Below are 56,886 nucleotides of genomic sequence, written 5' to 3' on the forward strand. Positions count from 1 at the left end.
AGATGCGGACGTAACCGATCTGCTGCCGTTCAACTACGCGCGCCAGCAACAGGTTGCAACTGGTAGTGGCTGACCGGAGCGAAGCGCCTCCTCCGGCATACGATTGCGGGCACCCCTGCCTCTCACCGACTCCAACGTCTCCGGCGTGACCTGAGAACTCGCCTGTCCATCGCCGACCATCAACAACTTGGTGCGTTGAATCGATCGCTTACGTTTGACTGGATGTTGGCATTGCGTCCGATTACGATCGCACCTGCGCCAGCATTATTGATCGCGGCGTTCTCACCAACAGCAATGTTCCCCTCTCCCATCGTGCCCGTGCCGCTGAGCGCGTTGCTGCCCATTGCAATGCTGCTCACACCTTTCGCCGTTGCATTCCCGCCAATCGCAATCGCGTCCGTCCCCGTCGCCGACGAATCCGCCAGTGTCGAGTTCGCGTGGAAATACTTCACACCACCACCGTTGGTGATGTTGTTCACCGTGTTGCTGATGTTGGTGACGTTGCCCGCGATGTTCGTGACGCTGGTGCTCAGGTTGTTCACGTTGTTATTGATCGTGTTGACCTTCGCGTCTTCCGACTGCAACTGGCTCACGTTCACCGCGTCCGTGGCCGCCGAACCCGCCGCGACATTCGTGATACGACGTTCCGTGCCCGATGCCCCCACCGACACTTCGCCATTAGCGGTCGATGCGGAGCCCGACAGCGTTCCGCTGCCCGGGTTGTAACCCGCTGACGACAGGTTGGCCGTCGTCGTCGAGTTCGCGCCGAGCGCTACCGAGTTCGCCGCACTCGCATTCGCTGCGTAGCCGATCGCCAGCGCATTGCTGGCTGTCGCCTTGGCGCCGAAGCCCGTCGCCGTGGCGCCCGCGGCCGTCGCGCTCGAGGTTGCGCCAACCGCCGCCGCATAGTCCGCCGTTGCCGCCGTTCCCGTGCCCAGCGCCGTTGCTGAATAGCCCGTCGTGTTCTTCGCCAACGCGTTTTGACCGAGCGCCACATCATACTGACTTGCGGCAGTCGCCAACGCGCCAATCGCAGTGCCATTCGCCGCCGCGGCCTGTGCCTTCTGACCTATCGCAATTGCCGATGTACCAGTCGAGGTGGCGTTTTCGCCAATGCCGATCGCTCCGGCGCCGGCCCCTACACCGCCAGCCATCGAGTTACCGCCAATGGCAATATTTTGATCGAAATTGGCAGTTGCGTTGGCGCCGATCGCGACCAGGTCGGTAGCGTAACCGACAAATTGGTTATAAGCCGTAGTCGCCCCAGCGCCCAAGGCGACCGAATTAGTGCCTTTACCGGTCGCATTGGTGCCAATTGCGATGGAATCATGTGCAGCACTGACTAAAGGCGTAGTTGCCCCACCGCCGATCGCGATCCCACCGGACACCTGTGCAAACGAATCCGCCAACGTTGAATTGACATGGAAATACTTGATCCCCGCACCGTTGTTGATGTTGTTGATCGACGTATTGAGTTTGCCCAGCGCCGTATCCACCGTGCTGAAAGCGGAGCCGACATTGGTCGCCGCGCCCGTCGTACCCGCGATCGAGTTCGCGTTCGTCAGTGCGTAGCTTGGCGCGCTGATCGCACCCGTCGTGCTGTTGTAGGCTGCGCCGCCGCCCAATGCTGCCGCCGTCGTCGTGCCTTGCTGGTCGACCTTGCCGTCTTCCGATTGCAACTGGCTCACGTTCACTGCATCCGTCGCCGCCGAACCGGTCGCCACATTCGTGACACGACGCTCCTTGCCTGCCGAGCCCACCGACACTTCGCCGTTGGTCGCGGAAGCCGTGCCCGACAGCGTGCCGCTGCCCGGGTTGTAACCCGCTGACGAGAGATTCGCAGACGTCGTTGACTTATATCCCAGCGCAACTGAACCCGTAGTCGACGCGTTCGCGCCCTCGCCAATGGCAGTCGAGTTGGTTGCGGAGGCGTTCGTGAACGCACCGACTACAGTGGATTGAGCTCCGGTCGCATTTGATTGCGATCCCACCACCGTCGAGTAAGTACCCGACGCAATCGCAAGCTCGCCGATGGCGGTCGTTGCCCAGTCCGTCGCTTGTGCCTTGGTACCCAGCGCAGTTGCCTGCGAGATGCTGTTGTCGGACCGACCAGCAACTGATTGATAGCCGATTGCGACGTTTGCGCCGGAACTGATGTTATTGGCGCCCCACGCATTTGCTCCTCCGCCGATTGCGATAGCACCGGGCGAATTGCTTGCTGGGGAAGCAATCGTCGTCGCATTACTCCCAAGTGCGACGTCCCAGCCTCCGCCGGTCGTTGCGCCGGCGCCTATCGCTTCCGAAGTTGAACCTCCATTAGCGATGCCACCGTCAAGCGCTCCGGCGTTCGCCTGCAGTGACGCAAGGCCCCCTACCCCAGCTGCCAGCAGCACCGCCAAACTTGCTCTCGTGCTTTTGCTCTTCTTCCCCCGCGCCTTCGCCACTTCCGAGACCGCGACATACGTCCCGGTCGTTTCATTCCAAACGGTCTTGTACGACTTGTTCACAATCCTGCCTATTTAAGATGAGGTAACCCATTCGGCGCCGCGCTGTCGGCCATGAGGTGGCATCCCAGACATCCAATCGCAATCAACCGATTTTCAAAACAACTGGGAAAATGAGAATTTTCTCTTTAATCTCATTAATGCATGCGGCGATGTCGCAAAGATAGACTCAGTGAAATGCGCATTGAATAGGACTTATCTCAAACAGTTCATCCGAATGCGTGGATGTGCGAATTAACCGACACATCGTGCAGACGTCGCCTCGCATTGCGTCGAATCGCCGCAGCGCAAATGCGACCGAGCCGCGCGCTATTGCGCATCGGTCATGCATCCTTAGGAAGAATGCGAAACTCGAAGGGAGAAGCTGCCACCGCTATTGAATTGAAGTAGCTGCGGAGCTGAGAAATACAGACAGATTGAGAATTTTCTTATTTTTATTCATTCAAAAATAACTAGAATTTTTTCAATTGCACCGAGACAACTGAAATTATTCAAAAAATTTCTCAACAGCAACACTGAAACATCCGAAAGCACCGCACGGCAATACAGGCGTGCCGCACCTGCCAACCAACCAGAAAATCAAATTCAATAAGTACAATGAAAATTATTGATGCCAACGACATGAAGTCCGTTTTCCGTCCCGCGTTCGGCGCTCTTTTACTTTGCTTGACGGCTACGCCCGCATTTGCGGCGGACCCGGATGATGCGACGCTAAAGACATTGGAGCACGCGTGGATCACCGCGACCACCCACACCGACCGCGTTGCGCTCGATAAACTGCTCGACGACTCTTTCGTGGAGACCGCGCCCAATGGCATGCGTCGGAGCAAGTCCGACCTACTGCTGGCGTCGCCGCCGCCGCCAGGTTCGACCCAGACTCTGATCGATATGGATGTGCGCGTGAACGGTGACACGGCCATAGTCACCGGTACCAATCAGTTCAAACGGGACGCGACTGCCCAACCGGTGAACTATTCGTTCACGGATGTGTTCGTCCGCAAACCGGAAGGCTGGCGGGTCATGTCGGCACAAATGGTTCGCCGATGAGAAAGACAGATGGCGGCCTGCTTGCAGACCGCCGTTTTTGACTTGAACGCTATTGAAGTCGCGATTTGCTCGCGCCTCCTTTTACATCTGCTGGACCGGACTGCAAGGGCTATCAGTGAGCCGTCGCAGCAATCACCGCATCTGCCTTCTCGTGTGTCGCCTTACGCGTCGCAACTTCGCACGATTCAGCGTCCGCGCGAGCCTGCGTGGTTTTCTGCCCCGCCTCCGCCAGCAGTTTCGCCGCTGCGCCCGCCGTAATCCGCCGATGCGCAATCCCTCGCGCATCGAGCGCAATCACCTGATACAACTCGCGGTCGTCTTCCACTTCCCGCTCGTACTCCTCGCACGTTTCAACCAGCAGTTCGAGCAGCACTTGCCGGCTGCGTCGTTCGTGGTTCGTCAATGCAGGATTCCTATATATCGAAGTCGCGAGCGTCGCCAAGCGGTTGAGTTGAGTCAACTGCCGTTCACACGAACCGAATGCCGACAGTGCAAGCTTTTCGTACTGCAAGGCATCGACTGGCGGACGTGAGGCGGGTTGGGTGTTCTTTCCGATTTTGCTCATGGTGCGATCTCCCGAAACTTAACTGGATCGCCCGACACTCGCTTGCAAGGAGGGTGAGCGGGCACGTAGCGAAGTTAATGGAATGGACGCCCCCTCTCCTGCGGTACGGATATGCCAAAGTAAGGGTCTCAAACGTTAGCGCGAAGGAGAGCATCATGAAGATCGCGACCATTGGCCTTGACCTTGCCAAGAACGTTTTTCAGGTCCACGGCGTCGACCCGCGCGGCGTCCCCGTCTTAAGGAAGCAGCTAAAACGCATTCAGGTGCTGCCATTCTTCGCCACGCTGGAACCCTGCCTTGTCGGCATGGAAGCCTGTTGCGGTGCACACTTCTGGGCGAGAAAGCTGCAGGCGTATGGGCATACGGTGAAGCTCATTGCGCCACAGTTCGTCAAACCTTACGTGAAGAGCAACAAGAATGATGCCGCGGATGCAGAGGCAATCTGTGAAGCCGTCTCGCGACCGAACATGCGGTTCGTACCCGTCAAAAGCGTCGAGCAGCAGGCGATACTGGCACTGCACCGGGTCCGGCAAGGATTTGTTACCGCGCGTACCGCCCACGCCAACCAGATCCGCAGTCTGCTCGCAGAATACGGTCTGGTTGTGCCGCAAGGTATTCATCATCTACATCAGGATGTCCCTGATCTTCTGGAAGACGCCAGTAACGAACTGCCGGGCGTATTCCGGCAACTGGTCATGCGTCAGCTCGACTATCTGCGGGAGTTGGACCACCAGGTGCAACTGCTCGAAGCGCAAATAAAGACCTGGCATCGGGAGAACGAAGCAAGCCGCAGACTTGCGCAGATTCCCGGCGTCGGACCCATCACCGCTACTGCGCTGGTCGCATCAGTGGGCGACGCGCGATGCTTTGCAAGCGGCCGGCAACTAGCGGCATGGATCGGTCTGGTGCCGCGCCAGCACTCAAGTGGCGGCAAACAGGTGCTGCTCGGCATCGGCAAACGTGGGGACGCTTATCTGCGCTGCCTGCTTGTCCACGGTGCACGGGCTGTGATCAGCGCCGTACGCCAAAAAGACGGCACCTCCACAAGCTGGCTAGGTCGTCTGCTTGCACGGCGACATACGAACATCGCAACCGTGGCACTTGCCAACCGCAATGCGCGCATCGCCTGGGCCTTACTCGCACATCACCGGGAGTTCTGCTCCGACTATGGGCGCGCAGCACCGGTCGTCTGACACATGGACACGGATATTAGATGATACAGGATAACTAACTAATGAATAGGTGGTAGCTTCCAGCGATTGCGCGGGCAATCATGACGTGATGGCAAAACAGGTGAGACCGGGATCGGGAAAATTCTGTGGTCTGCCACGCGCTTCGAGCGCGATGGGTTAACGAGAAACCGATCTGCACATTCCATCAGGGACAGAGGCAAGTCCTCACAAGTCCGGATGTATGGCTGCAATCCTTCATCTGCTAACGATCACCGAATGACGGCTGTGCAAACTGGGGGCGTCCATGTATGACAGACCGGGCTTGAAACAATCCGGCGAGCCTTGCGGCTCCTCCACCACAGCCCGCCCATAGAAAATACAGACGTGCAGAGATAGACGCACGACCCGCCTGGACGGGTGTGCGGTTTCAAGCGCGAGCTGTCAAACTCGACCACCGGTTGGTGCCGGTGGTTCGGAAATTATAAATCAGCGTCCACACGCTTTGGCCGTCCCAATATAGCCTCACCACCGCTCTGGCCGTTCAGCCTAAGACAACACTTCGCACATCAGCACCAACAATAAAAAAGGCAGTCTGCCGAATCCGGCAAACCGCCCTTCTACGAATCCAAACCTGCAACCCAACCAGCGCAGCGAACGCTCGCCCACGCGTTAAAACGGCTTGATCACCACCAACGCCACCGCCGCCAACATCCCCAGCACCGGCAACTCATTAAACATCCGATACCACTTGTCCGACCGGCGATTCTCACCGCGCTCAAAAGTCCGCAACAACACACCGCAATACGCGTGATAACCGATCAGCAGCACCACCACACCAACCTTCGCGTGAATCCACCCCTGCCCGCTGCCGATGCCAATCACCAACCACAGCCACAGCCCACACGCGAGCGCCGGCACCGCGATAAACGTCATGAAGCGAAACAGCTTGCGCGCCATCGTCAACAGACGCGCCGTGGCCGCGGGTTCCGTTTCCATCGCCAGATTGACGAAGATGCGCGGCAGATAGAACAGGCCGGCGAACCACGAAGCAACCAGAACGATATGAAACGTTTTGACCCAAAGCATCGACGATCCTTGTACAGCGTATTGGCGTAAAGAGAAGCGCGCGTATCAGCGCGCCTCAGGCGAAGAACGAGCCCGCGAAGGCGCCCTTATTGACGGCCTTCGCCGTGCCCGAGCACGACGTACTTCATCGACGTCAACCCGTCGAGTCCCACCGGACCGCGCGCATGCAGCTTGTCGTTCGAAATGCCGATCTCCGCGCCCAGACCGAATTCGAAACCATCGGCAAACCGTGTCGACGCATTGACCATCACGCTCGCCGAGTCCACTTCGCGCAGGAAGCGCATCGCGCGATCGTGGTCTTCGGTGACGATCGCGTCGGTGTGCTGCGAGCTGTACTTGTTGATGTGCTCGATCGCCGCATCGAGATCGTCCACCACCTTGATCGCCAGCACCGGCGCGAGATATTCGGTGCGCCAGTCTTCTTCGGTCGCATCGACGAGCGGACCCACGCCCGCATCCGCCAGCACCGCGCGCGACGCGGCGTCCACCCGCAGTTCGACTTCCTTGGCGCGATACAGCTTGCCCAACGGCGGCAGCACCTGGGCCGCCACACCGCGCGCGACCAGCAGCGTTTCCATCGTATTGCAGGTGCCGTAGCGGTGCGTCTTGGCGTTGTCGCAGACGGTCAGCGCTTTGGTCAGGTCCGCGCGATCGTCGACGTACACGTGGCAGATGCCGTCGAGGTGCTTGATCATCGGCACGCGCGCTTCGTTCATCAGGCGCTCGATCAGGCTCTTGCCGCCGCGCGGCACGATCACGTCGACGTATTCGGTCATGGTGATCAGCTTGCCGACCGCCGCGCGATCCGAGGTGGCCACCACTTGCACGGCGTCCTGCGGCAATCCGGCGGCTTCCAGACCTTCGCCGATCAGCTTCGCCAGCGCCGTATTGCATTCGAGCGCTTCGGAACCGCCGCGCAGAATGGTCGCGTTGCCCGACTTGAGGCAAAGCGCCGCGGCGTCGATCGTCACGTTCGGACGCGATTCGTAGATGATGCCGATCACGCCGAGCGGCACGCGCATCTGACCGACCTGAATGCCGCTCGGCCGGTACTTCAGATTGCTGATCTCGCCGATCGGATCGGCCAGCGCGGCGACTTGCCGCAAGCCTTCCACCATCGTCTTCAGCGCTTTGTCCGACAGCGTCAAACGGTCGATGAACGCGGCATCGTGGCCTTTCTCGCGAGCCTTGGCGACGTCGCGCGCATTCGCTTCTTTCAGCGCGGCCGCGTCACGCTCGATCGCCTCGGCGACGGCTGCGAGCGCGGCGTTCTTCGCCGCCGTCGACGCCCGCGCCATGGCCCGCGATGCTTGGCGGGCGCGACGGCCGAGGTCGGTCATGTACTGGTCGATATCCATGGAAATTCTCGTGGTGCCGCGCCCATTGAGGTGCGGCGGACGGACAGAATGAGCGAATGATTCAACGATTGTAAGTCGGGCGAAGGCGCTTTGCTTGCCGCCGGGCGGGTTGCGCTTCACGCCGGCGCACGGTGAAGGTAGCGGGCTTGCCGGTTCACTCGCGACTCAGGAGCGCATTGCGAAGCGACTCAAGAGCGCCTTAAGACCAACCCACAAGCGCCCTCAAGAGCTGCCGGCTGGCCTGGCGTTGCCGTTCAGGCCGGCCTTCGTGCCGGTGCAGCAGTCCCGGGCCGAGGTCGTGGCGGTGGCACGGGCGACGTTTTCGGCGCCGCCACCGTCATGGCCAATTCGAACAGGCCATCCCACGGATCAGGCGGCGGATCGTTGCGATGATTACCCGGCGTGCCGCCCGACAAACCCTTCACCTGCCGATCGAGCCGCGCCGCCAGCGCAAGCGCCTTTTCCAGCGTGCCTTCGCTGACACGCGACAACGCCGGGCCGATCAACCGTTCGCGCGGCCCCCAAACACGATTCTCGCGCACCAGCATCGCGAGCGGCTTGCCGGCCGCGACGCCGCGTTTGATCCGCAGCAGCGTGCGGACTTCTTCCACCACCGCCCACAGCACCAGCACCGCGGCCTCGCCTTCTCCGCGCAAGCCGTCGAGCATGCGCGACAGACGGCCGACGTCGCCGGCCAGCATCGCTTCGTTCAACTTGAAAACGTCATAACGGGCGACGTTGAGCACGGCGTCCTGAACGTGCTCGAAGCTCAGCGACCCGGCCGGATACAGCAGCCCCAGCTTCTGGATTTCCTGATGCGCGGCGAGCAGATTGCCCTCCACACGCTCGGCGATGAAAGCCAGCGCGCGCCGCCCTTCTTCACCGGCGGCCACGCGTTGACCCTGCGCCGCGAGCCGCTGGCCAACCCAATTGGGCAACTGCGCACGCTCGACCGGATCGATCTTCAACGCGACGCCCGCGTCGGACAACGACGTGAACCACGCCGACTTCTGCGTGGCCGCGTCGAGCCGCGGCAGCGTGATCATGGTGAGCACATCTTCATTCACGGCAGCGGCCAGCGCTTTCAGCGCGTCCGCGCCTTCCTTGCCGGGCTTGCCCGACGGAATGCGCAATTCGACCAGTTGACGGTCGCCGAACAGTGACATCGACTGGCTCGCGCCCAGCAGCGAACTCCAGTCGAAGCCGCGCTCCACCGTGAACACCGAGCGATCGGTGAAGCCGGCCGCGCGCGCGGTGGCGCGGATGCGGTCGCACGCTTCCTGCGCGAGCAGGTGCTCGTCGCCGTACACGACGTACAGTCCGGCGAGTCCCTTGGCGAGATGCGCTTCGAGCGCGTCAAGTCGCAGTTGCATGGCTACCGATCGGCAAGGTTGAACAGGTGCGGCACATTGAACGAAGCACGACGCTCACAGCGGCGGCGGCGGCAACGGCGCGCGCGGCACGACTCCCGGCACTTCCTGGCCCGGCGCCGGATGCATAGAACGCACGACCGACAGGCGGCGTGAGAGCTGGTCGATCGCGTCGTTTTCCATATCGGCGAAGAGAATGTCGCTCTCGGCGGCTTTCGCTTGCGAAAACTGATCGCTATAGGTCATCGCGCGGTTCAGCGCGATCACGCTCGACGGAATCAGCAGCGTGCCGTCTTTGGCGGTCAGCGAATAGGTCATCGAGAGATTCAATCCATACTCTTCGACCGCACCCAGCGAATTCAGCGTCAGCGTGTTGATGCCACGGCCTTCGGTGATCTGCAACGTGGCGTCGGCATTCGCGACCGAAGTGACCACGACCGTGTCGCTGCCGCCTTGCACGATACGCGTCAAGCGCGCGGCCGCCGCCGGCGAACCGCCGGCGATGAAGAGGCGTTTGAATGCGTAGTCCTGCTGACCGCGCAACTGGAAGCCGCAGGCGGACAACATCAGCACGCTGCAAGCCAGCGTCAAAAACGATCTGCGAGTCACATTGGCTCCTGGTTCGCAGTAGATTCCGCAGCGGGCAAGAGCGCCGCCGCACGCGACGGCGTCCTGCCTGCTGTCATTTCTTCGTCGGTCCTCACACCACCACGTTCACGAGGCGCCCCGGCACCACGATGATCTTCTTGGGCGCCTTGCCTTCGCTGAACTTCGCGACCATCTCGTGAGCGGCCGCGAGCTGTTCGATCGCTTCACGCGAGGCGTCTTTCGCCACCGTGATCGCGCCGCGCACCTTGCCGTTCACCTGCAGCACGAGTTCGATCTCGGACTGCTCCAGCGCCTTCTCGTCGACCTTCGGCCACGGCGCGTCGAGCAGCGAGCCGAGTTCGTCGGCGTAACCGAGTTCCCGCCACAACTGGAACGTGAGGTGCGGCACGACCGGATACAATACGCGCAGCATCACGCTGCAGGTTTCGCGCAGCACGGCCGGGCGGGCGCCCTTCGCGCTGTCGAGCGCGTTGAGCATCTTCATCGCCGCCGACACCACCGTGTTGTATTGCAGACGCTGATAGTCGAAGTCGGCCTGCTTCAGCACGGTGTAGATTTCGCGGCGCAAGACTTTCTCGACGTCGCTCAGTTGCGCGGCGTCGAACCTGCCGCCCTGGCGCAATGCGGCTTCGTTGGTCTGGCTGAAGCTCCACACGCGGCGCAGGAAGCGGCTCGCGCCTTCCACGCCCGAGCCGGACCATTCGAGCGACTGCTCCGGCGGTGCGGCGAACATCACGAACAGACGCGCGGTGTCCGCGCCGTGCTGATCGATCAGCAGTTGCGGATCGACGCCGTTGTTCTTCGACTTCGACATCTTCTCGACACCGCCGAGCACCACCGGCTGGCCGTCCTCGTTGAGGATCGCGCCGACCGGGCGGCCCTTGTCGTCGAACGAAACGGTTACGTCGGCCGGGTTGTACCAGGTCTTCTTGCCCGCTTCGTTTTCACGATAGTAGGTTTCGTTGAGCACCATGCCCTGCGTCAGCAGATTTTTGGCCGGCTCGCCGAACTTGATCAGCCCGAGGTCGCGCATCACCTTCGCCCAGAAGCGCGAGTACAACAGGTGAAGAATCGCGTGCTCGATGCCGCCGATGTACTGATCCATCGGCGCCCAGTAGTCGGTGCGCTCGTCGACCATGGTCTTCGCACCCGGCGACGCATAGCGGTAGAAGTACCACGACGAATCGACGAAGGTGTCCATCGTGTCGGTTTCGCGTTTGGCCGCGCCGCCGCAGGTCGGGCAGGTGCAGTTCACGAACGCTTCAGACTTGGCGAGCGGATTGCCCGTGCCGTCCGGCACGAGGTCTTCCGGCAGCACCACCGGCAGATCTTTTTCCGGCACCGGCACGTCGCCGCACTTCGGGCAATGGATGATCGGAATCGGCGTGCCCCAGTAGCGCTGGCGCGACACGCCCCAGTCACGCAGACGCCACGTGATCTGCTTGTCGCCGAGGCCCAGTTCCTTCAGGTCGGCGGCGATCTGGTCCACTGCCTGTTCGTAGTTGAGGCCGTCGTACTTGCCGCTGTTGATCAGCGTGCCGGTCTTCTCGCCGTACCATTCCTGCCAGGCTTCGGTCGAAAATTCCTTGCCTTCGACCGCGACCACCTGCTTGACCGGCAGACCATATTTCTTCACGAACGCGAAGTCGCGCTCGTCGTGAGCCGGCACGCCCATCACCGCGCCTTCGCCGTAGCTCATCAGCACGTAGTTGCCGATCCACACTTCGACCTGTTCCTGCGTCAGCGGATGCGTGACGTAGAAGCCGGTGGCCATGCCCTTCTTTTCCATGGTCGCGACGTCGGCCTCAGCCACGCCGCCGCGCTTGCATTCCTCAATGAAGGCCTGCAGTTCCGGCTTGTCTTTCGCGAGACGCGTGGCGAGCGGATGCTCGGCGGCGATCGCGCAGAAGGTGACGCCCATGATCGTGTCGGCGCGCGTAGTGAACACGCGCAGCAGCTTCTGTTCACCGTCGATTTCGTACGGGAAGCCGAAGTTCACGCCGAAGCTCTTGCCGATCCAGTTCTGCTGCATGATCTTGACGCGCTCGGGCCAGCCGAGGCCTTCGAGGTCGTTCAGCAGTTCGTCCGCGTACTGCGTGATGCGCATGTAGTACATCGGGATTTCGCGCTTTTCGACGAGCGCACCCGAACGCCAGCCGCGGCCGTCGATCACCTGCTCGTTGGCGAGCACGGTCTGATCGACCGGATCCCAGTTGACGGTGCCGGTTTTCTTGTACGCGATGCCCTTTTCCAGCATCTTCAGGAACAGCCACTGGTTCCACTTGTAGTAGTCCGGGCTGCAGGTCGCGACTTCGCGCGACCAGTCGATCGCGAGGCCCATCGACTGCATCTGCTTCTTCATGTAAGCGATGTTGTCGTAGGTCCACTTGGCCGGCGGCACGTTGTTGGCCATCGCCGCATTTTCCGCCGGCATGCCGAACGCGTCCCAACCCATCGGCATCAGCACGTTGTAGCCGTTCATCCGCAGATAGCGGTACATCACGTCGTTGATCGTGTAATTGCGCACGTGACCCATGTGCAACTTGCCCGACGGGTACGGCAGCATCGAGACGCAATAGAACTTGGGCTTGTCGGTGACTTCCGTCGTCTTGTACGCGTCGATGGCGCGCCATTGCCCTTGCGCGGCGGATTCGACGTCGGAGGGAACGTATTTTTCGTGCATGGTGTGATGGGATCGCTGGGTTCGGTGCTTTCGCACCGGGCCTGGTGCTCTGCTGGATGAAATGGCGTCGATTCCCCTTCTGCGGGGGAAAGGGCTGATTATACCGTCCGCGGACGGGTACGCCGCGCGCGTAGTACGCGTAACGACCGGTCGGCCTGGGGCGCAGCATGGCGGGCTCGGCAGGTCTCAGCGCCCCGCACTGCGATGGGGGCTCGCGCGCAATCCAGGAACTGCGGCGGCATGATGAGCGGCCGTCCCGCCAGACACAGCACGCCTAGGGCCTGGCAGCGGGCGGCGGCGGGTCGGTCACGAAGCCGATCCGCTCCAGGCCCGCCTGCTGCGCCGCGCCCATGACCTGCGCGATCACTTCGTAGCGCGTGGAGCGCTCGGCGCTCAGATGGATCTCCGGCTGGTCGCTCTGCTTTCCCGCTTGTGCGAAGCGCGTGCGCATCTGCTCAAGCGTGATGACAGTGCCGTTCCAGTAGAGTTTGCCGGCGGCGTCGATGGAAAGGGAAATGGTTTGCGGCGTCTGGCGCGCGGGCGCGGCGGCGACTTTCGGCAAATCGAGCCGGATCGCATGCGTGAATAAAGGCGCGGTAATGATAAAAATCACCAGCAGCACCAGCATCACGTCGATCAACGGCGTCATGTTGATCTCGGCCATCGGCGCGGCCGCCTGCTTTTTGTCGAGTCCGCCGAATGCCATGTCGCCTCCTTCTGCCTGAGCGGCGCGCCTAGTGCGTCGAGATCTGCGGGGCGCGCGCGGGTGCCTGCGCCTGTTCCGCCGGCGCGCAGACGTAGGCGTGCAGATCGTGCGCGAAGCCGTCGAGCTCCTCCGACAACTGCCGCACCAGCCGGCCGAGCACGTTGTACGCCAGCACCGCCGGAATCGCCACCACGAGGCCGAAAGCGGTCATGATGAGCGCCTCGCCAACCGGCCCGGCGACGTTTTCGATCTGCGCCTGACCGCTCGCCGCAATGCTGCCGAGCGCGTGATAGATGCCCCACACGGTGCCGAGCAAGCCGACGAACGGTGCCGTGCTGCCCACCGAGGCCAGCAAAACCTGGCCGAATTCGAGCCGCCGCTGCGACGCACTGAGCGCCTGGCGCAACGCCCGCAGCACCCGCTCGCCACGTTCGACGCGGGCCAACAGCGCACCCGGAATGTCCACTTCAGCCGCATGAAGCGCCGCTTCCGCAAGTGGCGTGAAGACCCGCTCGCGGTCCGCGCGCCTTAACGCCGCGACGCCTTCGGACAGCGTGGGCGCCTGCCAGAACTGGGCAATCGCGCGCGTGGCCTGACGTTTGGCGCGAGTGAGTATCCAGCTTTTGACGATCAGAAAGCACCAGCTAGCAATCGACATGGCCAGCAGCACGTAAGCGACGCCATGCGTGATCGCGTCGCTGGTTTGCAGGTAATGGATGATGCCGCTGCTGCCTGCCATCTGACCTCGCCGTGGAGTAGTGATTGCACGAGCGCGCCGGGAAACGCAATGCGCCCCGACATCCGCTCAGAATACGTTCAACTCAGCGTTCAACGCAGGCCAAGTACGTCCTGCATGTCGAAAAAGCCGGTTGCGTGGCCTTCGAGGAAACGTACAGCACGAAGCGCGCCTTGCGCATACGACAGACGGCTCGCCGACTTGTGCGTGATCTCGATGCGCTCGCCGATGCCCGCAAACAGCACCGTATGGTCGCCGACGATATCGCCGCCGCGAATCGCCGAAAAACCGATGGTGGACGGATCGCGCTCGCCGGTCACGCCTTCGCGGCTGTAGACCGCGCAGTCGTCGAGATTGCGACCGAGCGCGTGGGCGATCACTTCGCCCATCGTCAATGCCGTGCCGGACGGCGCATCGACCTTGTGACGATGATGCGCCTCGATGATTTCGATGTCGTAGCCGGTCGCGAAATGCTTCGCGGCGTATTCGAGCAGCTTCAGCGTGACGTTCACGCCGACGCTCATGTTCGACGCGAACATGATGGCGATTCTGTCCGCCGCGGCGCGCAGTTGCGCCTTCTGCTCGTTGTCGAAGCCGGTCGTGCCGATCACCATTTTCACCTTGTGACGCTGCGCCGCTTCCAGATGCACCAGCGTGCCTTCGGGGCGCGTGAAGTCGATCAGGTAGTCGGATTCGGCGAATACGCGCTCGATGTCGTCGGTCAGCACGACGCCCGTCTGTTTGCCGAGAAATGCGCCCGCATCCTGACCGAGCTGCGGGGAGCCCACGCGGTCGAGTGCGCCGGACAGCGTAGCGTCGGCATCGTTGAGGACAGTTTCGATGAGCATGCGGCCCATACGGCCCGATGCGCCAGCAATGGCAATTTTCATGGCTACGAGGGTTCGAAAAGGCAAAACCCGGCAAAGGCGGGCGAAAGCGGCGGCGGGCAGCACCCGTGCGCCGCGCATGACTGAAACAGGCAGAGAGCCGCACGGACGCCGCACACCGCGTTGCCCGTGCGCGGCGCCCGTCTTAAGCGTGAGCCTTAAGACAGGGACAGCGCGATTAGCCGCCCGTTCCCGAAGCCGGCGAAGAGGTCAACGGCGTGTTGTACGTCGGGCCGCCGTTGCTGCTCTGCGGGCCCGTCGGGCCTACCGGATTGCTGTTGTCCGTACCCGGATTCTGCGGCGGCGGCGGACGATGGAACTGGAACTGCGGCTGCCCATTGCCCGTGGGGCTTTGCTGCGGGATGCCGCCGCCGTTGGCGGTCGGCGCGCTCGGCACGGACGGACGCGCGGGCGACAACTGCACCGCATTGGTCGCACGATTGGCGGCTTGCGCGGCTTCCGCGTTGGCGTCCGTGGACGGCACCGCCGCTGCGGCTGCGCCGGCGACGGACGGCGAACGCGTGGTGTCCAGCGTGACCGGCGCCGCAGCGGAGGCGGCCTCGCTCGCACCGCTGGCACTGGTCGCCACGGCGGCCGCGGCCTTCTTCTTGCCCAGCTTGTCGCCGTCGATTTCAGCCAGCAACTCGAGGTTGGACGGCAGATCTTCGCCACCCGACCAGCTGGCGACGCGGTCGCCTGCGAAGAGAATCACGAAGTCGCGCTGCTGCACGACGTTAGTCGAGCCGCGCTTGAAATAGAACACGTAGTCCCAGCGGTCCGCGTGGAACATGTCGGCCAGCAGCGGCGTGCCGAGCAATTGCTTGACCTGCGCGCGGGTCAGGCCGACCTGCATCTGCGCCGCCGCTTCTTTCGAAACGAAATTACCCTGCACTACCGTGATCCGGTACGGCGTGATGCTTTGGGCAATGCGCTGTGTCAGGCTGTCGTAAGTGGAACATCCGGCAAGAACCGCGACAGTCGCAACAGCGATCAAGGTACCCCGCATGCGGCTCCCCCGGTAGATCAATTGAGATTTTGAAATCATTTCACTCACCGTGCGGGCCCGCTGACGAGCCGCGCGAGTTTCATTCCATCGAAGATGACCAGAACGCCAAAAACACATTACTATGAGAGCCCAGCATTGTACTCTAGGGATCCCTTGTCATGACCAATCCAACCGATCTCAAGAATATCGGGCTCAAGGCGACCCTTCCGCGCCTCAAAATCCTTGAGATTTTTCAGCACAGCCCGGTGCGCCACCTGACGGCCGAAGACGTCTACCGCAACCTGCTGCACGAAGAACTCGATATCGGGCTTGCAACCGTGTATCGCGTGCTGACGCAATTCGAGCAGGCCGGCCTGCTCTCGCGCAGCAATTTCGAGTCGGGTAAGGCGGTGTTCGAACTGAATGAGGGGTCGCACCACGACCACCTCGTGTGTCTCGATTGCGGGCTCGTCGAAGAATTTTTCGACTCCGAAATCGAGGCCCGTCAGCAGTCCATCGCGAAGGAACGCGGCTTCAAGCTGCAGGAGCACGCGTTGGCTTTGTACGGCGCCTGCACCAAGGAAAACTGCCCGCATCGCAAGCACTGACGCGATATCGGCCGCGCTGGGGTGCGCGGTCCGGTGGGCAAAAAAAGACCCGGCCGATGCGAATCGGCCGGGCTTTTTGTTTGCGGCAGCGCTCGTGCGCGGGCGCTTATGCCGCTATTCCACCAGTTCGGCGTTCGCTTCGAACGTCAACCGCCACGGCTGCGCCAATGACAATTCGTCGCAATTGGGCTGCTCGCCGCCACGATCCACCACCACGAAATCGCTCACCTGATCGAGTGCGAGCAACGGGTGATGCCAGACGCCTTTCGCATAATTCACGCCCTGCCATGCATCGGTCCAGAAAGCGCGCATCCGCGCCGGGTCGAATTCGCCGGCCGGTGCGACCACCACCAGATAGCGAGCCGCCTTCAAGGGAATGAAAGCCTGGCTACCGAGCGGGTGCCGCTCCATCATCGTGATTTCGACCGGCAGCGTGCGCGGCTGCGCGCGAAACAGGTTGATCAACGGCCGGCCGCCGTTTTCCATCACGTCGACGCAAGCGAGGTCGTGATAGCGCTCGGTCGTCCCGCCGTTGATGGCGAAATGACGCGCACCGTCCAGCTCGATAACGTCGCCGAACGGTGCGAAGGCCGCGCGCGTGAGCCGTTCCATCTGCAATGTCTTCATCGACGCCGCTCCGTTATGCGATTTCGCCCCACAGGCGCAGGCGCGACACCCCGCCGTCCGGAAGGATATTGAAACGCACATGCGTGACCGGGCCCAGCGACGCGAGATCGTCCGCGAAGGTGTGGACGTGGTCCATCTGCAGTTTCTGTTCGCCGAGCAGCACCGGCCAGAACATGGCTTGCGTGACGAGCGAGTCGTCCGTGCCGCCCGTCACCGACGCGGCTTGCAGCGAACAGCGGTCCGGGAAGTTGCCCTTGAAGTGCGCCGTATCTACTTCGATTTTGCGGATCACGCCCGGCCGCGCCAGCGCGACGATCGCCCAATCGTTGCCCGGCTCGCGGCGGCGGCGAGTTTCCCAGCCGTCGCCCATGTTGACGCCGCGGCCCGGCATCAGCATCTGCGAGGCCGGCCCGAAATGCTGGTTGTTCGCCGCGACCAGATAGGCGCCGTTCTCGATGGCGGCCAGATCCAGCAGCGTCCCGCGCTCCACGCGCTCCCAATCGCGCTTCGGCTGACCGTACACGCGCAGGCGCGCGAGGCCGCCGTCCGGGTACAGATTCACGCGCAGATGGGTAAACGCGCGCGTGTCGTTCACATCGACATAGTGGTGCTGGTTGCCCTGCAGCGTGGTCGCCGGCACGAGGGTTTGCCAGTCGGCGTTGTCGGGCGGCACATCACCTTCCACGTAGCAGGCGTCGATCGATGCGGCCGGCGGAAAGTTGCCGGTGAAGTGGCTCGTATCCAGATCCACGCCGTGCACGACGCCCGGGCGCGCGAGGCGGATCACACAGTAATCGTGACCGGTGGTTCGCTTGCGGCGGGTTTCCCAGCCGTCCATCCACTTGCCGTGGTCGTCGTACTTACCGGGAATGAACACCGCCGGTTGCGGCTCGAGCATGCGTTCTTTCGGCGCGAAGAATTCGTCGCTGGCAAAGAGCGCCTTCGCGCCCAAACGCGGGTCGGCGAGGTTCATATAGCGGCGGGTGAAAGCGGGAGCGTTGGGGTCGAGGATCGGATTAGCCATAGTCTCTAGTCTCGGTCAGGCGGCGAAAAAGTGAAGGAGAGCCGGGTTATGCTGCCTCTGCCGGCGCAGAAAGCGCGCTGCGTTGGCGCGCGGAGTCAGATACGGTTTCTCAGGTTCAGACGGCCGGAGCGTGTTCGCCCGCGGCGGGTTCGGCGTCTTCACCGGCCGGCACGTAGCGCAACGCCTCGTCGCGGTTCAATACGCGATGCGCGCGCGCCCGGTCGATATCGTTTTCCCACACGGCGACCACCACCGTCGCCACGCAGTTGCCGATCAGGTTGGTGAGCGCGCGCGCAATGCCGACGAACCAGTCGACCGGCAGGATCAGCACGAGGCCGAGCACGGGAATCGCCGGAATCGCGGACAACGTCGCGGCCAGAATCACGATGGCCGAGCCGGGAATGCCGTGCGCGCCCTTCGACGTCACCAGCGAAACCAGCACCACCACGATCAGGTCATGCACGGACAGCGGCGTATTGGTGGCCTGCGCGATGAAAATCACTGCGAGCGTGAGATAGATGGAGAAGCCGTCGAGATTGAACGAGTAGCCGGTCGGAATGACGAGCCCGACGGTCGAATCCTTGACGCCCATCCATTCGAGCTTGCGCATGATCTGCGGCAGCACGGCATCGGACGAAGCGGTGCCGAGCACGATCGACAGTTCTTCGCGCAGATAGCGGATCAGCTTGAAGATGCTGAAGCCGGCGAGCCGCATGACCACGCCCAGCACCACGGCCACGAACACGAAGCAACTCACGTAGAACACGAGCACCAGCATGCCGAGTTGCTTGAGCGACTCGACGCCGTACGTGCCAGTGGTGAAGGCGATCGCCCCGAGCACGCCGAGCGGCGCGAGCTTGATGATGAAACCCATCACGCGGAAAAACACCTGCGACAGTTCGTCGATCAGGCTGCTCACGCGCTGCGCCTTATTGCCGAGCAGCGACAGCGCCGAGCCGAACAGCACCGAAAACACGAGAATCTGCAGGATGTCGCCGGTAGCGAACGCGTTGATCGCCGTATCGGGGATGATCTTCAGCAGGAAGCCGGCCGTGTCCTTCAGGCTCTTCGCGTTTTCGGTGTAAGTCGAGAGCGACGAAGGATCCAGCGAGCGCAGATCGATGTTCATGCCGACGCCGGGGCGCGTGATGTACGCCAGGATTGCGCCGATCACGAGCGCGATCGTCGTCATCACCTCGAAGTAGATCACGGCCTTCAGGCCGACGCGCCCCACCTTGCGCAAGTCGCCGGCATGCGCCATGCCGCTCACCACGACGCAGAACACGATTGGACCGATCACCATCTTGATCAGCTTGAGAAAACCGTCGCCGAGCGGGCGCAGCGATTGGGCGAAATGCGGGTACACAGCGCCGATCACGATACCCGCCACCAGCGCTATGACGACCCGGCCAAACAGCGAATTGAAAAATTTCAACACGGCTTCCTCCTGGTTGCGATTCCCACCTGTTCAGACTGGTCCGACCAGTGCTGTTATGTCGAATAGTAGGAAGCCGATATACTGGCGTCAAGGGTTCATGGAACAGTGTTTACCCGCTGTTTTTACAGCGCTTTCAGACCGGATGCGCGGCGATGAACGGTAAGCCGCACGAGCGTTCGGACCGCGTATTACAATGCTGGTCAGACCGCACTTTAAAGTGAGCCCATCATGAAAAACGTCCCGCATACCGTTACCGATGCCGCGATCGCGACCATCCGCGAACGGATCGAAGCGGGCGTTTATCCCGTGGGCAGTCTGCTGCCGGCGCAGCGCCAGCTTTCCGAGGAACTCTCGATCAGCCGCGCTTCGTTGCGCGAAGCGCTGTCCACGCTCGAAGCGCTCGGCCTGCTGGTGATCCGACCGGGCAAGGGCGTCTATGTGGAAAGCGCGCAGGCATCGGCCGCGCAATCGTGGCGCTTCTCGGAGCAGTCGTCGCTGCCGGATACCTATCAGATGCGCTTCGCGCTGGAAGGCTTTATCGCGCGCATGGCGGCGCTTGCGGTCAGCGATTCCGACCTCGCCTGGTTCGAAGAAAACATCACGGCCATGCAATCGGCGCTCGCGTGCGACGAACTCGACGAAGCCGCGCGCCTCGACTACGACTTCCACATGCGGATCGTCAGCATTGCCGGCAACGCGGCGATCGAGTCGATTCTGAGCAGCAGCGCGGAGATCATGAAGGAAAGCCAGCGCATGCCGTATTACCGGCGCGAACTGGTACTGTCCACGTACAACGAACACCGTGTGATTCTGGACGCGCTCAAGGCGCGCGATTCCGCCGCAGCCGGCAGAGCCATCGAGACGCATATTTCGAACGCCGCGCAGCGCGCCGGCGTCTATTTCCCAACTCCGCCGGCCCAGCCGCAGACGTAAAAAAGCCGCTCCGTAGAGCGGCTTTGCTTGCCCTGTGCCACCGCCGGCTCAAAGCCGGCTTTGGCGGGCATAGCGCACGAAGCGCCGTGATTTACTTCGCGTGGGCGAGCGCCACAGCCGTGTCCAGCATGCGGTTCGAGAAGCCCCATTCGTTGTCGTACCAGCTCGACACCTTCACCAGACGGCCCGACACCTTGGTGAGCGTGGCGTCGAACGTCGACGAAGCCGGGTTGTGGTTGAAGTCGATCGACACCAGCGGTGCCTGGTTGTAGCCGAGAATGCCCTTCAGCGAGCCTTCCGACGCTTCCTTCATGATCGCGTTGACTTCTTCGACCGTCGTGTCGCGCGCGGCGATGAACGACAGATCGACGATCGACACGTTGATCGTCGGGACGCGAATCGCGTAGCCGTCCAGCTTGCCGTTCAGTTCCGGCAGCACCAGGCCGACCGCCGATGCCGCGCCGGTCTTGGTCGGGATCTGGCTGTGCGTGGCCGAGCGCGCGCGGCGCAGGTCTTCGTGGTACACGTCCGTCAGAACCTGGTCGTTCGTGTACGCGTGGATCGTGGTCATCAGACCGTTCACGAGGCCGATCTTGTCGTTCAACGGCTTGACGAGCGGCGCGAGGCAGTTCGTCGTGCACGATGCGTTCGAGATCACCGTGTCCGAGGCCTTCAGCACGTTGTGGTTCACGCCGTAGACGATCGTGGCGTCGACGTCTTTGCCGCCCGGCGCCGAGATGATCACCTTCTTTGCGCCGCCCTTGATGTGCGCGCTGGCCTTTTCCTTGGTCGTGAAAAAGCCCGTGCATTCCATCACGACGTCGACGTTCAGCTCGCCCCACGGCAGTTCAGCCGGGTTGCGGTTGGCCAGCACGCGGATCTTGTCGCCGTTGACAACCAGGTAGTCGCCGTCCACCGACACTTCGCCCGGGAACTTGCCGTGCGCCGTGTCGTATTGCGTCAGGTGAGCGTTGGTCTTGGCATCGCCGAGATCGTTGATGGCGACGATTTCGATATCGTGCTTCTTGCCGTTTTCATAGAAGGCGCGCAGCGTGTTGCGGCCAATACGGCCGTAGCCGTTGATTGCGACGCGAATCGTCATGGTCTATCTCCTGATGGCTGAAAAAATACTTCCAGGTTCGTCTGACTGACAGCGTTGCCGCGCGTTCGCACGCGAACGGCAACGCTTGTCCAGGATCAGCCGAGTGCGGCTTTTGCCGTCTCTACCACGTGTTCGACGGTGAAGCCGAAATGCTTGAACAGCACGCCAGCCGGGGCCGATTCGCCGAACGTGTCGATGCCGACCACGCCGCCTTCCAGACCCACGTACTTGCGCCAGAAATCCGTCACACCCGCTTCGATCGCGACGCGGCGCACGCCTTGCGGCAGCACGCGTTCGCGGTATTCGGCGTCCTGCTTGTCGAACACGGTGGTTGACGGCATGGACACGACGCGCGCCGCGATGCCTTCGCGCGCCAGCGGCTCGACCGTGTTCAGCGCCAGTTCGACTTCCGAACCGGTGGCGATCAGGATGATCTTGCGCGCGACGATCTCGTCGTTCCAGTCGCGCAGCACGTAACCGCCCTTCTCGATGTTGGCGATCTGCGCGTCGGTGCGCTCCGAGAACGGCAGGTTCTGACGGCTGAAGATCAGGCACGACGGGCCGTGATGTTCGACCGCATGGGTCCAGGCCACCGCCGTCTCGACGGTATCAGCCGGACGCCACACTTGCAGGTGCGGAATCAGACGCAGGCTCGCAACATGTTCGATCGACTGGTGGGTCGGGCCGTCTTCGCCCAGACCGATCGAGTCGTGCGTGAACACGAAGATCGACGGCGCTTTCATCAGTGCGGCGACACGCAGTGCGTTGCGGCTGTAGTCCGAGAACGTCAGGAACGTGCCGCCGAACGCCTTGAAGCCACCATGCAGCGCGACGCCGTTGATCGCGGCGCTCATGCCGAATTCGCGCACGCCGTAGTTGACGTAGTTGCCGGCAGCCTTGCCTTCGGCGTTCACGCGCACCGGTTTGGCGGCCTTCCAGTTGGTCAGGTTCGAGCCAGTCAGGTCGGCGGAGCCGCCGAGCAGTTCCGGCAGCACGGCCGACAAAGCTTCGATAGCCTGTTGCGAGGCCTTGCGCGTCGCGACAGTTTCCGCGCGCTCGTTCGCGCCGGCAATGATCGCCTTGGCCTTTTCCTTCCAGTCGGCGGGCAATTGCTTCGCGTTGCGGCGCGTGAATTCAGCGGCTTCCTGCGGATATTTGGCGGCGTACGCCGCAAACGCCTTGTCCCACTCGGATTCGTTGCGTGCGCCGGCTTCCTTCGCGTCCCACGCTGCATAGACTTCTTGCGGGATCACGAACGGCTCCCACTTCCAGCCGATCTTTTCGCGCGTGGCCGCGATTTCCTTGTCGCCAAGCGGCGCGCCGTGCGAATCATGGCTGCCGGCCTTGGTCGGGGCGCCTTCGCCGATCACCGTCTTGCAGCAGATCAGCGTGGGCCGGTCGGATTGCTTGGCCTGCTTGATGGCTGCGTCGACCGCGTCGACGTCGTGGCCGACCACGTTCGGGATCACGTTCCAGCCGTACGCTTCGAAGCGCTTGGGCGTGTCGTCGTGGAACCAGTGCACCACTTCGCCGTCGATCGAGATGCCGTTGTCGTCGTAGAACGCGATCAGCTTGTTCAGCTTCAGCACGCCCGCCAACGAGCAGGCTTCGTGCGAGATGCCTTCCATCAGGCAGCCGTCGCCGACGAACACGTACGTGTGGTGGTCGACGATCGTTGCGTCGGGCTTGTTGAATTCGGTGGCGAGCAGCGACTCGGCGAGCGCCATGCCGACCGCATTCGCCAGACCCTGGCCGAGCGGGCCGGTGGTCGTCTCGACGCCAGGCGTGATGCCGTATTCCGGGTGGCCCGGCGTCTTCGAATGCATCTGGCGGAAGTTCTTCAGCTCTTCGATCGGCAGATCGTAGCCGGTCAGGTGCAGCAGCGAATACAGCAGCATCGAGCCGTGGCCGTTCGACAGCACGAAACGGTCGCGATCGGCCCACTGCGGGTTCTTCGGGTTGTGGCGCAGATGACGCGACCACAAAGCCACGCCGATTTCGGCCATGCCCATCGGCATGCCGGGGTGGCCGGAATTCGCTTTTTGAACGGCGTCCATAGACAGCGCGCGGATCGCGTTGGCCATCAAGGAAGTGGGTGCGGGAGACGGGGTCGTCATGTCGAGTCCGGAGACAGAGTCAGAAAGCGGTGTGCGCTTGAGGCCCGGATGCTCGAATGCCAGCTCACTCGGGCGCACGGTGCGGCGCCAGGAGACGCGAAACGGGCAGAGCAAACGGACAAGGCTGAAAGCGTGACATTCTAACAGATCGTTGCCGGCCTCCCGACCCGAAAGCCGCCTGGTCATGCGGCTCGATGCATGCGCCGGGGCCGCGCCGTGCTTCGCCCTTTACAATTGCACAACCTTAACCCACCGCGCTCCGCACGGAGCCCGCCAACCGTGAGCGCTCCGCTGCTGTTCCGACCGAGTCCCGATGCCGTCTACGGATTTCCGCACGCGAAGCGCGTGGCGCAAGTCGTATCGCCTTACCAGCGGATAGAAGTCTGGGACACGCCGCAGCTCGGCCGGCTCTTCACGCTCGACGGCCGCCCCATGACGTCCACCGGCGACGAGTTCATCTATCACGAATGCATGGTGCATCCGGCCGCGCTGGCGCATCCGTTGCCGAAAGCGGCGCTCGTGCTGGGCGGCGGCGACGGTGGCGCCGCGCGGCAACTGTTGCGGCACGCGGGCATCGAACGGATCGTGGTGGCGGAACTCGACGCCGAAGTGATGCGCCTGACGCGCGAGCATCTGCCCGAAGTGCACGGCGGCGCCTTCGACGATCCGCGCGTCGAGCTCGTGATCGGCGACGCCGCGCATTACGTCGCGAACGCCGCGCCAGCGCAGTTCGATCTCGTCGTGTTCGACCTGACGCCGCCCGATTCGCCCGCCGCCGGTCTTTACACGCAAGACTTCTATCAGCAGCTCAAGCGGGTCATGAGCCCGATCGCCGTGGTCTCCGTGCATCTCGGCTCGCCGTATTTTCATGCCGGGCGCATCGCGCGCCTGCTCGACGACTTGCGCGCGGCGTTCGCCGTCGTCCGCACCATGAATACGTTTATTCCGCTGTACGGCTCGCTCTGGATGATGGCGACGGCGAGCGACACGCTCGACCCTGCCGCCCTCTCTGCCGATACGCTCACAGAGCGCCTCGATGCACGCCGAATCGACGCCCTGATGCATTACGACGCGGCCATGCACGCGGGACTGTTCTCGGCATCCCGCGCGGTGCGCGATAAACTAAGTCAATTCTTAAAGCCAGCAAGCTAACGCGTGGGCAAAATGCACGGTTCCGTCGGACTGCACTATCGGCACACCGATACGCGACCATCCGCCCGGGCTCGCAGCCTGTGCCCCGCCAACCCCTTAGATCCGGAGAATCCCATGACCGCCTTCCGCCCAGCCGGTGTGCCCTGGTTGACCCCCTATCTGACGGTGCGCGACGCACGTGCCGCGTCCGCGTTCTTTACTGCGGCGTTCGGCTTCGAAGTTCGCGACAGTGTTCAGGACGACGGTGTAGTGATGCATGTCGAGATGACCTATCAAGACCAGTTGATCGTGATGTTCGCACCGGAAGGCGCGTTCGGCTCGGCGGCGAAAACACCCAAAAGCGCGGGCGCAATCGCACCGCAATCGTTCTATGTCTATGTCGACGATGTCGACGCGATTTACGCGCGGGCGCTGGCCGCCGGCGCAAAATCGCTGAGCGAGCCACAGGATCAGTTCTGGGGCGACCGCTTCGCCCAGGTCGAAGATCTGGACGGCTACCGCTGGGCGCTCGCTCGCCACCTTTCGTGAACCAATGAGTATTTTCCTGATGCCACGTTTCTTCGTCGGTACGCCTCTCCAGTCCGACGACATCATGCAGCTTCCCGATGACGTCGTTCGGCATGTGCTCGTGCTGCGGTTGCAGCCCGGCGATTCGATCGTTCTTTTCAACGGCGAAGGCGGCGAATACAGCGCCGAACTCGTCGAGGTCGAACGTCGGTCGGCCAAGGTAAGAATTCGTGAATTCCGCAACATCGAAGTGGAAGCGCCGTATCGTCTCACGCTGGCGCAGGGTATCGCCGGCGGCGACAAGATGGACTGGCTGATCGAAAAAGCCGTCGAACTCGGCGCATCTGCCTTCGTGCCGCTCACCACCACGCGCAGCGTCGTGCGTCTCTCCGGCGAGCGCGCGCAGCGGCGGCATGCGCACTGGCAAGGCATCGTGCGGGCGTCGTGCGAGCAGTGCGGGCGCAACCGGCTGCCGGAAGTCATGCCGGTGCGCGAAATCGCCACCTGGCTGGGCGCCATGCCTCGCACGCCTGAAGAGGGCGACTTGCGCATTCTGCTGTCGCCGCGCGCGAGCATCAGCTTTTCCGCGTTGCCCGCCGAGCCGCCGCAAGGGCGCGTGACGGTGCTGGTCGGACCGGAAGGCGGCTTCTCCGCCGCTGAAGAAGCGGCCGCAACCGATCATGGTTTCACTGCCGTCGGTCTTGGTCCGCGCGTCATGCGCACCGAGACCGCCGGCATCGCAGTGCTCTCGGCGCTGGCCGCGGGCTGGGGCGGCTGGTAAGCCGCCTGGCCGCCGCACGTGCCACCTTGCTTGATCTGATCGAAAGCGGCAACTCATGCCGGCATTGGCGCAGCGGCAAAAGCAAAGGCCCGCCGACTGGCGGGCCTTTCTCATTTAGCCTGAACTGGCAACACCCAGGCTAAAACTCCAACTCAAACATCAGGCGAACGAGTAAAACACACGGAACGCCACTTTGCGCTCGGCCCAGAACTCGGCGGCCTCGCGGAACACGTCCAGCAGCGTCTCGCGCCCTTCCTTGTCGAACTTCTGGGCGACTGGCAACTGCTCGAGCACGATCACGAAGCCCGGCTGCGCACCCGCCTTATGAACCAGATCGGTCAAACAGTCGTAGAGCGCGTCGTAATTCTTGCCGAAATGTTTCGGAAACAGGAACGACGTCGCGATGGTTTCAAGCACTTCCTGTTTGGACTGCGCATTGGCGCAATACGCATACAGAAAATGCTGGCCGAGCTGGTGGGCCTCTTCGGCCAGATCCTGCACGCGGAACGCGCGGATCGACTGTACGATGTTCGGTCGTACGGTCTTGAAAAGACTCATGGGCTCCTCGTTCGATGAAACCACAGTGCCTGCTGCTTCGCTCTGGTTCTCGCGGCCCTGATCGCCGGCTCGCATCTGCATGACGCGCTGGAACAGATTGCCGTCGCCGGCCGCGAAAAGATCCGTCGCGACTCCGGAGTCGTGCGCGTAGACGTTGTCGCTCATGCCGTTCATCCCGATGTCATTCAACAATACGATTAAAACTGGTGTAGTGGTCGTCCGAGTAGTAACAATTGTCGGTTCGCTTCAGCGGACCTCCGCAGACGATGCGACGCGCCCCGCGATTACGTGAGCGAGGCGTGGGAACGGTGTATTCGTGGTAATAGCCGCGCCGATGGGCCGGCAGCAACCGTTCGCGATTGCCGAATACGATGCCGTCCTTCTCATACGGGTAAGGCCCGCCTGCGGCAATCAAGTTCAATGTATTGACCGCTTCGCCTGGCAACTGCGCCAACGCGATTGTGCCCTGCAACTGTGCGTTCGAATCGGCGAGTGTCGTGGAGTCGCGCGCAAACGCGCCAGGCACGGGGCCGGATAAAGCGCACAGCGTAACAGCACCGATCAGCACGCCTTTCATGCGTTGCCACTTGCGTGCCATGTATCAGGGTTCCCCGCTGTTAGATCACGAGTTTGACGACCATGAAAGTCGTAAGGGTATCGCTAATGGTCCTCGGAATCAACGTTCGCCAGGCGGGCCAAAACTTCCAATCGGGCGGGAGAGAGCCACCGGTGGGACTTTGACGACTTTTGACAGAAAAATCAGCTTATTCAGGCTAAAATTAGCCCAACAACGCGAATCGAGGTGAAGGTAGTCAGGTGAGGAGCGGAAGGTGGCTGCTTCGCCTGCGTCTGCAGGCATCTGGATGCGCTGTTGCAAGGGTTTCAAACCCTTGAGCGCTCTTTGGCGATGAAATTTTGTCTGACTTGCCGTTTTTTCGGGTGAGGGATCCCCTGTTCACCCTGAGGCGTGCCCATTGCGGGCGCGCCTTTTTTTTTGCATGGCGCGGTCATTCCCGCGCCATGCTTCGTGCGGATCGCGGATTAACGCGCCGCGATCACATCCGCCACCAGTAGCGCCGTCATATTGACGATCCGGCGCACCGTCGCCGAAGCCGTCAGCACATGCACCGGCTTGGCCGCGCCCAGCAGCATCGGACCAATCGCGATGTTGTTGCCCGCGGCGGTCTTCAGCAGGTTGTACGAGATGTTCGCCGCGTCGATGTTCGGCAGCACCAGCAGATTCGCGTCGCCTTCGAGCGTCGAGTCGGGCATCACTTCGCGGCGCAGATTCGCGTCGAGCGCGATATCGCCGTGCATTTCGCCATCCACCTGCAGATCCGGCGCGCGCTCGCGCAGGATCGCCAGCGTGTCGCGCATCTTCTGCGCGGTCGGCGCGTTGCTCGTGCCGAAGTTCGAATGCGACAGCAGCGCGACCTTCGGTTCGATACCGAAACGGCGCACTTCTTCCGCCGCCATGATCGTGATTTCGGCCAGTTGCTCCGGTGTCGGATCCACGTTCACGTGCGTGTCCACCAGGAAGATCTGGCGGTTCGGCAATACCAGCGCGTTCATCGCCGCGTAGACTTTCGCGCCCGCCTTCTTGCCGATCACCTGATCGATGAAGTGCAGATGCCGGTGCGTGGTCGACACCGTGCCGCAGATCATGCCGTCCGCCTCGCCCTTTTCCACCAGCATTGCGCCGATCAGCGTGGTGCGGCGGCGCATTTCGAGCTTCGCCATCTGCGCGCTGATGCCCTTGCGCGACATCATCCGGTGATATTCCTGCCAGAAGTCGCGGTAACGCTCGTCGTGGTCGGTATTCACCACCGTGTAGTCCTGACCCGCGACGAGACGCAGACCGTAGCGCGCAATGCGCTGCTCGATCACCGCCGGGCGGCCGATCAGGATCGGTTTGGCCAGCTTTTCGTCGACGATGATCTGCATGGCGCGCAGCACACGCTCTTCTTCGCCTTCCGCGAACACGATGCGCTTCTTCTCCGGCTCGACGCTACGCGCCAATTGGAAAATCGGCTTCATGGTCGTGCCGCTGTGATACACGAACTGCTGCAAATGCTGTTCGTATGCGTCCATGTCCTCGATCGGACGCTCGGCGACGCCCGAATCCATCGCGGCCTGCGCCACGGCCGGCGCGACCTTGACGATCAGGCGCGGATCGAACGGCTTCGGAATCAGGTATTCCGGCCCAAACGAGAGATCCTGAATGCCATACGCCGTCGCGACGATATCGCTCTGCTCCTGGCGCGCCAGTTCGGCAATCGCATTGACCGCCGCGATTTCCATTTCCCGCGTCACCGTGGTCGCGCCCGCATCCAGCGCGCCGCGGAACAGGAACGGGAACACCAGCACGTTGTTCACCTGGTTCGGGTAGTCGGTGCGGCCGGTGCACAGCACGGCGTCCGGCCGGACTTCGAGCGCCAGTTCCGGCAGGATTTCCGGCGTCGGGTTGGCGAGCGCCAGAATCAGCGGCTTGTCCGCCATCCGCTTGACCATGTCCTGCTTGAGTACGCCACCGGCCGACAGCCCCAGGAACACGTCCGCGCCACCAATGGCTTCGGCGAGCGTGCGGGCGTCGGTTTCACGCGCGAAACGCTCCTTGTCCGGATCCATCAGTTCGACACGGCCCTTGTAGACCACGCCGGCGAGATCGGTGACGGTGATGTTTTCGAGCGGCAGGCCGATATCGACCAGCAGATCCAGACAGGCCAGCGCCGCCGCGCCCGCGCCCGAGGACACCAGCTTGACCTCCTTGATGTCCTTGCCGACCACCTTCAAACCATTGGTGATGGCTGCCGCGACGACGATCGCCGTGCCGTGCTGGTCGTCGTGGAAGACCGGAATCTTCATGCGCTTGCGGCATTCGCGCTCGACGATGAAACAGTCCGGCGCCTTGATGTCTTCGAGGTTGATGCCGCCGAAGGTCGGCTCCAGCGCCGCGATCACGTCGACCAGCTTGTGCGGGTCGGACTCGTTCAGCTCGATATCGAACACGTCGATGCCGGCGAACTTCTTGAACAGCACGGCCTTGCCTTCCATGACCGGCTTCGAGGCGAGCGGCCCGATGTTGCCCAGACCCAGCACCGCGGTGCCGTTCGTGACCACGCCGACCAGGTTGCTGCGCGCGGTGAAGCGCGCGGCATTCAACGGGTTCTCGACGATTTCCTCGCACGCGAATGCCACGCCCGGCGAGTACGCCAGCGCCAGATCGCGCTGGTTGATCATCTGCTTGGTCGGGGCGATCGCAATCTTCCCGGGGGTGGGGAACTCGTGGTAATCGAGAGCGGCTTCGCGGAGTTTGCTATTGACGGGAGTCGACATAAGGCGGGCTTCGAAGGGCAGATTAGAATAGACGTTCGACGGCATTGTAGCCCCAATTGCCAGCCCAATTCCTTCAATACGGGTACAACTGCCGCGACTTAAACATAGCGAAAGGCTGACGTAACCGGCGCGCGCCCAAACGCCGCCCGGATTGGAGTTGCCGGCGGATCGAGTCTTTACCGGGTGGTTACTCCGTACAATGCGCGCCGTTAGCCGAACTTCGCGGCACTTATCCGCTCACTCATCGCCACCATGCTCTCCGAGTTTTCGCTGATCGACCGTTTCTTCGCCCGCCGCGCCGCTGCCCGGCCGTCCGACGCCGCAAGCGGCTCGCTCGGCATCGGCGACGACTGCGCGCTGCTCGCGCCGCCCGAGGGCGAAATGCTGGCGATATCGACGGACATGCTGGTCGAAGGCCGCCACTTTTTCCCCGACATCGATCCCGAGGCGCTGGGTCACAAAGCGCTCGCGGTGAATCTATCGGACCTCGCCGCGATGGGCGCGCAACCACTGGCGTTCACGCTGGCGTTCGCCTTGCCGAAAGCGGACGAAACCTGGCTTGCCGCATTCAGCGAGGGGCTGTTCGCACTGGCCGAACGCTACGGCTGCGAACTGATCGGCGGCGACACGACCGGCGGCCCGCTCAATCTGTGCATCACGGTATTCGGCAGCGTGCCGCCACAGGCAGCGCTGCGCCGCGACACAGCTCGACCGGGCGACGATATCTGGATTTCCGGCACGCTCGGCGACGCGCGCGCCGGCCTCGGCATACAGCGCGGCGAATGGTCCGCCGATGCCAGCGACGCTGCGACGTTTCGTCGCGCTCTCGAGCGCCCGGAGCCGCGCGTCGCGCTCGGTCTGGCACTGCGCGGCATCGCCCACGCGGCGCTCGACCTCTCGGACGGCCTCGCCGGCGATCTGCTGCACATCCTCGAACGTTCGAACGTGCGGGCCACCGTCAACGTCGATGCCGTGCCGCGTTCCGCCGCGCTGCGCCGTCTGCCGCCCGACATCCAGCGCCGCTGCACGCTCGCCGGCGGCGACGACTACGAACTGTGCTTCACCGCGCCGGCCACGGCGCGCGCCTCGGTGGAAGCTGCCGGCCGCGAGGTGGATGTATCGGTCACCCGCATCGGTACAATAAGCGCTCTCCAGGCGGCCGAGCGCCCGGCGATCGGCTGGCGCGACGCCGCCGGCGCGCCGCTCACACTGACGTTGCAAGGCTTCGATCACTTTCATGCAGACTGATCCCCCGCTCGGCGCTGCCGACAAACTCATCGGCGGTGAGCCGCCCCGTGCGCCGCGCGCGCCCGAACCACGCCCGCCGGGCCGTCAGCCGCGCCGCGCCACCGCACGCTTCATGCTGTCGCATCCGCTGCACCTCGTGTCGCTGGGGTTTGGCAGCGGCTTGTCGCCGATCGCGCCGGGCACGATCGGCACGTTGTTCGCGTGGGCCTCGTTCGCTGTCCTGAGCCGCTACCTGACGGTGATCGAATGGGGCATCCTGATCGTCGCCGGGTTCATCGGCGGCATTGCGATTTGCGGATTTACCGCGAAGAGACTCGGCATCGACGATCCGTCGCCGGTGGTTTGGGACGAAATCATCGCCTTCTGGCTGGTGCTGCTGATGGTCACGCCAGTCACGCTCACCGGCCAGTTGTGGGCGTTCATCGTGTTCCGCTTCTTCGACATGGTGAAGCCGCCGCCCATCGGTTATTTCGATCGCCGTCTGAAAGGTGGCTTTGGCATCATGTTCGATGACCTGGTCGCCGCGTTTTTCACGCTGCTCGTGATTGCGCTCTGGCGCATGTCCGTTTAACCGCTGCTCCGCGGCCGCCGCGCCGCCGGGCATCTACCCGGCCCCTGTTTCCGGATTGACGCCATGCCTACCGATTCGATCGTTCATCAGCTCGCCATTCGCGTGGGCAACCGCCTGCGCGACGAGCGCCTCATGCTCGTCACCGCCGAGTCCTGCACGGGCGGCATGGTGGCGACCGCGATCACCGACATTTCCGGCAGCAGCGGCTGGTTCGAGCGCGGCTTCGTCACGTATTCGAATCAGGCGAAGAGCGAGATGATCGGCGTACCCGCCGATCTGATCGACAAGCACGGCGCGGTCAGCGAGCCGGTGGCGCGCGCTATGGCCGAAGGTGCGCTGCGCAATAGCCGCGCGCAGGTTTCGGTGTCGATTACCGGCGTCGCCGGGCCGGGCGGCGGCACCGAGACCAAGCCGGTCGGCATGGTGTCGTTCGGTTGGAGCAACCGGCTGCATACGTCGGTGGAAACGAAGATTTTCAAGGGCGATCGCGAAAAGATCCGCGTGCAGGCCGCCGCGCATGCATTGCGCGGGGTACTCGCATTGCTCGACGAGCGCGAGCATTGACCTCTGTCCGGAGCGGAAAGCCGATGCCTGATCCTGATTTGCACGCAGTCAAGGACGAACTGATCCGCCGCCTCGATCTCAAGCCGCATCCCGAAGGTGGATTTTTTAGCGAGACATACCGCTCGGCGGAGCGCGTGATCCGCGACAAAGATGGCAGCGGTTCCGCGCAAACGCGCTCGGCGTCGACCGCGATCTACTACCTGCTTTGCGACGGCGCGCATTCAGCGTGGCATCGGATCAAGTCCGACGAAGTCTGGCATTTTTATGCCGGCGAACCGTTGAACGTCCACGTGCTCGACGAATCAGGCGCGCTGGTGACGCACAAGCTCGGCAACGCGCTGACGCACACGAATGCGGTGTTTCAGGCCTTCGTGCCGGCAGGTTTGTGGTTCGCAGCGGAATGCGCCGATCCGGCGACATTCGCGCTGGTGGGCTGCACCGTGGCGCCAGGCTTTGAATTCAGCGAATTCGAGCTGGCGGATGTCGACGCGTTGAAAGCGCGGCACCCGCGGCATGCGGCGTTGATCGAGCGGCTGCGGCCGGCCTGACTGAAACTCGCCCGCTCGTTTCTAAAGCTCTCTTCGAGAAAGACAGCCCGCGTTACCGGAACGCGTTGATCCGGTCGCGCGTTTCCATCGCGGCCTTCGCCGCGGCTTGGGCGAAATCGTCGCCCTTGCCCGCATAGATAATCGCCCGCGACGAGTTGATCAGCATGCCCGTGCCGTTCGCGGTGCGGCCGGCGTTGACCGTTGCCTGCACGTCGCCGCCTTGCGCGCCGATGCCCGGAATCAGCAGCGGCATATCGCCGACAATCCCACGCACCACTTCGATTTCCTTCGGGAACGTCGCGCCGACCACCAGCCCCAGCTGACCGCTCGCATTCCATTTGTCCGCCGCCAGTTGCGCGACGACCTGATAGAGCGGACGCCCACCCGTTTCCAGGAATTGCAGATCGGAGCCACCCGCGTTCGACGTGCGGCACAGCACGATCACGCCTTTGCCTTCGTGCTCCAGATACGGCTGGATCGAATCGAAACCCATGTAAGGATTCACCGTCACCGCGTCGGCCTGATAGCGCTCGAACGCCTCGCGCGCATATTGCTCGGCGGTGCTGCCGATGTCGCCGCGCTTCGCATCGAGAATGACCGGCAAGCCCGGATGGTTCGCATGAATGTGGGCGATCAACTGCTCGAGCTGGTCTTCCGCGCGATGCGCCGCGAAGTAGGCAATCTGCGGTTTGAACGACGACGCGTACGGCGCGGTCGCGTCGACGATCGCGCGGCAGAAGTCGAAAATCGCCTCGGGACGGCCCGCGAGCGCGCCCGGGAATTTAGTGGGCTCGGGATCGAGGCCGACGCACAGCAGCGAGTTGGTGCGCTGCCAGGCGTCGTTGAGTGTCTGGATGAAATGGGACATGGTGGGTCTCGCGGCGAGCAGGAAAACGGAAGAGGCGCGTATTTTACCCGTCCTGCGAGGCGAGCCGCGCCGGGAGCGTGCGCAGCGGCGGTCCGGCGCGACACGCGAACAGGCGCGGCTACCACCCGCAACGCGCCCTGAGTGCGCACATGCATCGGCCCGGCGCTCGCGAAGCGTACGAGCCGATTGTGCGCAGCGCATCAGGCCATACACGCGTCCGCGCGGTCGCCCCAACCTCGCCCGCTACTGTCGCCGCTTCGCGCCGCGCGCGCCCGGCATCGAACGCAAGCCCGTGCGCTCGACGGTAAAGCGGAACGTGCGGGTGAGGCGCTCGCCGCGTCCCAGCAAGGTCATGCCGTTTTCGCTCGCGCCGCCGGCCAGGTTCATCGCGTTGATCGGATGATCGACCGGTTCGAAGCAGAAGAAGTCTTCGCCACGCGGCGTGTACAGCACATAGTAATCGGTGTCGGCAGCGATGTTCAGCGACAGGCGGCGCTTGGGCCACACCACCGCGGCTTGCCCGCTCCAGCCGGTAAAGGCGTGATTGACGATGGTTTCCGGCAGCGGATACGCCACGCCGAATTGCCAGGCGGGCGGTGCCGGCACGTGCCGCACCGGCAGCCAGTCGTCGCCGGAGAGCCACAGGCCGCCGGCCGCGGCCGACAGCTCGGTGTCCGCGTCGCGCACGAAGAACGGATGCACGCCCAGCCCGAAAGGCAGCGCCTCGCGGCCGGCGTTTTCGATTTCGAGCGTCACGACGAGCGTGGGGCCGTCCAGCGTATAAGTCTGCGTCGCACGGTACGCGTAGGGCTTGCCGTCGCGGCGATCGAGCGTGAGGCGGACGTTTTCACGGTCCGACTCCGCGACCTGCCACGCCGACTGCCAACCGTCGCCGTGAATCGGCAAAGGTTCGTCGGCGCGATTGCGCGGCACGTCCACGCGCCGACCCGCCACGTTGAAATGCCCGCCGCCGATGCGGTTCGAATACGGCAGCAGCGGATAACAGGCGAGTTCGTTCGGCTGCGTGTCGGCCGCGACGTGGCGGCAGCGCCGGAAAATCGGCGTGAGCGCGCCGTCGTCGCGCCAGTCGAAACGGGTGACGCCGCCGCCGAGCGTCGGCGCGACATCGAGACGCAAATGCGTGTTGGCGAGCGTAATGCACGCGACATCGCCGCCGCTGGTTTCGCCGACGGCCACCGCCGACGTGCTGGGGCCCGCAAGCACCGGATTGGCCGCCGCGGCAAGTCGCGAGCGTCGGCTCTGAGAGGTTTGGGAAGAGGAGGAAACGAGATTCGCAACAGTCATATCTGGCTCCATCGAGAGGCTTGGGACGTTGCCGTCATTGCTGACGGATGCTGTAGGGCGATTTTTGAACAGGTCGCCTCTGGGTCCGAACTGCATGCTGCCGATTTGCTGCCACTGGGATTGCAACATCAACTTGCGACTCACTGTGAGATTCACTGGCTTGCTGCGCTTCATCGCTTTATCGCTGCCTCGCGACCGGGGCAGCGTCATTCTGCGCTAAGCGGGCGCGCCTTGAAACACCGGCTCCGGCAAACCGCGCCGTCCGGGCATGGCGATGAACACGCCGCCCGCCCGTTTGTCGTCGGCGAGCGCCGCCGCATCGAGATCGCAACGCGCGCTCGTGATGTACAGCGTGCCGAGTTGCGGACCGCCCAGTGCGACGCAACTCGGCTGCGCCGTCGGCACGTCGACGCGTTCGGTCTCCACGCCGTCCGGCCCGTAACGCACCACCCGCCGGCCGCCCCACTGCGCATTCCACAGCCCGCCGTCGCGATCGACGGTCGAGCCGTCGGGTTCGCCGGTGGCATCGGTCAAGCGCGTGAATAGCCGGTCGTTGGCAACGCTACCGTCCGCGCGATAATCGCAGACGCGGATTTCGCGCGTGGGCGAATCGCAGTAGTACATCGTCGCGCCGTCGGGACTGAACGCGATGCTGTTCGAGATCGCCGGCGCGGGCAGCGGCAAACGCTCCAGCGACAAATCGTGATTGAGCCGGTAAAAGCCGCCGACCGGCCGCAGCGGCGTGCCTTCATCTTTGGTCCCGAACACGAAGCGGCCCTGCCGATCGCAGCGGCCGTCGTTCACGCGCGTGTTCAAACCCGGTTCGACGTCGACGATACGCCGTGTCTCGCCGGTGGCCAGATCGAAAAACGCGAGATGCGTGGCCAGCCCAAGCAACAGGTAACGCGGATCGGCGCACAGCGCGAACGTGGCGAGACGCTCGGGCATGCGCCAGTACGTGCTGCGGCCGTCGCTCGGGTCATGGCGCCACAGCCGCGCGCCTTCGATATCCGTCCAGTAGAAGCGGCCGGTTCGCGCGCACCATGTCGCGCCTTCGCCGAGCGTACATTTCGTGTCGAGCAGCAGCGCGGCGCGCTTCGCAGCCATGCCTGACGAACCGTCCGCACTCACGCCCAGCCTCCGTCCACGATGAGGTCCTGCGCCGTGATCATCCTGCTGTCGTCGGCAGCGAGGAAGAGCGCCATGCGGGCGAGATCGCCCGGTTCCAGCTCGGCGTCGATACACTGCCCTTCCTTGATCGAACGGCGGCCCGCGTCGTCGAGCCACAGCCGCTTCTGCTTCTCGGTCATCACCCAGCCCGGCACCAGCGTATTGACGCGGATATTGAACTGACCGAGGTCGCGCGCGAGACCGCGCGTCAAACCCTGCACCGCCGCTTTCGACATCACGTAGACCGGATAACCGCCGTTCTTCAGCATCCAGCTGATCGAACCGAGGTTGACGATCGAGCCGCTGTTGGCCGCCTTCATGTCTTCCATCACCGCTTGCGCCGCGAAAAACTGGTGGCGGATATTCACCGCGATGCCCGCGTCGAACGACTCGCGCGTGACTTCGCCGATCGTGTGGCGTTTGTCGTTCGCGGCGTTGTTCACCAGCACCTGGATCGGACCCAGCGCGGCCTTCACGTCGGCGATAGCTTTTTGCAGCGCGTCGATGTCGGTCAGGTCGCACGGCAGAAACAGCGGCTTGTGCGTCGAATCGCCGAGCTCGTCGGCGAGCGCTTCACCGGCGCTCGTGTCGATGTCGAAGAACGCGACGCGCGCGCCTTGCGCCGCGAAATGCTCGACGAACGATGCGCCGATGCCGGTCGCGCCGCCCGTGATCAACACCGTGCGGTCGACAAGACTCGGATAGCGGGCGAAAGCGCTCTCCGCGAGACGGGCGTTTGCATTGGCCGGAGACGACATCGTTCAATTCCTTTTAGAGCAAATGAGCTAGTAGCGGATTTAATCCCGCGAGCCGCGATTCTTCAACTGGTCGAGCAGCACGGCGGCGAGCAGGATCGCGCCACGCACGAGGTACTGATAGAACGCGTCGATGTTCATCAGGTTCATCACGTTTTCGACCGTACCCATGATCAGCACGCCGATCACCACGCCGGAAATCGTCGCGCGGCCGCCGAGCAGCGACACGCCGCCCAGCACGCACGCGGAAATCACGTTCAGCTCGAAGCCTTCCGCGGCATTCGGCTGACCCGACGTGATACGCGAGGCCAGAATCACACCGGCCAGCGCGGTCACCGCGCCCTGAATCAGGAAGATGTAGACGCGTGTGCGTTCCACATTGATACCGGCCAGACGCGACGCCTCCGGGTTGCCGCCGATCGCGAGCGTGTTACGGCCATACACGGTCTGATTGAGCATCACGCCGAATACGATAAAGCACAGCAGCGTGACCCAGATCGGCAGCGACACGCCGAAGAAGCTCAAACCTCCCAGCGCGATAAACGTATCCGACGACACGCCGACCGCCTGACCGTGCGACACGATAAAGCCGAGACCGCGGACGATTTCCATCGTGGCGAGCGTCGTGATCAGCGCGTTGATGCGCAGATACGCGATCACCGCGCCGTTGACGAAACCGATCACGGCGCCCGCCGCCACCGCTGCGACGATCGCGATGAAGGTGTTGCCGGTGGCGTTGAGCACCATCGCGCACAGCACGCCGGCGAACGCGACCGTCGAACCCACCGAAAGGTCGAAATCGCGCGAGGCCAGGCAGAACATCATCGTGCACGCCACCATGCCGATCTGCGAGATCGACAGCGCGAGGCCGAGCATGTTCTCGATCGAGAAGAAGTGATCGACGGTCAGCGACATGGTGGCGAACATCACCACGAAGATCACGATCAGGCTGTACTCGGTGATCTGCTGCCACCATTTCGCCTTGTCGTTGGACTGCGGAATCAGCGCTTCGGCTGCGCCCTTGGCGGCCTGTTGCGCGAGGTTTTCTCTGGCTTGCATGTTGAAGACTCCTCCCGTTCCCCACGGGTTGCCGGACTTTCGTCCGAATGATGTTCAGGCCGCCTGTTGGGCGGCGGTTTCGGGCAGCGCGGTCGAGCTCTGCGGCAACGCGAGGCTCAACACCGATTGTTCCGTTGCATCCTGGCGCGCCAGCTCGCCGGAAATCCGGCCCTGGCGCATCACGACAATTCGGTCGGACACGCCGAGCACTTCCGGCAATTCCGACGAAATCATCACGATCGCGCAGCCGCGTTCGGCAAGCTGATAGATCACGTTGTAGATTTCGTGCTTCGCGCCGACGTCGATGCCGCGCGTCGGCTCATCGAGAATCACGACTTTCAGATCCGGCTCGGCCAGCCAGCGCGACAGGATCGCCTTCTGCTGATTGCCGCCCGAGAGAAAGCGGATCTTCTGGCGGCGGCTCGGCGTCTTGATCTTGAGCAGCTTGATGAAACGGTCCGCGGTTTCCGCTTCCTTCTTGCGATCGAGGAACATGCCCGCGCGCAGATAGTGGCGGCGGCAACTGATATTGATGTTCTCCGACACGCTCGCCATCGCGACGATGCCCTCTTCCTTGCGGTCTTCAGGACACAGCACGATGCCGTTCCGGATCGCTTCGCCCGCGCTGCGCACCTTGATCGGCTTGCCGTCGAGCACCAGTTCGCCGCCCTTCTTGCGATCGGCGCCGTACACCAGATGCATCAGTTCGCTGCGGCCCGCGCCCACCAGACCGAAAAAGCCGACGATCTCGCCGCGCCGCACTTCGAAGCTGGCCGGCTGCGCGAGCGCGTGGCCTTCGATCGCTTTTGCCGCGAAGCGCACTTCGCCGAGCGGCCGCGCCGAATAGTTATAGATGTCCGAAATTTCCCGCCCCACCATCTCGCTGACGATGGTGTCGCGCGACACGCCTTCGAGCGTCGGATGCGAGGCGATCTTGCGACCGTCGCGGAAGATCGTGCAGGCGTCGCACAGCTCGTAGATCTCGTCCATGCGGTGCGAGATGTAGATCATTGCGCGGTTGTCGGCGCGCAGATCGCGCACCAGCTTGAACAGCACTTCGGTCTCACGGTGCGACAGCGAACTGGTCGGCTCATCGAGCGCAATCACGCGCGCGTTGCGCAGCAGCGCCTTGCAGATTTCCACCATCTGGCGTTGCGCGATCGAGAGCTTGCGCAGTTTCGCGTTCGGATCGAGCGCCACGCCCATCGCTTCGAGACGTTCGCGCACGAAGCGTTTGGCTTCGCGCTTGTTGACCCAGCCGAGCGAGTTCGGCAATTGGCCGAGCAGCAGGTTTTCCGCGACCGTGAGATCGGGCACGTATTGCAGTTCCTGGTGAATCACCGCGATGCCCGCCGCGATCGACGACGCCGCGCTCGTGAAGCGCACCTCGTTGCCGTCGATCATCACGCGGCCCGAATCGGGCTGATATTCACCGCCGAGAATCTTCAGCAGGGTCGATTTCCCTGCGCCGTTTTCGCCCATCAGGCCGTGCACCTGGCCGACGTTGACGTCGAAGGACACACCGTCGAGCGCGCGCACGCCTGGAAAGACCTTACCGATATTGTCAAAACGTAGCGTCGCCGACACTTCGCCTCCTATGTCGACCAGAGTTAGCGCTTTAGCGCTTACTCTGGTCCCATGCAAGTTATTGCGGTCGACCAGAGTTAGCGCTTTAGCGCTTACTCTGGTCCCATGCAAGTTATTGCTGCTTCGTGTGAACCGTCTGTCTCTACTGCTGATCTTTTATTGCTACTACCGGCGCGCCAATCTTTGGAGCAAGACGCACCGGCAGTTCACTTCATGTCACGCGTACCGAATCGAACCGCTCAATTTGCCGCGAGGCCCATCTTCTGGCGCACATCCGCGACGTTGTCACGCGTGGCCAGCATGCCGGTCGTCAGGGTCAGCGGCGGCGGTGCCTTGCCTTGCGTGATCCAGTCGTACATCAGCGTGGAGGTTTCCTCGCCGTGGCGCTTCGGGCTGATGATGACCGTGCCGTAGAAGCCCGTCGGCGACGGCTTCTTGAACTCGTTGAGTGCCGAGTCCGAGCCGCCGATGCCGATACCGATCATGTTGTCCGCCTTGAAGCCGCGGCCTTCCGCTGCGCGCACCGCGCCGAGCACGGCTTCGTCGTTCAGACCGTAGGCGACCCAGTGCTTGAAGTTCGGATTCTTCGTCAGCGCAATGTTGGCCGCGTTGAACGCGTTTTCCGTGTCGGTCTTCGCTTGCGGCGCGGCGATCACGTTCGCTTTCGGGAAGCCGGCGGCGACCAGTGCGTCGGTTGCGCCGCTGGTGCGGTCATGCGCGGTGGGCAACTGTTCGTAGGTCACGTCGATCGCGCCCACGTCCTTCATGTCCCAGCCGCGCTTCTTGATTTCAGCAGCCAGACCGTCGCCGACCTGCTTGCCGATGTTGTACGCCGAGATACCCATATGCGGCACCGACGCGATCGGCTTGCCCGCGCCATCGACCAGACGATCGTCCACCGTCATCATCTTCAGGCCGTCGGCTTTCGCTTTCGCGACAATGCCCGGTCCGAGCTTGACGTCAGGCGTGCAGATCACGAAGCCCTGCGCCTTCTGCGCCGACAGGTTGTCGATTGCGCTCATCACCTTCTCGCCCGACGGCGCGCCGATCTTCACCAGCGTGAAGCCCTTCTCCTTGGCGGCGATCTCGGCGAACTTCCACTCGTCCTGGAACCACGGTTCTTCCGGCTGCTTCACGAGGAAGCCGATCTTCACCGGATCAGCGGCCTGCGCGACCGGTGCATTGAAGAGCACACCCGCCGCCGCTGCTGCCAGCGTGAGGAAAATTCTACGTTTCATAATGCGTGTCTCCTGACTAATTGATAACGAGAAGGTATCGGCCGCGTCTTCTTGTACCGGGTGTGACACACGCGGCCAGCGCGTCGTCCGGTGTACTCGTTGCGCCCCTGCGCAATCCGGGTACTGCAAAAATCAGTCGTGATACAGCGCCGAGCGGCCACCATCCACCGTGATGCAGGTGGCGTTGATGAACGGCGCTTCGTCCGAGGCGAGGAATACCGCCGTCATTGCCACTTCTTCCGGGCGGCCGATGCGTTTCATCGGCTGCAGATCGAGCGTCGCCTGCTGCGCGGCGGCCGGATCGGCCTGTTCGTTCCACCAGTCGTGCGTCAATTGCGTTTCGATGTAACCCGGCGCGATCGCGTTGACCCGCACATTGCGCGGCGCGTATTCGATGCCGAGCGCGCGCGTGAGGCCAATCACACCGTGCTTGGCAACCGGGTACGGAAAGCAGCCCGGGATGATCTTGAACGAGTGCGTCGACGCGATATTCACGATGCTCCCCGCGCCGCGCTCCACCATGCCCGGCAACACTGCACGGCAGCCGTTCCACACGCCGTCGAGATCGACCGCGAAGCAGCGGCGCCAGTCGTCGTCGGTCATGGTCAGCGGATCGCAGAACACGTTGATGCCGGCGTTGTTGACCAGCACGTCTGGCGCGCCGAACACGCGTTCGGCCTCGCTCACCGCGTGCTGAACCGAGGCCGCCTGCGTCACGTCGGTGTGCACTGCGAGCACGCGCGCACCGGTCTGCGACTTGATATGCTCCGCTGTCTGCTGCGCGGTTTCGATATCCAGTTCCGCCAGCACCACCGCCGCACCCTCGCGCGCGAACGCGTACGCGATCGCCGCGCCGATGCCGCGTCCAGCTCCGGTGACAAGCGCCACTTTGCCGGCAAGCCGTTTCATTTCTTCGCCCCTGCGCGGGCGATACGCAAACCGTTGATGAACGCCTTCGCATGCGACGCGGTCACGGCCGCGCTCTGGCCCGGCTTGTACAGCGCCGAGCCGAGACCGAAGCCGTTCGCGCCCGCGCTCAGAAACGGCCCCATGTTGTCCGGCGTGATGCCGCCTACCGGCACCAGCGGCACTTCCGCCGCGATCACCGCGCGCCATGCCTTCACTACCTGACAGCCCAGTTGTTCGGCGGGGAACATCTTCAGCACGTCCGCGCCGTTCTTCAGCGCGATGAACGCTTCCGTGGGCGTCGCGACACCCGGCGAGCAGGCCATGCCTTGCGCTTTGGCGGCGCTGACCACGTCCGGGTCGCTATGCGGCATGACGATCAGTTCGCCGCCCGCCGACTTCACGTCGTTGACGAAACTGGGATGCAGCACCGTGCCCGCGCCGACGATCGCGTCGGCCGGCAGCGCCTTGCGGATCGCGGCGATGCTGTCGAACGGTTGCGGCGAATTCAGCGGCACTTCGACGATCCGGAAACCGGCTTCGTAAAGCGCCTGACCGTGAGCGGCGGCATCCGCGGGCGTCACGCCGCGCATGATCGCGATCAGCGGACACGCTTCGAACGCCGCGATCAAACCCGGGTGCGGCAGATACGGAGCGGGCAGATTGATATGAGGTTGCATGTCGGTTCCTTGTTTCGTGAGCGGCGGTGCTGCCGGTTAGCCCGCACGCGCCGCTTGCGGCGCAGGTTTGACGAGCCCCGCCTGCGAGGCGACGCGCCACAAGCCGCGCTCGGTGGCGTGCTTGACCAACTCCGCCTGGGTGCAGCCGAATTGCGTCAGCGCGAGGCGATAGCGCTCGCACAACGCTTCGTTGCCGATCAGGCGCAGGCTTTGCCCGGCGAGTGCGCTTTGCTGTTGCGCGAGCACGGCGTCGAGGCCGGCCAGTTCGTGCCCGATCAGCAATCCCGACAGATAGTCGGGCTGCTGTTCACGCGAAAGTTGTCCGGTGAGGCCGAGCGTGCGCGCGCTAAATATGGTCGCGAGCACACCCGCCTGGCCCTTTTCCCGGGCGATGTTCACGCCATGCAGGAATGCGCCCGTATCCGGACGATCCGGCGTGTCCATCGTGCGGCCGAGGATCGTATGGTCGCGCAGGGCCGCGAATACTTCGCCGGTCATGAAGGTGTGAAAACGTTCGATCCGGCCCGCCTGCACCACCGCCCATTTCGCGTGAGTGCCGGGCAGGCCGATCAGCGAGCGCTTGCCGCTGTCGGCCGCGTTCGCGGCGCCCGCTTCCTGGCCGAGCGCGCCGAAAATCTGCGTTTCTTCACCGCGCATCACGTTGGGCAGTTCGCCACGTTGCAGGACGCCCGGCACGATATGCAGCGTGACGCCGCACGCCGCCTTGACGCGAACGATGCCGGCCACCAGCGCATCGGCGCTCGCCGGCGTGTCCACGTACGGCGCTTCCAGCCAGCCTTGTGCGCTGCCGACCATCCCTGCCGCGATCACCGGCACGGCGGGCGCGTGCTCGAGCCAGGCGCCGCAGGCGTCGTCGAAAGCCGCGTCAAAGCCGCCCTGATCCGCGCTGCACGGCAGGTTCATGATGCCCGCCGCCGAGCCGCGCGTGGCCAGCACGTTGCCGGACGCGTCGTACAGATACGCGCGCAGCGACGTCGTGCCCCAGTCGAGCGCGATCAGCGCGGCGTGCGCGTGGCTGGCGTCGACCGCGCCTGCCGCCGCGTGACTGGCTGTCGGCGTGGGAGAACCCGCGTGCTTCATCGCTTGATCCTACGGGTGGCCGGTTGCGGGGCGCGCCAGCCGAGTTCTTCCGAGATCGCGCGTGCCTCGCGCTGCACGACCGGAATCAGTTCATCCATGCGTTCGAGCGACATGTACGGAATCGTGCTCGCCACCGAGAGCGCCGCCACCACGGCGCCCGAAGCATCGCGCACGGGCGCCGCGACGCAGCGGATCGACGCTTCGTTTTCTTCGAGGTCGAAGGTGTAGCCGCCCGCGGCGTAGTTGGCCATGCGTTGCATGAAGGTCTGCGCGTCGGGGCGGTTATCCGGCTTGAAGCTGACGCCGGCGAGCGCGCGCCGCGATGCGTCGAAGAGCGATTGCCAGACGTCCGGTGTGAGATCGAGCATCATCGCCTTGCCGATTCCCGTCGACGCCAGCGGCATGCGGTGGCCGACGCGCGAGCGCATTTCGAGGCCACGGGTGCCGGGGATCTTGTCGATGTACAGGACGTCGTCGCCGTCGCGCACGCCGAGGTGGATGGTGTCGAGGGTTTGCTCCGCAAGCGATTCGAGGTGCTGACGGGCAACCGCGGTGAGCGGCATCTGTTCGAGCGCGATGGTGCCGAGTTCGATCAGCTTCGGGCCGAGCAGATAGCCGCCTTGCACCTGGCGCAGATAGCGCGCTTGCACGAGGCTGCTCACCAGTCGATGCGTCGTGCTGCGGGTCGTGCCGAGCGCGGCGCCGAAGGTGCGCAGGTCGCGTACGCCGGCGGCGGCGGCTTCCAGGATCGCGAGGCCGCGCAGCAGCGTTTGCGTGCCGGCTTGTTGCGGTGTGATGTCGAGCAGCGTGCTGGGTAAGGCGATTCCGTCGACCGGAGGCGGTTGGATTCCTGTGCTGGCGCGAGGCACTTTGGCGGCGGGCGAGGGACGCGGGGCGGCGCGGGGCGCCTGATCGGCGGATGGCGCCAGATCGGCTTCGGACGCGGTCGCGGCGTGAGTGGGCATCGCTTTGTTCATGGCGATTCGCTTTTCGGTGGTTTTCTTTGCGCTTACAGCGCGGGGCCGGAGAGAAGGCCTTGGGTGCTCGCCGTGCGGCGGGCGCGGGGGTGCTGCCTTTGGGTTTTAGGCATGGTTAGGCTTTGTCTCCGGTTTTTTTTGCTGCTGCTTTTTTGGCTTTTTGGCGCTTTGGCGGCGGAAGGGTTGCTTTGCCGGTGCGGCGCTTTGGGCGTTGGGTTGGATTGTAGGGCGGTTTTTGAGAAAGCTCCAATATGTGAATGTTTGATTCATATAATGGGATTTTTGGTTGACGTGGGCTTTTTTGTGTCTGTGTTCTTGGTGTCTTGGTCTTTCCTTGCATTCACGGTGGCGCGTGACGCTCGGCAAGGTCGCGGACGACATGGACGCGGAGCGTGCCCGCGAACTGGTGCTGGACCAGATCAGGCGCACGGACCTGACGGCGGACACGCCGGCCTGTGCGCGTGCTGAATCCTCGTTGCGATCAATACCGCGCTGCGCCGTTCGGAACTGCTGCGCATGCGTTGGGCCGCGATTGACTGGAAAGCCAGGACGGTGAACGGCGAGCCGTGGTCATCGAAGGTCAAGCGGCACCGCGCGGTGCCGCTGAACGACGAGGCCTTGGCCGTGCTCAAGGCGTGGCGCCGTCGGACCCGGTTTGAATTTGTGTTCACCAACGAGATAGGCGAACGCCTACGCGAAGTGCGCGACTGGACGAAGATCAGGCGCGCCGCGAAGGTCGAGAGCTTCCGCTTCATGGACACGCGCCACCACACCGCCACCCGACTGATTAACGAAGGCGCGAGCGAGTATCTCGCCCAGAAGATTCTCGGCCATACGGACGGCCGCATGACGCCGCGCTACCTCAAGGCACGCGAAACGAAGCTGCATGAGACGCTGGCCATCCTCGATCGTGCATATATCAACCGCACTGGCCGAGGCCGCCCAGGCTGATCCTGGCGCGCCCGGACGAACAGAAAGCCCGCGTGGCGCACGGGCTTTCTGTTGCCTTCGACAGTTGCTGCTGTCGGCGATTGATACGAATCTCGTTAAGATCCGACTCGCTCGCTATCTTGTCTAGCGCTGCGGTCAATGTGGCCGCGATTGGCGCCGTTATAGCTCCCCGATACTGTGCGGCGCGATAAATTCGATCAACGTGCCGGGAATGACCGTACCTGTATCGGGGCCGAACGTGCTAGCAACGACACGCCCACGAGCAACCAAATCGCTGGTCAACCGGCTGGCTTAAGGCTTGGGCTCGTTTGCGCTCGTGCGCAACCTGAACGTCTTGCCGTCAAACGCGTAATAGTAGGTGCCGCGCTCTGTGCTTTCGTTACGGCTACCATGCACTCCAAGCAGGCAACTGTCTGCGCGGTAAGAAAGCGGCTCGGTTACATCTATCGGCCAGTCAAAGACTGTGAACGGCAGTGAAGTGACGCGGCCGGATTTGGCGTCGATGGCCGCCGCCATGACGCAACCAGACCCGCATCCCCAGGTCACAAGAACATAATGCCCAGCGAAATTTACCGGCCCGTGGGCCGCGTCACGAATAACGGTCCTGTATTGCCGTCCCCTGGTATCGGCAAATGTCAGGCGGTGGCACCGAAATGTGTCCTGACTCAACCGCTGCGGGACACTCCGTGAACTTGGGAAGGGAGTCTGCGTGGGCCAGAGTGGATACCGCGCTAAACATGAGGCCGGCAAAAAGAGTTGGAGACAGGCCCCATAAATGTAGCGTACGTGTGTGAAAACATTCAACCAATCGGCCACGAATGTGTAAGCCGCTTTCTTTGCCTACTTTCTTTGCCGCGGCCGCAAAGAAAGTGAATGCCGCCCCGCACAAGGGGCAACGCTAATAAACCACCGTGAATGTAAGGAAAGGCCAACACCCCAGAACCACAACCCAACAAGCGCCGCACAGGCAAAAAAATCTAATCAGGCAACTCCGCCGCCCCCATCCTCCGGGCAATAACCCGCGAGCGCTGCGCCAGATACGGCGACCCTCTATGCTCATCAAAATACTTAGGCTGCGGCAACATAACTGCCAAACGAGCCGACTGCGCAGCAGTCAACTTACTGGCCGAGGTCTTGAAATAATAATGAGCTGCCGCCTCAGCCCCATAAACCCCATTCCCCCACTCAACGGAGTTGAGATAAATCTCAAAAATCCGTTCCTTATCCATCAAGGTCTCAAGCATCCACGTAATGATGAGTTCCTGCCCTTTCCGGATATAACTTTTCTCCCGCGACAAAAACAGATTCCGCGCCAACTGCTGGGTAATCGTGGACCCACCACGAACAATCTTGCCCTTAGCCTTATTCCGCTCCCATGCCTGCAAAATAGCGTCCGTCTCATACCCATTGTTATTAACAAAATTCGCATCTTCAGAAGCAATGATCGCCCGCTTCAGATTGCGCGAAATCTGGTCATACGGCACCCACGTATGCTGCATGGAAAGATCCGGCCGATCCTGCGACAACCGCCACGCGTCCGACCGCATAAACGAGGTAGTCCGCGGATTCACGTAATTCCACACCGCGATCTGCGCGAAGTAAAACGCCTGCGTCGCGAGCCACGCAATCGCCACCACCGCCCCCAGATAAAACATCCACCGCACCGGACCTGGCCGGCTCACGCGCCGCGTTGCTGTCATCGTGCTCGAGATCCTCGTGTCGGTGAGTGCGGCAAGGTGACGCGCAACTTTATGCGTGCGACGGCGCCGCCAACAGCGCCCGCAATTCGGCCAGCACCGGCGCGCCGTCAGGCCGCACGCCGCGCCACACGTAAAACGATTCGGCGGCCTGCTCGACCAGCATGCCGAGTCCATCGGCGCCGCGCGCGCCCAGTTTCCGCGCGTGCTCCATGAATACCGTCGGATGCGCGCCGTACATCATGTCGTAAGCGAGCGTGCCGCTGCCGAACGCGCGGTCGTCGCACTCGGGCAACGACGCGTCCAGGCTCCCTGCCGTCGCGTTCACGATCACGTCATACGTGCCCGCTTCGATCGCCCGCGCGCTGCCGCCGCTCAGACGGCAGGCCCCGTCGCGCGCGGCCTGCGCGAACTGCTCGACCAGCGCTTCGGCCTTCGCCGCCGTACGATTGACGATGGTCAGCGTATGCGGCGCACGCTCCAGCATCGGCAGAACCACGCCGCGCGCGGCGCCGCCCGCACCCAGCAACAGAATGCGCGCGCGCTTCAGGGACACGCCGAGATTCACCTCGATATCGCGCACGAGACCAAAGCCATCGGTGTTGTCGCCGTAAATACCGTTCGCATCGACGCGTAACGTGTTCACCGCGCCCGCGACGGCCGCACGCGGCGACAACGTGTCGGCGAACGCGTGCGCTTCGAGCTTGAACGGCACGGTCACGTTCAGGCCGCGCCCGCCTGCTTCGATAAAAGCCCGCACGGACGGCACGAACGCATCCACCGGCGCGAGCAGGCGGCCGTACTCGACAGGCTCGCCGGTCTGCGCGGCAAAGCGGCCGTGAATGAACGGCGACTTGCTATGACCGACCGGATTGCCGATGACCGCGTAACGGTCGAGTGAATCGCTGGCGCTCATCGTCCCGGCTCCGCGACATGCTGATGCGTGGTGGCATCGCTCGCGCTTTCGCTTTCGCTTTCGCCTTTGCCTTCGCCACTTGCGGCGTCGCCCGGCGCGGTCGCCGCCTCGTCGCCGTCGAGTTCGGCTTCGGCCTGAGCCTCGGCTTCGCCTTCGGCGCTCTCGTCGGGGGCGTCGATGATTTCTTCTTCGCCCTCGTCCGCTTCTTCAGCCTCGCTGCCGCTCGTCACGGTCGGCGCGTCGAGCACGTGCAGGAGACGCACGGACGCTTCGACGGTCAATTCATCGATCGACATCACTTCCATCTGCAAACGCGTGCCGCGCGCATGCACGCCGAGGCCCGGCACATGCAGCAGCAGAGGAATCTCTTCGAGGCGCACCAGATCGCCCTTCACCACCGACGCCACCACCTGCTTCCTGTTCTCCTGCTTCAGCCAGCGCAGGCACCAGAAGTACTCCATGCGGCGCTGGTGATCGGCGTACGCGGTATAGGTGTCGTCGAAACCTTGCACGACGGCAAACAGGTCGGCGTCTTTCGGCTTGAACGGCGCGGCCAGTTTCGCGGTCACCCCATGCTGCACGCAGGCGATCAGTTGCCACTGGTTCACCAGGTCGACATAACGGCGCAGCGGCGACGTGCTCCACGCGTATTGCGTGACGCCGAGGCCTTCGTGCGGCGCGGCATTGGTCTGCATGCGCGTGCGCTTGGGGCCGGTCGGCGCGCCGAATGCACGCTGCGTGCGATAGATGCCCGGCACGCCGTGATCATGCAGAAATGCGCCCCATGACGAGTTCGCGAGAATCGCCAGTTCGGCGACGATCGTATCGAGCGGCGAACCACGCCGGCGCGGCGTGATCGTGACGTGCTCGCCTTCCACGTAGAAGTTGAAGTCGGTATTGCGCTGCACTTCGCGACGCAGACCATAACCGGCGCGAGCGGCCTGACGCTTTTCGAACAGCGCCTGCGCGAACGGCCACAACACGGCGATGTCGTCCTTGTGCGGATAGTCGCCGGCGCCGGCGGCCAGCGCCTCTTCGGTGACCAGTTCGTCGAGCGTGTTGTGGCGCAGATTGTTCTTCACGAACACGCGCTCGGCGCGCGTTTCGCTCGCGACGATTTCCTGCGTCTCGCGATTGACGATCACATACAGCGAAAGCGCCGGGCGCAAGCCGCCTTCGGCCAGCGTGAACGCTTCGACGACGCTGTCGGGCAGCATGGTGATCTTGTCGCCCGGCATATACACGGTGGAAAGGCGCGTGCGCGCGATCGCGTCGACCTCGTCGCCGCGCTGAATGCCGAGCGCCGGCGCGGCGATATGCACGCCGATCCGCACGCGGCCATCCGCCAGATGCTCGACGGAGAACGCATCGTCGATTTCGGTGGTGGTGATGTCGTCGATCGAGAACGCCTGCACGTCCGCTTCCGGCAGATCTTCCGGCACGCTGCCTACGGTGACCGGCGGAAAGCCGGTGCCGTGCGGGAAAAACTCGGAGAGGAATTTCGCTTCGTGCAACGCACGCGCCGACGGAATGGCGCCGCATTCGAGCATCAGGCGCGCTTGCGAAATGCCGCGCGCCGCCGCAGCGCCTTCGAGCGCCTTGTATTCGATCGTGTTCTTGTCGGGCCTGGTCAACAGCGCCAGCGCCTTGCTGCCGGTAAAGGCTTCCGGCAGCCGGCCGGCCTTCAACTCTTCTTCATAGCCGGCCTGCACCAGCGCCTGCTGACGCTTGCGCTCCAGCCCGGCGAGCGCCATCTTCAGTTGCTCCTGCGGCGCGCGCTGATAGATGCCACGGCCCTTGCGGCGGAAATACACTGGCGAGCCATGCAGGCGCAGCACCAGCGCGGCGCGCTCGATCGAGCCGAAGCGTTCGCCAAAGTACTCGGCGCCAAGCGTGGCGAACGGGAATTCGTCGTCAGGCGCGCATTCCCACAGGAAGTCCAGATCGATCTCCTGCGCGGCGGCGTCGGCCTGCTGCATCAGTTCGGCCGCACTCGGCTTGTCGAATTCGATCAGCACATCTTTCGCGCGCACCTTGGCGCGGCGGCCGCCCGGCAACTCGACCTGAAAAGCGTCGCCCTGGCGCGACAGCACGCTGCCGGCCTTGAAACTGCCCGATTCCTCGAAGAAAACGTTCACTCAATACTCTCGTTCTGACTTGCATCTGCCGGCGCGCCCGATCTTGCTCAGCGATCGGTCACTGCGTGCGCGGCACGGCAACGTGTTCGTGGTAGTGGATCCGCGGCGCGATACGCGCGCGCCGGCGGCATGAATCTGATGAGCAGCGGCTAATGCCCCGCTGCCGGAATGCCCGGCCTCAGGCGGCTTCGCGCGGCGCCGGCGGCTCGACGTCTTCCGCGTCGCAAAAAGCCAGCACTTCGTCGACGTATTGCGCGAACTCGCTGATCGCGTGGTCACTCCCTTCGATCAGCGTAGTGCGTGCGCCGGGATAGTGCGCGAGCATTTCGCGGTAGTCGAGCACTTCGTCGCCGGTGGCGGCTATCAAATAATAGCGTTCGGGCCGCGTGATCGACGCGACGCCGAGCTCGCGCAGCTCATCCAGATGATGCGGCTCGACGACGATGCTGCCGCCGCCGTGCCACAACGGCTGCTCGCCGAGATAAGCGCTCAGATCGCGCTGCGGTACGACCGCCGGGTTCAGCAGCACCGCCGGCCAGCCGTGCTTCTCGGCCAGATAGGTGGCGAAGTAGCCGCCCAGCGAACTGCCGATCAGCGTGACGTTTTCTGGTTTCGCGGCAGCTACCAGCGATTCGGCAAGCGCCACCGTCTCGAACGGTGAAACCGGCAGCATGGGGCAGCACCATTCGTCGCCGCGGCCAAGTTCGACGAGCCGCGCCGCCAGCACGCGCGCCTTGAACGAATTGGGTGACGAGCGGAAACCGTGCAGATAAAGGATCACGAAGTGCCTCGCGCGGAAAGAGCGTCGAGCAGTTTCTGATGCACGCCGCCGAAGCCGCCGTTGCTCATCACCAGAATCTGGTCGCCGGGGCGCGCTGCGTGGACTACCGCTTTGACCAGCGCGTCGAGATTGTCGAAGGCCTGCGCCTTGCCGCCGAGCGGCGCGAGCGCCTCGCCGAGGTTCCAGCCGAGCGCGTCGCGGCCGGTCGGCGCGCCGTAGCCGAATACGAGATCGGCGTCGGCAAGGCTGGCCGGCAACTGCGCTTTCATCACACCAAGCTTCATGGTGTTCGAGCGCGGCTCCAGCACGGCGAGAATGCGCGTGTTGTCACGGCCCACGCGGGCGCGCAGCCCGGCCAGGGTCGTGTCGATGGCGGTGGGATGATGCGCGAAGTCGTCGTAGACGGTCACGCCGTCGACACTGCCGCGCACCTCCATGCGACGCTTGACGTTGCGAAAGCTCGCCAGCGACTGGGCGGCCTGCGCTGGCGGCACGCCGACATGGCGCGCGGCGGCGATCGCGGCTAGCGCATTCATGCGGTTGTGCTCGCCCTGCACCTGCCACTCGACCAGGCCGACGCGTTCGCTGTTGTGATAGACGGCGAAACGCTCGTCGACGGGCACGCCGTCTTCCGCCGGCAGGGTTTCCCAGCCGCCCTGCACGCCGAAGCGCTCCACTTCGCTCCAGCAACCGCGCGTCAGCACGCGCTCGAGCGCGTCTTCACGGCCGTTCGTCACGATCCGGCCAATGCCCGGCACGGTGCGGATCAGATGGTGGAACTGCGTTTCGATCGCGGCCAGATCGGGGAAAATGTCCGCGTGATCGAATTCGAGGTTGTTCAGCACGGCAGTTTTGGGCCGGTAGTGGACGAACTTGGAGCGTTTGTCGAAGAAGGCCGTGTCGTACTCGTCGGCTTCGATCACGAAGAAGCTGGAATCGGTCAGCCGGGCCGACACGCCGAAATTCAGCGGCACACCGCCGATCAGGAAGCCCGGATTGAGGCCGGCGTCTTCGAGCAGCCAGGTCAGCATGGAGCTGGTGGTTGTCTTGCCGTGCGTGCCGGCCACCGCCAGCACCCATTTACCGTTCAGCACATGCTCGCCGAGCCATTGCGGACCGGAGGTATACGGCAGGCCGCGGTCGAGAATGGCTTCCATTAGCGGGTTGCCGCGCGAGACCACGTTGCCGATCACGAACAGGTCCGCGTTCAGGCCGTTCAGCTGGTCCGCGTCGTAACCTTCTATCAGACCAATGCCTTGCGCCTCCAGCTGCGTGCTCATGGGGGGATAGACGCCGGCGTCGCAACCCGTCACGGTGTGGCCCGCGCCGCGCGCGAGGACCGCGAGACCGCCCATGAACGTGCCGCAAATACCGAGGATGTGGATGTGCATAAGCCTGTCGTGCCGCGCGGGCGTTTTTCCTGGAAGGGCCCCTAACCTGCCGCTTCGCGCCAGGCCCCCGAGGGGGCAAGAAAACCTGGGGCGGCCCGGCGTTTTCCTGAGAGGGATGGGAGCGCAGAAGAGCGGCCGAAACGACCGTCTGCAAAGGACGCTATTGTAACCGACGCCTCCGGATCGCCCTACGAACGCCTGGTCCGCGCGGCCCGTGGCCCGACGCGCGCTGCGACCCGCCAGGAAAGGCCGTCATCATTCTCTAGTATGATCGGGGGATGGTTCGCAAATCACACTTCGATCCGCAGCGCGTGCGTGAGGAAATCGCCATCGCGGCTGCGCGCATGATCGCCGAAGACGGTCTGGATTACGCCACGGCGAAGCGCAAAGCGGCCCGGCAGGTTGTCGGCGAGAGCCGCGTTGCCGGCGAATGGCTGCCGGATAACGACCAGATTGAGGAAGAAATCCGGGAATATCAGTCGCTGTTTCAGGGTGACAGCCAGCCTGCGCTGTTACGTCGGCTGCGCTGTATCGCCGTCGACTGGATGGAGCGGCTCGCGCCGTTCAACCCCTATCTGACCGGCGCGGTGCTCGGCGGCACCGCTGGCGAACACTCGGACATTCACCTTCAGGTGTTCTGCGACAATCCGAAAGAAGTCGCGATCTACTTTCTGAACGCGAACATCCAGTACGACGTCTCGGAAACGCGGCATTTTGCCGGCCGCGGCTACGTCGAAACGCTCAGCTTCCTGTGGCGGCCCACTAACGAAGGGCGCGACGCGGAGCCGGTCGGCGTACACGTCGCGCTTTACGAGACCGACGACCTGCGCGGCGCGGTACGCGCCGACACGCGCGGCCGCACGGCGCGCGCGAACCTGCAGGCCGTTCAGACGCTGCTCGACAGCAGCGGCGTCGCTCCCTCAACCAACTAGACTGACCAGGATGAATATGAGACGGATTCTGGCGGGTGCGCTTATCGCCATCGTCGCTGCGGGCGGCGGTGTGCTGGCGAACCACTGGCTGAACGGCGGCGCCGAAGTCGCGCATGCGTCGCAGCCGGCTTCGGCCGAAAGCGCGGTCGCCCAACTGTGGACCGCGCCGGTGACCACGGTGGACGGCAAGCCACAGACGCTAAATTTGCTTAAAGGGCACCCAATCGTCGTCAACTTCTGGGCCTCGTGGTGCGGGCCTTGCGTCGAAGAAATGCCCGCACTCTCGCAGCTTCAGCACGATTACGCGAAAAAAGGCATCCAGTTCGTTGGACTTGGCGTCGATTCGGATAAAAACGTTCAGGCGTTCCTGCAAAAAGTGAAAGTGGCGTACCCGGTCTACGTAACCGGCTTCGGCGGCGCCGACCTCGCGCGCGCGTTCGGCAATACGGCGGGCGGCCTGCCCTTTACCGTCGTAATCGACGCAAAAGGCAACATTCGCTCGACAAAATTAGGACAAATCGACCCGCAAGCGCTGAAACAGACGCTCGACGCGCTTTAAATTTCACATTCTTTTGACACTCACTTACCTGTTGAACGCGCAAAAATACGCGCAAATCGCGCGGATTTGAGAGAAGATGAGCGCCCGCAGCCGTGGCAAAAGGGCGCCACAATCGATCCATACGCGCGGGAAACTAGACAAGTTTCTCTAATCAGCGCTAAAGTGCGCCCAATTCCACGGAAAAAGAAGCGACCATGACGCGACTGCTGGTACTGCACGGACCCAACCTCAACCTTCTCGGTACCCGGGAACCCGAGGTCTACGGTCGCGTGACCTTGCCGCAGATCGATCAGGCGCTGGCGGACCGCGCAGCGGACGCAGGCGCCGAACTCGCGTCGTTCCAGAGCAATCATGAAGGCGCTCTGGTGGACCGCATCCAATCCGCCCGGACTGAAAACACCGATTTCATATTGATCAATCCCGCCGCGTACACGCACACCAGCGTGGCCCTTCGGGACGCACTGGCGGGGGTCGGCATCCCGTTCGTCGAGATTCATCTGTCGAACGTGCATCGTCGCGAACCGTTCCGGCATCACTCGTATTTCTCCGACCAGGCGGAGGGCGTGATCTGCGGCCTCGGCTGGAAGGGCTATCTGTACGCGCTCGAATTCGCGCTCGACCGGCTCTCGGCCGGCTCGTCGCGCGGCTGATTCCAAACACGTCTAATTTGCGCCGGCTGCGCACGCGCCGGCACTTTACGCATTGAAAGGGGCTTCCTGATGGATCTACGTAAACTGAAAACTCTGATCGACCTCGTCTCGGAGTCCGGTATTTCCGAACTCGAAGTGACCGAGGGCGAAGGCAAGGTTCGCATCGTCAAGAATGCGCCGCCGGTTTACGTGCAACCGTCCGCCTCGTATGCGCCGCAATACGCGCAGCCGCTGCCCGCCGCTGGCGGCGAAGCGCCGGCAGCGGCCGCACCGGCCACGCCGGCCCCCGCCGCGCCGCAAGGCCATGTGGTGACCTCGCCGATGGTCGGCACCTTCTACCGCGCGCCGTCGCCGGGCGCCGATCCGTTCGTCCAGGTAGGCGACACGGTCAAGGAAGGCCAGACGATCTGCATTATCGAAGCCATGAAGCTGCTCAACGAAATCGAGTCGGACAAATCCGGCGTGGTGAAGGAAATTCTCGTCGAAAACGGCCAGGCGGTCGAGTACGGCCAACCGCTGTTCGTGGTCGGCTGACGCGGCACGCCTAGCGCACTGTTTTGCGCATGCCGCCCGCGCGCCCGCTATCAGGGCGCGCGACCGATCCTCTGAGGCAGCCGGCGTTGTGATCAACCCGGCGCCCATTGATGAGTCGAAAACCCGCTATGTTTGAAAAAATCCTCATTGCCAATCGTGGCGAGATCGCGCTTCGTATCCAGCGCGCCTGCCGCGAGCTTGGCGTCAAGACAGTCGTCGTCTATTCGGAAGCCGACAAGGAAGCCAAGTACGTGAAGCTCGCCGACGAGGCGGTCTGTATCGGCCCGGCGCCTTCGAACCTGAGCTATCTGAACATGCCCGCGCTGATCAGCGCGGCGGAAGTGACCGACGCCGAAGCAATCCACCCCGGCTACGGCTTCCTCTCGGAAAACGCCGACTTCGCCGAGCGTGTCGAACAGTCCGGCTTCACCTTCATCGGCCCGCGCCCAGAAACGATCCGGATGATGGGCGACAAGGTCACGGCCAAGCAGACCATGATCAAGACCGGCGTGCCTTGCGTGCCGGGTTCGGAAGGCGCGTTGCCGGAAGATCCGAAAGAGATCGTGAAGATTGCCCGCCAGGTCGGCTATCCGGTCATCATCAAGGCGGCGGGCGGCGGCGGTGGCCGCGGCATGCGCGTGGTTCACACGGAAGCGGCGCTGGTCAACGCGGTCAACATGACGCGCGAAGAAGCCGGCCGCGCGTTCGGCAACCCGCAGGTCTACATGGAGAAATTCCTGGAGAACCCGCGGCACATCGAAATTCAGGTGCTGGCCGATTCGTTCAAGAACGCAGTCTGGCTGGGCGAGCGTGATTGCTCGATGCAGCGCCGTCACCAGAAAGTGATCGAAGAAGCGCCGGCGCCGGGTATCGCGCGCCGCCTGATCGACCGTATCGGCGATCGTTGCGCGGACGCGTGCAAGAAAATGGGCTATCTCGGCGCGGGCACGTTCGAGTTCCTGTATGAGAACGGCGAGTTCTACTTCATCGAGATGAACACGCGCGTGCAGGTCGAGCACCCGGTGACCGAACTGATCACGGGCGTCGACATCGTGCAGGAACAGATCCGCATTGCGGCCGGCGAAAAACTCGCCTTCCGTCAGCGCGACATCGTGTTCAAGGGTCACGCGATCGAATGCCGGATCAACGCGGAAGATCCGTTCAAGTTCATTCCGTCGCCGGGACGCCTGACGTCGTGGCATATGCCGGGCGGCCCCGGCATCCGCGTCGACTCGCATGCCTACAACGGCTACTTCGTCCCGCCGAACTATGATTCGATGATCGGCAAGCTGATCGCTTACGGCGCGACGCGCGAGCAGGCGATCAAGCGCATGCGCATCGCGCTGTCGGAAATGGTGGTGGAAGGCATTCAGACCAACATCCCGTTGCACCGCGAGCTGATGCTGGACGCGAAGTTCGTCGAAGGCGGCACCAGCATTCACTACCTCGAAAACCGGTTGGCCGCGAAGCAGCAGGCCGCGCCGGAAGAAGCGTAACTCATGAGCTACCGGGAACTGATCGCCGAACTGGCACGCGAGCACGCGGAGGAATTCTCCGACGCGCTGCTCGAGTTGGGCGCGTTGTCCGTGTCGGTCGAAGACGCGGACGCCGACACGCCCGACGAGCAGCCGTTGTTCGGCGAGCCCGGTCTCACGCCGGATCGCACGGCATGGCAGCGTTCACGCGTGATCGCACTGCTCGCGCCGGAACACGAGCCGGCGGTACTGCTGACTGCCGCGGCCAATGAAATCGGCCTGGAAGCAGCGCCTTCGTTCACCGTGCGTGAAGTCGAGGAGCAGGATTGGGTGCGGCTCACGCAGTCGCAGTTCGATCCGATCAAGATCGGCGAACGCATCTGGGTCGTGCCGT

General features: G+C 63.3%; 55 protein-coding genes (2 of these 55 cut by a window edge). 19 read left to right on the forward strand and 36 right to left on the reverse strand.

Annotation, left to right across the window (positions count from 1 at the left end):
* Positions 1-73, forward strand: the final stretch of a protein-coding gene (tnpC, locus tag PDMSB3_RS17490) for an IS66 family transposase (protein WP_165187048.1). Its footprint begins 1,556 nt before the window's first position; only the last 73 of its 1,629 coding nucleotides appear in the window; the start codon falls outside the window, past its left edge; it ends in the stop codon at positions 71-73.
* A gap of 106 nt (positions 74-179) precedes the next feature.
* Here tnpC and PDMSB3_RS17495 read toward each other — a convergent pair whose 3' ends face one another.
* The gene (locus PDMSB3_RS17495) at positions 180-2,507 is read right to left on the reverse strand and encodes an ESPR-type extended signal peptide-containing protein (RefSeq protein WP_165187050.1); all 2,328 of its coding nucleotides are present in this window, start codon (positions 2,505-2,507) and stop codon (positions 180-182) included.
* A gap of 594 nt (positions 2,508-3,101) precedes the next feature.
* Between PDMSB3_RS17495 and PDMSB3_RS17500 the strand changes: the two genes are divergently transcribed.
* On the forward strand, positions 3,102-3,551 hold the full coding sequence (locus PDMSB3_RS17500) for a nuclear transport factor 2 family protein (RefSeq protein WP_007180401.1): 450 nt from the start codon (positions 3,102-3,104) through the stop codon (positions 3,549-3,551).
* A gap of 112 nt (positions 3,552-3,663) precedes the next feature.
* On the opposite strand, the gene PDMSB3_RS17505 is transcribed toward PDMSB3_RS17500, so the two are convergent.
* Positions 3,664-4,116, reverse strand: a complete 453-nt coding sequence (locus PDMSB3_RS17505; RefSeq protein ID WP_165187053.1) for a hypothetical protein — start codon at positions 4,114-4,116, stop codon at positions 3,664-3,666.
* A 155-nt stretch (positions 4,117-4,271) separates the two neighbouring features.
* Between PDMSB3_RS17505 and PDMSB3_RS17510 the strand changes: the two genes are divergently transcribed.
* Positions 4,272-5,309 carry an IS110 family RNA-guided transposase gene (locus tag PDMSB3_RS17510; RefSeq protein WP_007175844.1) on the forward strand — a complete coding sequence of 346 codons (1,038 nt, stop codon included), beginning with the start codon at positions 4,272-4,274 and terminating at the stop codon, positions 5,307-5,309.
* A 648-nt stretch (positions 5,310-5,957) separates the two neighbouring features.
* On the opposite strand, the gene PDMSB3_RS17515 is transcribed toward PDMSB3_RS17510, so the two are convergent.
* The 9 genes from PDMSB3_RS17515 to PDMSB3_RS17555 all read right to left on the reverse strand — a co-directional run bounded on the left by PDMSB3_RS17515 (position 5,958) and on the right by PDMSB3_RS17555 (position 15,729).
* The gene (locus PDMSB3_RS17515) at positions 5,958-6,374 is read right to left on the reverse strand and encodes a CopD family protein (protein WP_007180398.1); all 417 of its coding nucleotides are present in this window, start codon (positions 6,372-6,374) and stop codon (positions 5,958-5,960) included.
* Between the two features lie 86 nt (positions 6,375-6,460).
* Entirely contained in the window at positions 6,461-7,732 is a 1,272-nt protein-coding gene (locus PDMSB3_RS17520) for a glutamate-5-semialdehyde dehydrogenase (RefSeq protein WP_165187055.1), read from the reverse strand.
* 254 nt (positions 7,733-7,986) lie between these two features.
* Entirely contained in the window at positions 7,987-9,105 is a 1,119-nt protein-coding gene (holA, locus tag PDMSB3_RS17525) for a DNA polymerase III subunit delta (RefSeq protein ID WP_165187057.1), read from the reverse strand.
* Between the two features lie 54 nt (positions 9,106-9,159).
* Positions 9,160-9,711, reverse strand: a complete 552-nt coding sequence (locus PDMSB3_RS17530; RefSeq protein ID WP_007180395.1) for an LPS-assembly lipoprotein LptE — start codon at positions 9,709-9,711, stop codon at positions 9,160-9,162.
* A gap of 91 nt (positions 9,712-9,802) precedes the next feature.
* On the reverse strand, positions 9,803-12,394 hold the full coding sequence (leuS, locus tag PDMSB3_RS17535) for a leucine--tRNA ligase (RefSeq protein ID WP_007180394.1): 2,592 nt from the start codon (positions 12,392-12,394) through the stop codon (positions 9,803-9,805).
* Positions 12,395-12,668: 274 nt separating this feature from the next.
* Positions 12,669-13,100 carry an ExbD/TolR family protein gene (locus tag PDMSB3_RS17540; protein WP_165187060.1) on the reverse strand — a complete coding sequence of 144 codons (432 nt, stop codon included), beginning with the start codon at positions 13,098-13,100 and terminating at the stop codon, positions 12,669-12,671.
* A 28-nt stretch (positions 13,101-13,128) separates the two neighbouring features.
* Positions 13,129-13,839 (reverse strand): MotA/TolQ/ExbB proton channel family protein, encoded by a 711-nt coding sequence (locus tag PDMSB3_RS17545; protein WP_165187062.1) that lies wholly within the window; start codon positions 13,837-13,839, stop codon positions 13,129-13,131.
* Positions 13,840-13,928: 89 nt separating this feature from the next.
* Positions 13,929-14,726: a 4-hydroxy-tetrahydrodipicolinate reductase gene (gene dapB, locus PDMSB3_RS17550; RefSeq protein ID WP_007180391.1), complete on the reverse strand. Its 798-nt coding sequence runs from the start codon at positions 14,724-14,726 to the stop codon at positions 13,929-13,931.
* A gap of 175 nt (positions 14,727-14,901) precedes the next feature.
* The gene (locus PDMSB3_RS17555) at positions 14,902-15,729 is read right to left on the reverse strand and encodes an outer membrane protein assembly factor BamE (RefSeq protein ID WP_007180390.1); all 828 of its coding nucleotides are present in this window, start codon (positions 15,727-15,729) and stop codon (positions 14,902-14,904) included.
* 158 nt (positions 15,730-15,887) lie between these two features.
* On the opposite strand from PDMSB3_RS17555, the gene fur reads away from it, so the two are divergent.
* On the forward strand, positions 15,888-16,316 hold the full coding sequence (fur, locus tag PDMSB3_RS17560; protein WP_007180389.1) for a ferric iron uptake transcriptional regulator: 429 nt from the start codon (positions 15,888-15,890) through the stop codon (positions 16,314-16,316).
* Between the two features lie 114 nt (positions 16,317-16,430).
* Here the strand turns inward: fur and PDMSB3_RS17565 are convergent, their stop codons facing one another.
* The 3 genes from PDMSB3_RS17565 to PDMSB3_RS17575 all read right to left on the reverse strand — a co-directional run bounded on the left by PDMSB3_RS17565 (position 16,431) and on the right by PDMSB3_RS17575 (position 19,405).
* A complete protein-coding gene (locus PDMSB3_RS17565) occupies positions 16,431-16,943 on the reverse strand; it encodes an ureidoglycolate lyase (RefSeq protein WP_165187065.1) in 513 nt (170 codons plus the stop codon).
* A gap of 13 nt (positions 16,944-16,956) precedes the next feature.
* A complete protein-coding gene (gene alc / locus PDMSB3_RS17570; RefSeq protein WP_165187068.1) occupies positions 16,957-17,967 on the reverse strand; it encodes an allantoicase in 1,011 nt (336 codons plus the stop codon).
* Between the two features lie 115 nt (positions 17,968-18,082).
* Positions 18,083-19,405: a C4-dicarboxylate transporter DctA gene (locus PDMSB3_RS17575; protein ID WP_165187070.1), complete on the reverse strand. Its 1,323-nt coding sequence runs from the start codon at positions 19,403-19,405 to the stop codon at positions 18,083-18,085.
* Positions 19,406-19,633: 228 nt separating this feature from the next.
* Between PDMSB3_RS17575 and PDMSB3_RS17580 the strand changes: the two genes are divergently transcribed.
* Positions 19,634-20,338, forward strand: coding sequence for a FadR/GntR family transcriptional regulator (locus PDMSB3_RS17580; RefSeq protein ID WP_165187073.1), 705 nt, complete (start codon positions 19,634-19,636; stop codon positions 20,336-20,338).
* 91 nt (positions 20,339-20,429) lie between these two features.
* Here the strand turns inward: PDMSB3_RS17580 and gap are convergent, their stop codons facing one another.
* Complete coding sequence (gene gap / locus PDMSB3_RS17585; RefSeq protein ID WP_007180384.1) at positions 20,430-21,440, reverse strand: type I glyceraldehyde-3-phosphate dehydrogenase; 1,011 nt, start codon at positions 21,438-21,440, stop codon at positions 20,430-20,432.
* A 95-nt stretch (positions 21,441-21,535) separates the two neighbouring features.
* The gene (gene tkt, locus PDMSB3_RS17590) at positions 21,536-23,557 is read right to left on the reverse strand and encodes a transketolase (protein WP_165187076.1); all 2,022 of its coding nucleotides are present in this window, start codon (positions 23,555-23,557) and stop codon (positions 21,536-21,538) included.
* A gap of 279 nt (positions 23,558-23,836) precedes the next feature.
* Here tkt and speE point away from each other — a divergent pair, with 279 nt between their 5' ends.
* From speE to PDMSB3_RS17605, 3 genes are all read left to right on the forward strand, one after another.
* The gene (gene speE, locus PDMSB3_RS17595) at positions 23,837-24,709 is read left to right on the forward strand and encodes a polyamine aminopropyltransferase (RefSeq protein ID WP_007180382.1); all 873 of its coding nucleotides are present in this window, start codon (positions 23,837-23,839) and stop codon (positions 24,707-24,709) included.
* A gap of 114 nt (positions 24,710-24,823) precedes the next feature.
* Entirely contained in the window at positions 24,824-25,237 is a 414-nt protein-coding gene (locus PDMSB3_RS17600) for a VOC family protein (RefSeq protein ID WP_007180381.1), read from the forward strand.
* 19 nt (positions 25,238-25,256) lie between these two features.
* A complete protein-coding gene (locus PDMSB3_RS17605) occupies positions 25,257-25,997 on the forward strand; it encodes a 16S rRNA (uracil(1498)-N(3))-methyltransferase (RefSeq protein WP_007180380.1) in 741 nt (246 codons plus the stop codon).
* A gap of 159 nt (positions 25,998-26,156) precedes the next feature.
* Here PDMSB3_RS17605 and PDMSB3_RS17610 read toward each other — a convergent pair whose 3' ends face one another.
* The 3 genes from PDMSB3_RS17610 to PDMSB3_RS17620 form a co-directional block, all read right to left on the reverse strand.
* Complete coding sequence (locus PDMSB3_RS17610) at positions 26,157-26,720, reverse strand: barstar family protein (RefSeq protein ID WP_007180379.1); 564 nt, start codon at positions 26,718-26,720, stop codon at positions 26,157-26,159.
* 16 nt (positions 26,721-26,736) lie between these two features.
* Positions 26,737-27,153, reverse strand: coding sequence for a ribonuclease (locus PDMSB3_RS17615; protein WP_007180378.1), 417 nt, complete (start codon positions 27,151-27,153; stop codon positions 26,737-26,739).
* Between the two features lie 443 nt (positions 27,154-27,596).
* Complete coding sequence (locus tag PDMSB3_RS17620; protein ID WP_007180377.1) at positions 27,597-29,936, reverse strand: NADP-dependent malic enzyme; 2,340 nt, start codon at positions 29,934-29,936, stop codon at positions 27,597-27,599.
* Between the two features lie 207 nt (positions 29,937-30,143).
* On the opposite strand from PDMSB3_RS17620, the gene thiL reads away from it, so the two are divergent.
* The 4 genes from thiL (at position 30,144) to PDMSB3_RS17640 (ending at position 32,822) form a co-directional block, all read left to right on the forward strand.
* Entirely contained in the window at positions 30,144-31,139 is a 996-nt protein-coding gene (gene thiL / locus PDMSB3_RS17625; protein WP_007180376.1) for a thiamine-phosphate kinase, read from the forward strand.
* Positions 31,129-31,710, forward strand: a complete 582-nt coding sequence (locus tag PDMSB3_RS17630; protein ID WP_007180375.1) for a phosphatidylglycerophosphatase A family protein — start codon at positions 31,129-31,131, stop codon at positions 31,708-31,710. The genes thiL and PDMSB3_RS17630 overlap by 11 nt, the downstream gene beginning before the upstream one ends.
* 63 nt (positions 31,711-31,773) lie before the next feature.
* A complete protein-coding gene (locus tag PDMSB3_RS17635; RefSeq protein ID WP_007180374.1) occupies positions 31,774-32,274 on the forward strand; it encodes a CinA family protein in 501 nt (166 codons plus the stop codon).
* Positions 32,275-32,297: 23 nt separating this feature from the next.
* Entirely contained in the window at positions 32,298-32,822 is a 525-nt protein-coding gene (locus PDMSB3_RS17640) for a cupin domain-containing protein (protein WP_007180373.1), read from the forward strand.
* A 52-nt stretch (positions 32,823-32,874) separates the two neighbouring features.
* On the opposite strand, the gene pyrF is transcribed toward PDMSB3_RS17640, so the two are convergent.
* From pyrF to PDMSB3_RS17700, 12 genes are all read right to left on the reverse strand, one after another.
* On the reverse strand, positions 32,875-33,690 hold the full coding sequence (gene pyrF / locus PDMSB3_RS17645; protein WP_007180372.1) for an orotidine-5'-phosphate decarboxylase: 816 nt from the start codon (positions 33,688-33,690) through the stop codon (positions 32,875-32,877).
* Positions 33,691-33,933: 243 nt separating this feature from the next.
* Positions 33,934-34,995, reverse strand: coding sequence for an aldose 1-epimerase (locus PDMSB3_RS17650; protein WP_165187078.1), 1,062 nt, complete (start codon positions 34,993-34,995; stop codon positions 33,934-33,936).
* Positions 34,996-35,211: 216 nt separating this feature from the next.
* Positions 35,212-36,102 (reverse strand): SMP-30/gluconolactonase/LRE family protein, encoded by an 891-nt coding sequence (locus PDMSB3_RS17655; protein ID WP_165187499.1) that lies wholly within the window; start codon positions 36,100-36,102, stop codon positions 35,212-35,214.
* A 20-nt stretch (positions 36,103-36,122) separates the two neighbouring features.
* Positions 36,123-36,923: an SDR family NAD(P)-dependent oxidoreductase gene (locus PDMSB3_RS17660; RefSeq protein WP_007180369.1), complete on the reverse strand. Its 801-nt coding sequence runs from the start codon at positions 36,921-36,923 to the stop codon at positions 36,123-36,125.
* Between the two features lie 39 nt (positions 36,924-36,962).
* Complete coding sequence (gene araH / locus PDMSB3_RS17665; protein WP_007180367.1) at positions 36,963-37,979, reverse strand: L-arabinose ABC transporter permease AraH; 1,017 nt, start codon at positions 37,977-37,979, stop codon at positions 36,963-36,965.
* Between the two features lie 54 nt (positions 37,980-38,033).
* Entirely contained in the window at positions 38,034-39,566 is a 1,533-nt protein-coding gene (gene araG / locus PDMSB3_RS17670; protein ID WP_007180366.1) for an L-arabinose ABC transporter ATP-binding protein AraG, read from the reverse strand.
* 239 nt (positions 39,567-39,805) lie between these two features.
* On the reverse strand, positions 39,806-40,804 hold the full coding sequence (locus PDMSB3_RS17675) for an arabinose ABC transporter substrate-binding protein (protein ID WP_007180365.1): 999 nt from the start codon (positions 40,802-40,804) through the stop codon (positions 39,806-39,808).
* Between the two features lie 132 nt (positions 40,805-40,936).
* On the reverse strand, positions 40,937-41,713 hold the full coding sequence (locus PDMSB3_RS17680; protein WP_007180364.1) for an SDR family oxidoreductase: 777 nt from the start codon (positions 41,711-41,713) through the stop codon (positions 40,937-40,939).
* The gene (locus PDMSB3_RS17685; protein ID WP_007180363.1) at positions 41,710-42,390 is read right to left on the reverse strand and encodes a 2-dehydro-3-deoxy-6-phosphogalactonate aldolase; all 681 of its coding nucleotides are present in this window, start codon (positions 42,388-42,390) and stop codon (positions 41,710-41,712) included. The genes PDMSB3_RS17680 and PDMSB3_RS17685 overlap by 4 nt, the downstream gene beginning before the upstream one ends.
* Before the next feature lie 36 nt (positions 42,391-42,426).
* Entirely contained in the window at positions 42,427-43,491 is a 1,065-nt protein-coding gene (locus PDMSB3_RS17690; protein WP_007180362.1) for a 2-dehydro-3-deoxygalactonokinase, read from the reverse strand.
* On the reverse strand, positions 43,488-44,468 hold the full coding sequence (locus tag PDMSB3_RS17695; protein WP_007180361.1) for an IclR family transcriptional regulator: 981 nt from the start codon (positions 44,466-44,468) through the stop codon (positions 43,488-43,490). The genes PDMSB3_RS17690 and PDMSB3_RS17695 overlap by 4 nt, the downstream gene beginning before the upstream one ends.
* Before the next feature lie 115 nt (positions 44,469-44,583).
* A complete protein-coding gene (locus tag PDMSB3_RS17700; RefSeq protein ID WP_165187081.1) occupies positions 44,584-44,808 on the reverse strand; it encodes a hypothetical protein in 225 nt (74 codons plus the stop codon).
* A gap of 140 nt (positions 44,809-44,948) precedes the next feature.
* On the opposite strand from PDMSB3_RS17700, the gene PDMSB3_RS17705 reads away from it, so the two are divergent.
* Positions 44,949-45,419: a site-specific integrase gene (locus tag PDMSB3_RS17705; protein ID WP_268738017.1), complete on the forward strand. Its 471-nt coding sequence runs from the start codon at positions 44,949-44,951 to the stop codon at positions 45,417-45,419.
* 977 nt (positions 45,420-46,396) lie between these two features.
* On the opposite strand, the gene mtgA is transcribed toward PDMSB3_RS17705, so the two are convergent.
* From mtgA to mpl, 5 genes are all read right to left on the reverse strand, one after another.
* Positions 46,397-47,119, reverse strand: coding sequence for a monofunctional biosynthetic peptidoglycan transglycosylase (gene mtgA / locus PDMSB3_RS17710; RefSeq protein WP_007180360.1), 723 nt, complete (start codon positions 47,117-47,119; stop codon positions 46,397-46,399).
* A gap of 49 nt (positions 47,120-47,168) precedes the next feature.
* Positions 47,169-48,032 (reverse strand): shikimate dehydrogenase, encoded by an 864-nt coding sequence (gene aroE, locus PDMSB3_RS17715; RefSeq protein WP_165187085.1) that lies wholly within the window; start codon positions 48,030-48,032, stop codon positions 47,169-47,171.
* The gene (locus PDMSB3_RS17720) at positions 48,029-50,170 is read right to left on the reverse strand and encodes a ribonuclease catalytic domain-containing protein (protein WP_007180358.1); all 2,142 of its coding nucleotides are present in this window, start codon (positions 50,168-50,170) and stop codon (positions 48,029-48,031) included. The genes aroE and PDMSB3_RS17720 overlap by 4 nt, the downstream gene beginning before the upstream one ends.
* A gap of 178 nt (positions 50,171-50,348) precedes the next feature.
* Positions 50,349-50,951 (reverse strand): YqiA/YcfP family alpha/beta fold hydrolase, encoded by a 603-nt coding sequence (locus PDMSB3_RS17725; protein WP_007180357.1) that lies wholly within the window; start codon positions 50,949-50,951, stop codon positions 50,349-50,351.
* Positions 50,948-52,342, reverse strand: a complete 1,395-nt coding sequence (gene mpl, locus PDMSB3_RS17730) for a UDP-N-acetylmuramate:L-alanyl-gamma-D-glutamyl-meso-diaminopimelate ligase (RefSeq protein ID WP_165187088.1) — start codon at positions 52,340-52,342, stop codon at positions 50,948-50,950. Before mpl ends, PDMSB3_RS17725 begins: the two co-directional genes overlap by 4 nt.
* Before the next feature lie 278 nt (positions 52,343-52,620).
* On the opposite strand from mpl, the gene PDMSB3_RS17735 reads away from it, so the two are divergent.
* From PDMSB3_RS17735 to prmA, 6 genes are all read left to right on the forward strand, one after another.
* Positions 52,621-53,274, forward strand: a complete 654-nt coding sequence (locus tag PDMSB3_RS17735) for a hypothetical protein (RefSeq protein ID WP_007180355.1) — start codon at positions 52,621-52,623, stop codon at positions 53,272-53,274.
* Between the two features lie 10 nt (positions 53,275-53,284).
* Complete coding sequence (locus PDMSB3_RS17740; RefSeq protein ID WP_035517871.1) at positions 53,285-53,833, forward strand: TlpA family protein disulfide reductase; 549 nt, start codon at positions 53,285-53,287, stop codon at positions 53,831-53,833.
* 194 nt (positions 53,834-54,027) lie between these two features.
* A complete protein-coding gene (aroQ, locus tag PDMSB3_RS17745) occupies positions 54,028-54,483 on the forward strand; it encodes a type II 3-dehydroquinate dehydratase (RefSeq protein WP_007180353.1) in 456 nt (151 codons plus the stop codon).
* 69 nt (positions 54,484-54,552) lie between these two features.
* A complete protein-coding gene (gene accB, locus PDMSB3_RS17750; RefSeq protein WP_007180352.1) occupies positions 54,553-55,017 on the forward strand; it encodes an acetyl-CoA carboxylase biotin carboxyl carrier protein in 465 nt (154 codons plus the stop codon).
* Between the two features lie 128 nt (positions 55,018-55,145).
* The gene (gene accC / locus PDMSB3_RS17755) at positions 55,146-56,513 is read left to right on the forward strand and encodes an acetyl-CoA carboxylase biotin carboxylase subunit (RefSeq protein WP_007180351.1); all 1,368 of its coding nucleotides are present in this window, start codon (positions 55,146-55,148) and stop codon (positions 56,511-56,513) included.
* A gap of 3 nt (positions 56,514-56,516) precedes the next feature.
* A protein-coding gene (prmA, locus tag PDMSB3_RS17760) for a 50S ribosomal protein L11 methyltransferase (RefSeq protein ID WP_007180350.1) crosses the window boundary here: on the forward strand, positions 56,517-56,886 show its 5' portion. It continues 533 nt past the right edge of the window; only the first 370 of its 903 coding nucleotides appear in the window; the start codon lies at positions 56,517-56,519; its stop codon lies off the right edge, out of view.

Origin of the sequence: Paraburkholderia dioscoreae (assembly GCF_902459535.1) — a bacterium.
Taxonomy (GTDB): domain Bacteria; phylum Pseudomonadota; class Gammaproteobacteria; order Burkholderiales; family Burkholderiaceae; genus Paraburkholderia; species Paraburkholderia dioscoreae.

Coding starts and splice junctions, on each gene's coding strand:
- PDMSB3_RS17580 (WP_165187073.1), top strand. CDS start 19,634: ATGAAAAACGTCCCGCATACCGTTACCGATGCCGCGATCGCGACCATC.
- PDMSB3_RS17695 (WP_007180361.1), bottom strand. CDS start 44,468: ATGAACAAAGCGATGCCCACTCACGCCGCGACCGCGTCCGAAGCCGAT.
- PDMSB3_RS17615 (WP_007180378.1), bottom strand. CDS start 27,153: ATGGCACGCAAGTGGCAACGCATGAAAGGCGTGCTGATCGGTGCTGTT.
- PDMSB3_RS17680 (WP_007180364.1), bottom strand. CDS start 41,713: ATGAAACGGCTTGCCGGCAAAGTGGCGCTTGTCACCGGAGCTGGACGC.
- PDMSB3_RS17565 (WP_165187065.1), bottom strand. CDS start 16,943: ATGAAGACATTGCAGATGGAACGGCTCACGCGCGCGGCCTTCGCACCG.
- PDMSB3_RS17635 (WP_007180374.1), top strand. CDS start 31,774: ATGCCTACCGATTCGATCGTTCATCAGCTCGCCATTCGCGTGGGCAAC.
- holA (WP_165187057.1), bottom strand. CDS start 9,105: ATGCAACTGCGACTTGACGCGCTCGAAGCGCATCTCGCCAAGGGACTC.
- PDMSB3_RS17675 (WP_007180365.1), bottom strand. CDS start 40,804: ATGAAACGTAGAATTTTCCTCACGCTGGCAGCAGCGGCGGCGGGTGTG.
- PDMSB3_RS17685 (WP_007180363.1), bottom strand. CDS start 42,390: ATGCAACCTCATATCAATCTGCCCGCTCCGTATCTGCCGCACCCGGGT.
- dapB (WP_007180391.1), bottom strand. CDS start 14,726: ATGAAAATTGCCATTGCTGGCGCATCGGGCCGTATGGGCCGCATGCTC.
- fur (WP_007180389.1), top strand. CDS start 15,888: ATGACCAATCCAACCGATCTCAAGAATATCGGGCTCAAGGCGACCCTT.
- PDMSB3_RS17520 (WP_165187055.1), bottom strand. CDS start 7,732: ATGGATATCGACCAGTACATGACCGACCTCGGCCGTCGCGCCCGCCAA.
- PDMSB3_RS17650 (WP_165187078.1), bottom strand. CDS start 34,995: ATGACTGTTGCGAATCTCGTTTCCTCCTCTTCCCAAACCTCTCAGAGC.
- araH (WP_007180367.1), bottom strand. CDS start 37,979: ATGCAAGCCAGAGAAAACCTCGCGCAACAGGCCGCCAAGGGCGCAGCC.
- PDMSB3_RS17735 (WP_007180355.1), top strand. CDS start 52,621: ATGGTTCGCAAATCACACTTCGATCCGCAGCGCGTGCGTGAGGAAATC.
- PDMSB3_RS17660 (WP_007180369.1), bottom strand. CDS start 36,923: ATGTCGTCTCCGGCCAATGCAAACGCCCGTCTCGCGGAGAGCGCTTTC.
- PDMSB3_RS17630 (WP_007180375.1), top strand. CDS start 31,129: ATGCAGACTGATCCCCCGCTCGGCGCTGCCGACAAACTCATCGGCGGT.
- PDMSB3_RS17610 (WP_007180379.1), bottom strand. CDS start 26,720: ATGAGCGACAACGTCTACGCGCACGACTCCGGAGTCGCGACGGATCTT.
- PDMSB3_RS17700 (WP_165187081.1), bottom strand. CDS start 44,808: ATGCAAGGAAAGACCAAGACACCAAGAACACAGACACAAAAAAGCCCA.
- accB (WP_007180352.1), top strand. CDS start 54,553: ATGGATCTACGTAAACTGAAAACTCTGATCGACCTCGTCTCGGAGTCC.
- pyrF (WP_007180372.1), bottom strand. CDS start 33,690: ATGTCCCATTTCATCCAGACACTCAACGACGCCTGGCAGCGCACCAAC.
- PDMSB3_RS17510 (WP_007175844.1), top strand. CDS start 4,272: ATGAAGATCGCGACCATTGGCCTTGACCTTGCCAAGAACGTTTTTCAG.
- PDMSB3_RS17690 (WP_007180362.1), bottom strand. CDS start 43,491: ATGAAGCACGCGGGTTCTCCCACGCCGACAGCCAGTCACGCGGCGGCA.
- PDMSB3_RS17555 (WP_007180390.1), bottom strand. CDS start 15,729: ATGCGGGGTACCTTGATCGCTGTTGCGACTGTCGCGGTTCTTGCCGGA.
- PDMSB3_RS17545 (WP_165187062.1), bottom strand. CDS start 13,839: ATGGCAGGCAGCAGCGGCATCATCCATTACCTGCAAACCAGCGACGCG.
- PDMSB3_RS17740 (WP_035517871.1), top strand. CDS start 53,285: ATGAATATGAGACGGATTCTGGCGGGTGCGCTTATCGCCATCGTCGCT.
- PDMSB3_RS17540 (WP_165187060.1), bottom strand. CDS start 13,100: ATGGCATTCGGCGGACTCGACAAAAAGCAGGCGGCCGCGCCGATGGCC.
- mpl (WP_165187088.1), bottom strand. CDS start 52,342: ATGCACATCCACATCCTCGGTATTTGCGGCACGTTCATGGGCGGTCTC.
- PDMSB3_RS17605 (WP_007180380.1), top strand. CDS start 25,257: ATGCCACGTTTCTTCGTCGGTACGCCTCTCCAGTCCGACGACATCATG.
- leuS (WP_007180394.1), bottom strand. CDS start 12,394: ATGCACGAAAAATACGTTCCCTCCGACGTCGAATCCGCCGCGCAAGGG.
- aroQ (WP_007180353.1), top strand. CDS start 54,028: ATGACGCGACTGCTGGTACTGCACGGACCCAACCTCAACCTTCTCGGT.
- PDMSB3_RS17515 (WP_007180398.1), bottom strand. CDS start 6,374: ATGCTTTGGGTCAAAACGTTTCATATCGTTCTGGTTGCTTCGTGGTTC.
- aroE (WP_165187085.1), bottom strand. CDS start 48,032: ATGAGCGCCAGCGATTCACTCGACCGTTACGCGGTCATCGGCAATCCG.
- gap (WP_007180384.1), bottom strand. CDS start 21,440: ATGACGATTCGCGTCGCAATCAACGGCTACGGCCGTATTGGCCGCAAC.
- alc (WP_165187068.1), bottom strand. CDS start 17,967: ATGGCTAATCCGATCCTCGACCCCAACGCTCCCGCTTTCACCCGCCGC.
- PDMSB3_RS17600 (WP_007180381.1), top strand. CDS start 24,824: ATGACCGCCTTCCGCCCAGCCGGTGTGCCCTGGTTGACCCCCTATCTG.
- PDMSB3_RS17620 (WP_007180377.1), bottom strand. CDS start 29,936: ATGCCGTCGAACGTCTATTCTAATCTGCCCTTCGAAGCCCGCCTTATG.
- thiL (WP_007180376.1), top strand. CDS start 30,144: ATGCTCTCCGAGTTTTCGCTGATCGACCGTTTCTTCGCCCGCCGCGCC.
- PDMSB3_RS17500 (WP_007180401.1), top strand. CDS start 3,102: ATGAAAATTATTGATGCCAACGACATGAAGTCCGTTTTCCGTCCCGCG.
- PDMSB3_RS17505 (WP_165187053.1), bottom strand. CDS start 4,116: ATGAGCAAAATCGGAAAGAACACCCAACCCGCCTCACGTCCGCCAGTC.
- PDMSB3_RS17640 (WP_007180373.1), top strand. CDS start 32,298: ATGCCTGATCCTGATTTGCACGCAGTCAAGGACGAACTGATCCGCCGC.
- tkt (WP_165187076.1), bottom strand. CDS start 23,557: ATGACGACCCCGTCTCCCGCACCCACTTCCTTGATGGCCAACGCGATC.
- mtgA (WP_007180360.1), bottom strand. CDS start 47,119: ATGACAGCAACGCGGCGCGTGAGCCGGCCAGGTCCGGTGCGGTGGATG.
- accC (WP_007180351.1), top strand. CDS start 55,146: ATGTTTGAAAAAATCCTCATTGCCAATCGTGGCGAGATCGCGCTTCGT.
- PDMSB3_RS17655 (WP_165187499.1), bottom strand. CDS start 36,102: ATGGCTGCGAAGCGCGCCGCGCTGCTGCTCGACACGAAATGTACGCTC.